We start from the raw sequence: 57,671 nt of genomic DNA on the forward strand, positions 1-57,671 counted from the left end.
TTTCGCTTGTGGTGCTGCGGCCTTTCCGCGTGCCGCGTCTGCGGAGCTTCGCTTCTGGTGCTATGCCCTTCCCGCGCGACCTCTGTGGTGCTCCGCTTGTGGTGGTGTGCCCGTCGGGCGTGCCGCGTCTGCGGCGCTCCGGTTCTGGTGCTGTGCCCTTCCCGCGCGACCTCTGTGGTGCTCCGCTTGTGGTGGTGTGTGCCCTTCCGGCGTGCCGCGTCTGCGGCGCTCCGGTTCTGGTGCTGTGCCCTTCCCTCGCCACCGCTGCGGCGCTCCGCTTCTGGTGCTGCGTGCCTGCCCAGTGCAGTGTCCTGGGCGCGCTGTGTCCCTTGCCTTGCATCCCGGTCGTGCTGGGCCCCTTGGCATTACGACCCCGTCGTGCTGCCCCCTCCGGCAAGCGGTGTCGCTTGTGGCGCAGTTCGCCCTTGTACGGCTGGGCATCTCGCGCGTCGACGACTGGTCACCTCGCGTGGCGGCGAATGGTGCCATCCGCGGAATGCGCCGCACGAGTGGGAAGTTCGTGAGCCGATGTGCGGTCCAGTCATCGCGTCAGCGCGGTGGTTGGGACTTTCGTGCGGTCGCGACTGGAACTTTCGTGTGACCACGAAATGTCCTTTCGCGCGAGGGGTGCCGTGCGAGTGGGAATCTCGTGCGCGTCCGCATTTGGCGTTGCCCGGCCGACCACGCAGGCTGGGATTCGTGAACTGGGGAATCGTGGCGGCGCTCGGCGCCGTTGGAGCAACAGCGGGTGCCGGGACGGCGAGCCTCCTCCGGAGGGCCGACGCCCCGGTGCCTGCCGCCGTGGTGGTGCTCGGCACCGGAGCGGCCTGGGCGGGACTCGCGACTGTGGGGCCGGCCTGGACGGCCTTCGTGCTGGCCGCGCTCGCCGTGCCGTTGGTCGCGGCCGACCTACGCCATCGGCGGCTGCCCGATGTGCTCACGTTGCCCGCGTATCCGCTCTTCGTCGCGGTGGCGCCGGATCCGGCCAAGGCGCTCGCGGCGGCCGCGGTCTTCGCGGGCGCGCACCTGGCGGTCCATCTACTGGCGCCGCGCGCGATGGGCGCAGGCGACGTCAAGCTGGCGGGCGCCCTCGGCGCGGCACTCGGCTCGGCGGGGTGGCTCGCGTTGCCGGCGGCCGCCGTGCTGGCCGCGGTCGTCACGACCGTCCTGGCCGCGACGCGCCGCTGGCCGGACGGGGTGCCCCACGGCCCGGGCCTGCTGGCAGCGGCGACCACGTTGGTGCTGATCCGCCCGGGATGACCGTCGAGCCCGGGTGACCGCAGCCGTGGGGGCGGGTGACCGTCCAGCCCCCGGCGGCCGGGCCGGTGCGGGTCGACGCTGAGCCGGGGATGGTCGCGTCCGCGGGCGCAGCCTGGGTGGCCGGGCCGGTGGGGGCGCGGGCGCCCGTGCGGCCGACGGTGGCCGCGGCGGTGGGCGCGGGGTGGCGCGCAGACGGGGCTGGTCGCGGCCGTGGGGCAGCCTGGGTGAGCGCAGCCCTGGGGTCGGGTGACCGCCCGGCGCCCGGTGGCCGGGCGGTAGGTGCGGGGCGACGTGCAGCCGGGGACGGTCGTGGCCGTGGGCGCAGCCTGGGTGGCCGGGCCGGTGGGGGCGCGGGCGCCCGTGCGGCCGGCGGTGGCCGCGGCGGTGGGAGACCACCCAGCCTGGGCTGACCGCCCACGGAAGGCGCGTCTCGGGTCTGCCCGGACTGCCCCAACGCTCCCGAGGCAAGCGCGACGGTGCGGCAGACACCATCGAACAAACCACGTAAATCCGGCCGGCCGGCACCCGCGTGGCGGCTCAGCCCACACCCGTTGGAGCCGCCTGAAGCCGGTCGTAGCCGACATGACAGGATCGTCTGGTGGTACTGCGCTGGATAACCGCTGGTGAATCGCACGGTCCGGCCCTCGCGGCCGTGCTCGAAGGGATGGTGGCCGGGGTCGAGGTCACCACCGCCGACGTGAGCGAGCAGCTCGCCCGCCGGCGGCTCGGGTTCGGCCGCAGCCCCCGCATGGGCTTCGAGACCGACCACATCGAGTTCCTCGGCGGCGTCCGGCACGGCGTCACCCAGGGCGGACCGGTCGCGGTGCACATCGAGAACGCCGAGTGGCCCAGGTGGGAGAAGGTCATGTCGGCCGACCCGGTGGACCCGGCCGAACTCGAGGGCCTGGCCCGCAACGAGCCGCTCACCCGCCCGCGCCCCGGCCACGCCGACCTGCCCGGCATGCAGAAGTACGGCTTCGACGAGGCGCGACCAGTGCTGGAGCGCGCCAGCGCCCGCGAGACGGCCTCCCGCACGGCCCTGGGCACCGTCGCCCGGAACTTCCTCCGCCAGCTGCTCGGTGCGGAGATCGTGAGCCACGTCGTGTCGATCGGCGGCGCCGTCGCCCCCGAGGGCCCGCTGCCCGGGCCCGAGGACCTCGCGGCCGTGGACGAGAGCCCGGTCCGCGCGTTCGGCCAGGAGGCCACCGACGCGATGGTCGCCGAGGTCGACGCCGTCCGCCACGCCGGTGACACGGTCGGCGGCGTCATCGAGGTCATCGCCTACGGGCTGCCGCCCGGCCTCGGCTCCCACGTCCACTGGGACCGCCGCCTCGACGCGCGCCTCGCCGGCGCCCTGATGGGCGTCCAGGCCATGAAGGGCGTCGAGGTCGGCGACGGCTTCACCACCGCCCGCCGGTGGGGCAGCCAGGCCCACGACGAAATCGACCGCGGAACCGGCCCGGCCGGCGTCAGCCGCCGCAGCAACCGCGCGGGCGGTCTCGAGGGCGGCATCACCAACGGCGAGCCGGTCCGGGTGCGCGTGGCGATGAAGCCGATCTCCACGGTCCCGCGTGCTCTGTCCACTGTGGACGTGAAAACCGGCGAGCCGGCCGTCGCGATCCACCAGCGCTCCGACGTGTGCGCGGTGCCGCGCGCCGGGGTCGTCCTGGAGTCCGTCGTGGCGCTCGTGCTCGCCGACGCGGCACTGGAGAAGTTCGGCGGCGACTCGCTGGCCGAGACCAAGCGCAACGCCGAGTCCTACCTCGCGGCACTGGAGGAACGGTGGGCAAACCTCCCTGCATCGTGATCGCGGGCCCGCCCGGGTCCGGCAAGAGCACGGTAGGACCGCTGCTCGCGAAGCGCCTGGGCGTGCCGTTCCGCGACAGCGACGACGACATCGTCGCCCGCGCCGGGCGCCCCATCGCGGAGATCTTCGCCGACGACGGCGAACCGGCCTTCCGCGCGCTCGAGGAAGAAGTCATCGCCGAGGCGCTCGCCGAGCACGACGGGGTGCTCTCCGTCGGCGGCGGCGCGGTCCTCGCCGAGGGCACCCAGAAGCGCCTGGTGGGCCACCCGGTCGTCTTCCTCAACGTCGGCTTCGCCGCGGGCGTGCAGCGCGTCGGCCTGTCCACCGCGCGCCCGCTGCTCGCCGGGGTCAACCCGCGCGCCACCTACCGCTCGCTGCTCGAAGCGCGGCTGCCCGTCTACCGCGCGGTCGCCACCATCGAGGTCGCCACCGACGACCGCACCCCGGCCGAGATCGTCGACGCCATCGCCCGCGAACTAGCCCTGGAGGGAACGCAGTGACCGACCCGGTCCGGATCGAGGTCCGCACCGCCCGGCCGTACCCGGTCGTCGTCGGCCGCGGCCTGCTCGGCGAACTGACCGAGGCCGTCAAGGACGCCTCCAGCGTGGCGATCATCCACCAGCCCACGCTCACCACCACCGCCGAAGCCGTGCGCGACGAGCTCAACGCCGCCGGCCTGGACGCGCACCGCGTCGAGATCCCCGACGCCGAGGACGGCAAGGCGCTGTCCGTCGCCGGCTTCTGCTGGGAGGTGCTGGGCCGCATCGGCCTGGACCGCCAGGGCGTCGTCGTCGCCCTCGGCGGGGGAGCGGTCACCGACCTCGCCGGGTTCGTCGCCGCCACCTGGATGCGCGGCGTCCGCTTGGTCAACGTGCCCAGCACGCTGCTCGGCATGGTCGACGCAGCGGTCGGCGGCAAAACCGGCATCAACACCGACGCCGGCAAGAACCTCGTCGGCGTCTTCCACGAGCCCAGCGCCGTCCTGGTCGACCTCGCGACCCTGGAAACCCTGCCGCGCAACGAACTGATCGCCGGCATGGCCGAGGTGGTCAAGGCCGGGTTCATCGCCGACCCGCGCATCCTCGAACTCATCGAGGCCGACCCCGAGGCCGCCACCGACCCGGCCGGTGAGGTCCTCGGCGAGCTGGTGCGCCGCTCGATCCAGGTCAAGGCCGACGTCGTGGCCGCCGACCTGCGCGAGTCCGACCTGCGCGAGATCCTCAACTACGGCCACACCCTCGGCCACGCCATCGAGCGCCGCGAGCGCTACCGGTGGCGCCACGGCGCGGCGGTCAGCGTGGGCCTGGTGTTCGCCGCCGAGCTGGCCCGCCTCGCCGGCCGCCTCGACGACGCCACCGCCGACCGGCACGCCGCCATCCTGGAGCGGCTCGGCCTGCCGACCAAGTACGACCCGGACGCGCTGCCGCAGCTGCTGGAGTCCATGCGCAAGGACAAGAAGACCCGATCCGGCGTGCTGCGGTTCGTGGTGCTGGACGGGCTGGCCAAGCCCGGGCGCCTGGAGGGACCGGACCCGGCTCTGCTGGCCGCGGCGTACTCGGCGGTCGCCGGCCCGCGGCAGTCCGAGGGTGGGAGCGTGCTGCTGTGAAGGTCTTCGTGCTCAACGGCCCCAACCTCGGCCGCCTCGGGAAGCGGGAGCCGTCGGTCTACGGCTCCACCACCCACGCCGACCTCGCGGAGCTGTGCGTCAAGACCGGCGGTGAACTGGGCATCGACGTCGAGGTGCGGCAGACCGACCACGAGGGCGAGATGGTCGGCTGGCTGCACGAGGCCGCCGACGGTGGCCACCCCGTCGTGCTCAACGCCGGCGCCTGGACCCACTACTCGATCGCCGTGCGGGACGCCGCCGCGCAGCTCACCGCTCCGCTGATCGAGCTGCACATCTCCAACGTGCACAAGCGCGAGGCGTTCCGCCACCACAGCGTGCTCTCCGACATCGCCACCGCGGTGATGGCCGGGCTCGGCGTCGACGGCTACCCGCTGGCCCTGCGCTGGCTCGCCGCCAACGCCGGATGACCGTCCCGGACCTGCGAACCGCCCGGCTGCGCCTGCGAGCACTCGACACCACCGACACCGAGGCGATCGTCCGGATCTTCGCCGACCCGGAGACGAGCCGCTTCCTCGCCGCCGACCTCAGCGATCCGGACCAGTGCCGCGCCTCGGTCGCACGCCGCCTGGCCTACACCGGGCCGGACGGCACCGGACACTGGGTCGTCGAGCGCGACGGCGCGGTCATCGGCCTGGCGCACCTGCGCCCGTCCACCGAGCTGTCCGGCGGCCTCACCGAGATCGGGTACTTCCTGGACCCCGCCCACGGCGGCCAGGGCCTGGCGACCGAAGCCGCGGCCGCGCTGCTGCGCCACGCCTTCGCCACCCTCGGCCTGCCCGCGGTCTGGGCGCTCGTCCACGAGTCCAATGTGGCCAGTCAGAACCTGGTGCGGCGCCTGGGGTTCACCGACGTCGGCGGCGGCGATCACTACGGCGCGCCACACCGGGTGTTCGTCGCGCTGCCCGGCGCGGCGGGGCACTGGCACCACGTCGAGCTGTGGGTGCCCGACCTCGCGCGGGCCGAGCAGAGCTTCGGCTGGCTGCTCACCGAACTCGGCTGGCGGGAACACCAGCGCTGGCGCGACGGCGTGAGCTGGAAACTCGGCCCCGGCTACCTGGTGGTCGAGCAGTCCCCGGCGCTCACGAGCACCGTCCACGACCGGCGCGCGCCGGGTCTCAACCACCTGGCGCTGCACGCCGGATCACCCGAACGGGTCGACGAGCTCGCCGCGGCCGCGCTCGAGCACGGCTGGCGGGCGCTCTTCGCCGACCGCTACCCGCACGCCGGCGGCCCTGATCATCACGCCGCGTATCTGGAGAACGCCGACGGCTTCGAGGTCGAACTGGTCGCCGACGCCCCGCGCGTCACTCGACCGGGTTAATCACTCTCTACACTGAGCTGGCGGCGGAAACGGAAGGACGACGGGTGGGCGGACGCAGGGTGCTCGGCGGGGTGCTGGCCGCGGTGCTGGCCGTCTCCGCGCTGGCCGGGTGCACCGGCAGCGTGCCGCCCCAGGCCGAGGGCGCCGGGCGCGGCGTCATCGGTGGCGCCCAGCCGGAACCCACCCCGGTCACGCCCGACGACGTCCAGCTCAAGACCGACTCGCCGCGCGAGAGCGCCGCTGTCGTCGCCGCGGGCGGCCCCGGCGCGCCCTACAACTACGGCCCGACGGTGATGGCCGACGGCGCCACGAACCGCATGTGGTGGTGCAGCCAGTACCCCGGCTCACCGCCGCCCGGCGACGACATCCTCTACGCCGAATCCGCTTCCCTGGACGGGCCGTTCACCGGCCCCGGCGGCGCGGTCCCGCCCGCGGTGCTGTCCGGCAACCCGGGCCAGTTCGACGGCGTGCACGCGTGCGACCCGTCGGTGATCCGCGTGAACGGGACGTACTACCAGTACTACACCGGCGCCGCGGGCGACCACGCGCTCGGCAACTCGATCGGCCTCGCGACCAGCACCGACGGGATCACCTGGCAGCGCACAGGCGGCGGCAGGCCGATCGTCGACCCGGCCCACGACACCCACCGCGAGAACCTCTACGGCGCCGGCCAGCCGGCCGCGGTCTACCTCGACGGCTGGTTCTACCTGATGTTCACCGACACCACCGGCCTGGCCGCGGGCTGGAACGGCGCGGGCCAGTTCGTGCTGCGCTCCAAGGACCCCGCGTTCGCCAGTGGCGTCGAGGCCCTGGGCGAGGCCGGGTTCGCCGCGGTGGCGAGCACCGCCGCGCCGCGCACCAAATCGCTGGTCGACGCGTTCAGCGCGGACCTGATGTGGATCGACGCGCTGAACGCGTGGGCGATCGCGCACGAGACCGCCGACGGCACCACGATCACGTTCTGGGACCGCGACTTCGTCCGCAGCCCGTACCAGCCGCTGCTCATCCCCGGCGTGTGGCGGGAGGGGCCGGGCCTGGTGCGGCGGCCGGACGGGCACGCGCCGGTGTCGGCGAAGGACCCGTGCGGGCGGGTGCCGGTGGACGTCGTCCGTGCGACCGTGACCGGCGAGGCCGGCGCGCCGACCGACCTGCGGCGCTTCGGGCTCGACATCATCGGCGTCAACGCCTGCGCCGACCCGCAGCTGGCGCTGACCGTGCTGGACGGCTTCGCGATGCCCTCGCCTGTGCGGACCATGGACCTGGTCGTGTCGGGGCAGGTGGTGCGCATCGACCGCCGCTCGGTGGCGCAGGAACTGGCTGGTCACGTGCTGGACACCCGGCTCGACGTGCTGAACCAGTTCCCGGTCGCGGCGCGGTTGGAGTCCGGTACGCGGGCCCTCAAGGCGACCGGCCTGGGTGTGGGCTTCCTCCTCGACGACGGCCGCCTCTACCCGGTGCGCCGCGCGGACGCGGTCACCGCGAACGGCTCGTCGATCGAGGACGTGACACCCGCCCAGTGGCGCACCTACCCGGCCGGTCCAGTACTGGGCTGACTCAGTCCTCGGCCGCGCGCGGGCGGGGTGTGGGCCGCGGCCGCTTCGCCGGCTCGGCCGGGCGCTTGAGCCGCCCGCCGACGAACAACCCCAGTCCGGCGGGTACCAGCACCAGCAGCGCGGTGAACGCCGCGCCACCGGAGATCGCCGGCCACAGCTCCTCCGCGCCGGTCCGGTCGACGAACACCGCGCGGCCGATCACGTACAGGACCCCGGACACCGGCCCGGCCACCAGCGACGCGATGAACCAGGTGCGCCCGGCGTCCGCCCGGCGCAGCCACGCGTCCAGCGCGCTCCACAGCGCCGCGGCGCCCACCAGCAGCGCGATCACGGCGATCCGGGCCGTCGTCAAGCCCGTCGGGTCGTAGATCGTCGCCTTGGCGAGGGCGACTTCGGCGATCGCGTGCAGCACCGCCATGCCGAGACCTCGAACCAGCCAGGACCGCATACCCATCCACCCATCGTCGCACCGCACTAAGCTGCTCCTGTGCCCGACCTCCACGCCTCGCGGCGCGACGCCCTGCGCACGGTGCTCAACGAGTCCGGCGTCGACGCGTTGCTCGTCACCGACCTGCTCAACGTCCGCTACCTGACCGGCTTCACCGGCTCCAACGCCGCGCTGCTGGTCCACTGCGCGGGCGAGGACCGCACGGTGTTCTGCACCGACGGCCGCTACACCACCCAGGCCGAGCACGAGGTGCCCGACCTGCCGCGGGTCATCGAACGGGAGAGCGCGGCGGCCCTGCTGACGCGCGCCGCCGGGGACGCCGCCGCCCACCGGCGCACCGGTTTCGAGAGCCAGCACGTCAGCGTCGAGGCCCACGACGCGTTCGCCCGCCTCGCCGAGGGCATCGAGCTGACCCGCGCGCCCGGCCTGGTCGAGCAGCTGCGGCTGATCAAGGACGAGACCGAGATCGAGGCCCTGCGGATGGCCTGCGCCGCCGCCGACCGGGCGCTGGCCGGGCTGCTGGAGCACGGCGGCATCCGGCCCGGCCGCACCGAGCTGGAGGTGGCGCGCGACCTGGAGAACCGCATGCTCGACCACGGTTCGTCCGGGCCGTCCTTCGCCTCGATCGTCGCCGCCGGGCCGAACTCGGCGATCCCGCACCACCGGCCCACCGGCCGCCCGCTGCGCACCGGCGACTTCGTCAAACTGGATTTCGGCGCCACCGTCGACGGGTACCACTCGGACATGACCCGCACGGTCGTGCTCGGGCGCCCCGCGGACTGGCAGGAAGACCTCTACGAGCTGGTCCGCCGGGCCCAGGAGACCGGCCTGGAGGCGGCGCTGGCCGGGCAGGAGGTCGCCGACGTCGACCTGGCCGCGCGCCGCGTCATCGAGCAGGGCGGGCACGGCGAGGAGTTCTCCCACGGGCTCGGCCACGGCGTCGGGCTGGAGGTGCACGAGGCACCGAGGCTCGCGAAGAACGTCGCCGGTACACTGGCCGTCGGCATGACGGTCACCGTGGAGCCAGGCGTCTACCTCGCCGGCCGCGGTGGCGTGCGCATCGAGGACACGCTGGTCGTGCGGGACGCCGATCCCGAACTCCTCACCCTGAGCAGCAAGGAACTCGTGGTCGTCTGACGCGGCCCGATCGGAAACAGGAGAACTGGACAACCCGTGGCCACCACCAACGACCTGAAGAACGGCCTGGTGCTGAACCTCGACGGACAGCTGTGGTCCGTCGTGAACTTCCAGCACGTCAAACCGGGCAAGGGCGGCGCCTTCGTGCGCACCACGCTCAAGCACGTCCTGTCCGGCAAGGTGGTGGACAAGACGTTCAACGCGGGCACCAAGGTCGACACCGCGACCGTGGACCGGCGCAACATGACCTACCTGTACAACGACGGGTCGGACTTCGTCTTCATGGACGGCGAGACCTTCGACCAGATCACCGTGCCGCGGGAGACCGTCGGCGACGGCGCGAACTACCTGCTGGAGAACACCGAGGTCCAGGTCGCCATGCACGAGGGCGTGCCGCTCTACGTCGAGCTGCCCACCTCGGTCGAGCTGGTCATCCAGCACACCGACCCGGGCCTGCAGGGCGACCGCTCCACCGGCGGCACCAAGCCGGCCACGCTGGAGACCGGCGCCGAGATCCAGGTCCCGCTGTTCCTGAGCACCGGCGAGAAGGTCAAGGTCGACACCCGCGACGGCCGTTACCTGGGCAGGGCGTAGGTTGTCCGACTCCACCTCGGCGCCCCGGCGCGGCGGTCAGCCCGGCCGCCGCGCACTCCGCAGGCGCGCCGTCGAGATCCTGTACGAGGCCGCCCAGCGTTCGCTCGATCCGGTGACGCTGCTCGCGGACCGGGTGGGTTCCACCGACGCCGACCCGGTCGGCGACTACACGATCTCGCTCGTCGAGGGCGTCACCGCGAACCGCGAGCGCATCGACGAGCTGCTCGCCGAGCACGCGCACGGCTGGAGCCTGGAGCGCATGCCGCCGGTCGACCTGGCCGTGCTGCGGGTGGGCATCTACGAGCTGCTGTGGGCCGCGGACGTGCCGGACCCGGTGGCGATCGACGAGGCGGTGGGCCTGGCCCGGGAGCTGTCCACGGACGACTCGCCCCGGTTCGTCAACGGCGTGCTGGGCCGGATCGGCACGATCGCCGACCGCATCCGCGCCGTCCTGTAGGACCTGGGAGAAGACACGAGAAGAGCCCGGCGCGCGGAGATCGCGCCGGGCTTTTCGCTGGTCAGCGTCGTTCTCAGTCCTCCTTCGCCGGGCGGGCTTCCGGCGGGAGGACGCCCCAGTCGATGAGCTGTTCGGTCAGCTCGCCGGGGGTCATGTCGTAGATGATGGCCAGCGACCGCAGGTCCTCGGTGCGGATGGACAGCACCTTGCCGTTGTAGTCGCCGCGCTGGCTCTGGATGGTGGCGGCGTAGCGGGCGAGCGGGCCGACCTTCTCGGCCGGCAGCTGCTGCAGCCGCTCCAGGTTGATGACGATCTTGGTGGCGGGTTCGGCCCCGGACGGTACCCGGCCCTCGGGCAGCAGCTCGACCACCGGCACGCCGTAGAAGTCGGCCAGCTCGGCCAGCTTCTGCACGGTCACCGCCCGGTCGCCGCGCTCGTAGGAACCGACCACGACAGCCTTCCACCGACCGCCGGACTTCTGCTCGACCCCGTGCAGGGACAGCCCCTGCTGCTGGCGGATCCCGCGGAGCTTCGCCCCGAGCGCCTTGGCGTAATCGCCCATCTGGTGGTTCTCCGTTTCCTCGCCCAGTCGGTCTCGTGGGCCGCCGGGGGACTGCCGAGTTGAACACTCAGAGTAATGGTTACGCATTGTCGTCACCAGGTCAAGAACATGATGCCCCCGGCACCACCCGGACGGCTGAACGGTGCTGCCTGTTAACATCGAGTGGATTTCCTCGGCAAGCAGGAAGTCGACGTCCTTTAAGGACCCGTCCGGTGAGGCGGGGAAGGAGTCCGCTGTGGCGTCACGCCCTCGTGACGCGGCAGCACCAGGTGGCGAGCGCGAGCTGCTCTCCGCCGGTGATGTCGCGCGCACCATCGCCCGGATGGCCCATCAGGTCATCGAGAAGACCGCCCTCGACGGCGGTACGGGCGCACCTCCCGTTCTCCTGGGCATCCCGACCCGGGGCACCTCGCTCGCGGCCCGGCTGGCCGAGCGGATCGCCGAGTTCTCCGGCGTCGAGGTGCCCACCGGCGCCCTGGACATCACCCTTTACCGCGACGACCTGCGCCGCCGCCCGACGCGGCCGCTCGCGGACACCACCCTGCCCGAAGCCGGCATCGACGACCGCGTGGTGATCCTGGTCGACGACGTGCTGTTCTCCGGCCGGACCGTGCGCGCCGCGCTGGACGCCCTGCGCGACCACGGCCGCCCCCGGGCCGTGCAGCTGGCCGTCCTGGTCGACCGCGGGCACCGCGAGTTCCCGATCCGGGCCGACTACGTGGGCAAGAACATCCCGACCGCGCGTGCCGAAGACGTCGCCGTCCTGCTGTCCGAAGTGGATGGGCGCGACGCGGTGCTGCTGCGCGAGGGGGAAGCGAAGGCATGAAGCACCTGCTGGCCACCGAAGGCCTCGACCCCGACCTGGCGACCGCGGTGCTGGACACCGCCGACGGCCTCAAGCGCACCCTGCTCGGGCGCGAGGTCCGCAAGCTGCCGACGCTGCGCGGCCGCACGGTCATCACCATGTTCTACGAGAACTCCACGCGCACCCGGGTCTCGTTCGAGATCGCCGGCAAGTGGATGAGCGCCGACGTGGTGAACGTCTCGGCGGGCGGCTCCTCGGTCGGCAAGGGCGAGTCGCTGCGGGACACCGCGCTGACCCTGTCCGCCGCCGGCGCCGACTGCGTCATCGTCCGCCACCCCGCCTCCGGCGCCGCCCAGCGCCTGGCCGGCTGGCTGGAGGGCACCGGCACCTCGGTCGTCAACGCCGGTGACGGCATGCACGAGCACCCCACCCAGGCGCTGCTCGACGCGGCCACCCTGCGGGAACGGCTCGGCGGTATCAAGGACCGGCGGATCGCCATCGTCGGCGACGTGCTGCACAGCCGGGTCGCCCGCTCCAACATCCACCTGCTGTCCGCGCTCGGCGCCGAGGTGGTGCTCGTCGCCCCGCCCACGCTGCTGCCCGCCGGGGTCGGCGCGCTGCCGGTGACCGTGTCGCACGACCTGGACGCCGAGCTGCCCGCCCTGGACGCGGTGATGATGCTGCGGGTGCAGGCCGAGCGCATGCACGGCGGGTTCTTCCCGTCGGCGCGCGAGTACTCGATCGCCTACGGCCTGAACGAGGCGCGGCTGCGGCTGCTGCCCGAGCACGCGGTCGTGCTGCACCCCGGCCCGATGCTGCGCGGCATGGAGATCGCCTCCGCGGTCGCCGACGCGCCGTCCGCGGCGATCACCGAACAGGTCCGCAACGGGGTGCACGTGCGGATGGCCGTGCTCTACCACCTGCTGGCCGGAGAGGAAGACGCGAAGTGAACCAGGTTCTGATCAAGGGCGCCCGGCTCTACGGCGAGGGCGATCCGGTGGACGTCCTGGTCAACGGCGGGACCATCGCCGAAATCGGCTCCGTCCAGGCGCCCGAGGACGCCGAGGTGATCGACGCGGACGGCCAGGTCCTGCTGCCCGGCTTCGTCGATCTGCACACCCACCTGCGCGAACCCGGCCGCGAGGACACCGAGACCATCGAGACCGGCTCGGCCGCGGCCGCGCTCGGCGGCTACACCGCGGTTTTCGCGATGGCCAACACCGACCCGGTCGCCGACAACGCGGTGATCGTCGAGCACGTGTGGCGCCGCGGCCGCGAGGTCGGCCTGGTCGACGTGCATCCGGTCGGCGCGGTGACCGTCGGCCTGAAGGGGGAGCGGCTGGCCGAGCTGGGCACGATGGCGAAGTCGGCCGCCGGGGTGCGGGTGTTCTCCGACGACGGCCACTGCGTGCACGACCCGCTGATCATGCGCCGCGCCCTGGAGTACTCCACCGCGCTGGACGTGGTCATCGCGCAGCACGCCGAGGAGCCGCGGCTGACCGTCGGCGCGCAGGCCCACGAGGGCGAGCAGGCCTCGCGCCTGGGCTACGCGGGCTGGCCGGCCTCGGCCGAGGAGTCGATCGTCGCGCGGGACTGCCTGCTCGCCGAGCACGCCGGCGCCCGCCTGCACGTCTGCCACGTGTCCACCAGTGGCACCGCCGACGTGCTGCGCTGGGCGAAGGATCGCGGCACGCGGGTCTCCGCCGAGGTCACGCCGCACCACCTGCTGCTGACCGACGAGCGCCTGGCCACCTACGACCCGGTGAACAAGGTCAACCCGCCGCTGCGCACCAACGCCGACGTCGAGAAGCTGCGCGCCGCCCTGGCCGAGGGCGTCATCGACTGCGTGGCGACCGACCACGCGCCGCACGCCCCGCAGGACAAGGACTGCGAGTGGTCGGCCGCCCGGCCCGGCATGCTCGGCCTGCAGACCGCGCTGTCCGTGGTCGCCGCCACCATGGTCGAGACCGGCCTGCTGGACTGGCGCGGCGTGGCGAAGGTCATGAGCGAGCGCCCCGCGGAGATCGCCGGCCTGCCCGACCAGGGCCGTCCGATCGCCGTCGGGGAACCGGCGAACCTCGCGCTGGTGGACCCGGGCGCACAATGGACCGTGCGGGGGGCGGAGCTGGCCAGCCTCGCCGCCAACACCCCGTACGAGGGAATGCGGTTGCCCGCCGTGGTGACCGCGACGCTGCTGCGCGGGCGCGTGACGGCCCGCGAAGGGAAGATCTGCTGATGGAACGGTTGCTGCTCACCCTGCTGGTGTTCGCCTGCTTCCTGCTCGGTCTCTGGGCCATGCGACGAAGCTGGCGGCGCCGCGCGCGCTCGCAGAGCGCGCAGCTGCCGCCGTTCCCGCAGACCCCCGCCGAGCCGGGGGAGGAGCTGCTGCCGCCGGCCAAGGGGCTCTACGTGAGCACCACCACGGCGGGCGACTGGCAGGACCGGATCGTCACGCGCGGGGTCGGCCTGCGCGGGCGCGCGGTCCTGCGGCTCTACCGCGACGGTGTGGAGATCGACCGGGCCGGCGCGCCCGGGTTCTTCATCCCGAGCGAATCCATTGTGGAGGTCAAGCGCGCGAGCGGGATCGCCGGGAAGGTGATGGGCACGAACAGCCTGATCGTCATCACCTGGCGCCTGGGCGGCAAGGAGCTGGACACCGGCTTCCGCGGTGACGACCTCGACGTCTATCCACAGTGGATCGAAAGCTTGTCCGAACGAGAGATCAAGGGAGGGGCCCAGTGACCGTGGGCACCAGGACACCGGCCGCATTGGTGCTGGAGGACGGGCGGGTGTTCCGCGGATCGGCCTACGGCGCCCAGGGTCGCACGCTGGGCGAGGCCGTGTTCTGCACCGGCATGACCGGGTACCAGGAGACGCTGACCGATCCGTCCTACCACCGCCAGATCGTGGTGCAGACCGCGCCGCAGATCGGCAACACCGGCTGGAACGACGAGGACGACGAGTCCGCCCGCATCTGGGTGTCCGGCTACGTCGTGCGCGACCCGGCCCGGACCCCGTCGAACTGGCGGTCCCGCCGCACCCTCGACGAGGAGCTGGCGCGTCAGGGCGTGGTCGGCATCAGCGGCGTCGACACCCGCACCCTGACCCGCCACCTGCGTGAGCGCGGCGCGATGCGGGCCGGGGTGTTCTCCGGCGACGCGCTGGACACCGAGGAGGCGATGACCGCCCAGGTGCTGGCGAGCCCACAGATGAAGGGCGCCGACCTGGCCGGCGAGGTCACCACCAAGGAGCCCTACGTCGTCACGCCGGAGGGCGAGCGCCGCTTCCGCGTCGCCGCGCTGGACCTGGGCATCAAGTCCAACACCCCGCGCCAGATGAGCCGCCGCGGCATCGAGCTGCACGTGCTGCCCTCGACCAGCTCGCTGGAGGAGCTGCTGGCGATCGAGCCGGACGGGGTGTTCCTGTCCAACGGCCCTGGCGACCCGGCCACCCAGGACCACGCGGTCGCGCTGACCGAGGAGGTCCTGCGCCGCGAGATCCCGCTGTTCGGCATCTGCTTCGGCAACCAGATCCTCGGCCGCGCGCTGGGGCTGGGCACCTACAAGATGCGCTACGGCCACCGGGGCATCAACATCCCGGTGATCGACGTGGAGACCGGGCGGGTGGCGATCACCGCGCAGAACCACGGCTTCGCCCTGGAGGGCGAGCCCGGGCAGCGGTTCGACTCGCCGTTCGGCGCCGCGCGGGTCAGCCACTACTGCCCCAACGACGACACGGTCGAGGGCGTGCGCTGCGCGGACGTGCCGGCCTTCTCGGTGCAGTACCACCCCGAGGCGGCCGCCGGCCCGCACGACGCCGCGCCGCTGTTCGACGAGTTCGTGACCCTGATGGAGAAGAAGAGCCGCTGATGCCGAAACGTACAGACATCGAGCACGTGCTCGTCATCGGATCCGGCCCGATCGTCATCGGCCAGGCGGCCGAGTTCGACTACTCGGGCACGCAGGCCTGCCGGGTGCTGCGCGAGGAGGGCCTGCGGGTCAGCCTCGTGAACTCCAATCCGGCCACGATCATGACCGACCCGGAGTTCGCCGACTCGACCTACATCGAGCCGGTCACCCCGGACTTCGTGGAGAAGGTCATCGCGGCCGAGCGCCCGGACGCGCTGCTGGCCACCCTGGGCGGGCAGACGGCGCTGAACACCGCCGTCGCCCTGCACGAGCGCGGCGTGCTGGAGAAGTACGGCGTCGAGCTGATCGGCGCCGACATCGACGCGATCCAGCGCGGTGAGGACCGGCAGAAGTTCAAGGACATCGTCCGCGCCATCGGCGGCGACGTCCCGCGCAGCCGCGTGTGCCACTCGATGGAGGAGGTCCGCGAGACCGTCGCCGAGCTGGGTCTGCCGGTCGTCATCCGGCCCTCGTTCACCATGGGCGGGCTGGGCTCGGGCATGGCGCACACCGACGAGGAGCTGGAGCGCCTGGCCTCCATCGGCCTGGCCGAGTCGCCGGTCACCGAGGTGCTCATCGAGGAGAGCGTGCTCGGCTGGAAGGAGTACGAGCTCGAGCTGATGCGCGACCGCCACGACAACGTGGTGGTGATCTGCTCGATCGAGAACATCGACGCGATGGGCGTGCACACCGGCGACTCGGTGACCGTCGCCCCCGCGATGACCCTGACCGACCGCGAGTACCAGCACATGCGCGACGTCGGCATCGCCGTGCTGCGCGAGGTCGGCGTCGACACCGGCGGCTGCAACATCCAGTTCGCGATCAACCCGCGCGACGGCCGCATGGTCGTCATCGAGATGAACCCGCGCGTGTCCCGCTCCAGCGCGCTGGCGTCGAAGGCCACCGGCTTCCCGATCGCCAAGATCGCCGCGAAGCTCGCCATCGGCTACAGCCTGGACGAGATCCGCAACGACATCACCGGCGAGACCCCGGCCTCGTTCGAGCCGACCCTGGACTACGTCGTGGTCAAGGTGCCGCGGTTCGCGTTCGAGAAGTTCCCGGGTGCCGACCCGCAGCTGACCACCACGATGAAGAGCGTCGGCGAAGCGATGGCCTTGGGCCGCAGCTTCCCGGAGGCCCTGGGCAAGGCGCTGCGCTCGATCGACACCAAGGCGGCCGGGTTCTGGACCACCCCCGACCCCGAGGGCGCCACGCTGGAGAACACCCTGGAAGCCCTGCGCACGCCGCACGACGGCCGCCTCTACGCGGTCGAGCGGGCCCTGCGCCTGGGCGCCACCGTGCAGCAGGTGCACGAGGCCAGCGGCATCGACCCGTGGTTCATCGACCAGATCGCGCTGATCGGCGAGGTCGGCGCCGAGGTGCGCGACGCCCCGGTGCTGGACGCGCCGCTGCTGCGCGAGGCCAAGCGCGTCGGCCTGTCCGATCAGCAGATCGCCGCGCTGCGGCCGGAGCTGGCCGGTGAGGACGGCGTCCGCGCGCTGCGCCACCGCCTCGGCGTGCGGCCGGTGTACAAGACGGTGGACACCTGCGCGGCCGAGTTCGCCGCCAAGACGCCGTACCACTACTCGGCCTACGAGTCCGACCCCGCGGCCGAATCCGAGGTCACCGCCCAGCCCGACAAGCCGAAGGTGCTGATCCTGGGCTCCGGGCCCAACCGCATCGGCCAGGGCATCGAGTTCGACTACTCGTGCGTGCACGCCGCGCTGGCGCTGCGCGAGGCCGGGTTCGAGGCCGTCATGGTCAACTGCAACCCGGAGACGGTGTCCACCGACTACGACACCTCCGACCGCCTCTACTTCGAGCCGCTGACCTTCGAGGACGTGCTCGAGGTCGTCTACGCCGAGCAGCGCTCGGGCACCGTGGCCGGCGTGATCGTGCAGCTCGGCGGCCAGACCCCGCTGAAGCTGGCGCAGCGCCTGGCCGACGCCGGGGTGCCGATCGTGGGCACCTCGCCGGAGGCGATCAACCTGGCCGAGGACCGCGGCGCGTTCGGCGACGTCCTGCTCGGCGCGGGCCTGCCCGCCCCGAAGTACGGCACCGCGACCTCGTTCGAGGGCGCCAAGCGGATCGCCGACGAGATCGGCTACCCGGTCCTGGTGCGGCCCTCCTACGTGCTCGGCGGCCGCGGCATGGAGATCGTCTACGACGAGGCCTCCCTGGCCGGCTACATCCAGCGCGCCACCGAGGTCACGCCGGAGCACCCGGTGCTGGTCGACCGGTTCCTCGACGACGCCATCGAGATCGACGTGGACGCCCTGTTCGACGGCGAGGAGCTGTACCTGGGCGGCGTCATGGAGCACATCGAGGAGGCCGGCATCCACTCCGGTGACTCCTCGTGCGCGCTGCCGCCGATCACGCTGGGCCGCCAGGACGTCGAGGCGGTGCGCGCCTCCACCGAGGCGATCGCCCGCGGCGTCGGCGTGCGCGGCCTGCTCAACGTGCAGTACGCGCTCAAGGACGACGTGCTCTACGTCCTGGAGGCCAACCCGCGCGCCAGCCGCACCGTGCCGTTCGTGTCCAAGGCGACCGGCGTGCAGCTGGCCAAGGCGGCGTCGCTGATCATGACCGGCTCCTCGATCAAGGACCTGCGCACCCGCGGCGTCCTGCCGGCCGAGGGCGACGGCGGGCACCTGCCGATCGACGCGCCGGTCGCGGTCAAGGAGGCGGTCCTGCCCTTCCACCGCTTCCGCACGCCGGAGGGCAAGGGGGTGGACTCGCTGCTCGGGCCGGAGATGAAGTCCACCGGCGAGGTCATGGGCGTGGACACCTCCTTCGGCGAGGCGTTCGCCAAGTCCCAGGCCGGGGCCTACGGGTCGCTGCCGACCTCGGGCAAGGTGTTCGTCTCGGTCGCCAACCGCGACAAGCGGGCCCTGGTGTTCCCGATCAAGCGCCTGGCCGACCTCGGCTTCGAGATCCTCGCGACCTCCGGCACCGCCGAGGTGCTGCGGCGCAACGGGGTGCCCTGCACGGTGGTCCGCAAGTACTCCGAGGGCAGCGCGCCCGGCGAGCCCAACGTGGTCGAGGTCATCACCGCCGGCGAGGTGGACATGGTGATCAACACCCCGTACGGCAACAGCGGCCCGCGGATCGACGGCTACGAGATCCGCACGGCGGCGGTGTCGCGGGACATCCCGTGCATCACCACGGTGCAGGGCGCGGCGGCGGCCGTGCACGGCGTCGAGGCGCTCATCCGGGGCGACATCGGGGTCCGGTCCCTGCAGGACCTGCAGGCCGCGCTGCGGGCCAAGTCGTGACCGGGGCGACGGCGTGACGGGCTTCGGCGCCCGGCTGGTGGAGGCGGTCGCCGCGCGCGGGAACCTGTGCGCGGGGATCGACCCCCACCCCGGTCTGCTCGACGCGTGGGGCCTGGACCGGGATCCGGGCGGGCTGGAGAAGTTCGCCCTGACGGCGGTTGACGTCCTCGCCGAGGAGGTCTCCGTCGTCAAGCCCCAGGCGGCCTTCTTCGAGGCCTTCGGACCGCCCGGGGTGGCCGTCCTGGCCCGCGTGGTCGAGCACGCCCGCGACCGCGGCGCGCTCGTCCTGCTGGACGTCAAACGCGGCGACATCGGGTCGACGATGGCCGCCTACACGGCGGCCTACCTGGGCCCGGACGCGCCGGTCCGGGCCGACGCGATCACCGTCTCGCCCTACCTCGGGTTCGGTTCGCTGGCGCCCGCGCTGGGCGGCGGCGAGGGCCTGTTCATCCTCGCCCGCACCTCCAACCCGGAGGCGGGCGCGCTGCAGAACGCCAAGCTGGACAACGGGAAGACCGTCGCCCAGTCGATTGTGGACGAGGCGGCCCGGTGCAACGCCGGCGCCGCCTCCCTCGGCGACGTCGGCGTCGTCGTGGGGGCCACGATCGGCGCCGGGGAGCTCGACCTGACCGGGTTGAACGGGCCGATCCTGGCGCCCGGTTTCGGGGCCCAGGGAGCCACCGTGGACGATCTTCGCCGCCTCTTCGGTGCGGACCTGCCCGGGGTGCTGCCCGCGTCGTCCAGGGACGTTCTCAGGCACGGTCCGGACCCCGTGGCGCTGCGCGACGCGGTGCGCCGCACCCAGGCCAGCCTGACCGGATAGCGCCAATATCAGGTCCCTGTCCTGGAACCGAGCGACCACCCCCCGCATTGTGGCCGGTGGCGCGGGGTGGGTACCGTCGCGTCACCCACCCAGAATTTTGAGTACTACGGAGGAAAACGTGGCACTTCCCCAGCTGACCGAGGAACAGCGCAAGGCGGCGCTGGAGAAGGCCGCTGCCGCTCGTCGTGCCCGCGCTGAGCTGAAGGAGCGCCTCAAGCGAGGTGGCACCACGCTCACCGACGTGCTGAAGCAGGCCGACGAGGACGAGGTTCTCGGCAAGATGAAGGTCTCCGCCCTGCTCGAAGCCCTCCCCGGCGTCGGCAAGGTGCGCGCTCAGCAGACCATGGAGCGCCTGGAGATCGCACCGAGCCGGCGGCTGCGCGGCCTTGGTGACCGGCAGCGCAAGGCGCTGCTGGCCGAGTTCAGCGGCGAGTGAGCGACACCGGCAGCGACCGCGTCACCGTGGCCGGCGGGCATGCCGGCCCGGCGACGCACCGTGAGCCGGTTCCGGACCAGGCGCGACGTGGGTCCCGGAGCCGGCTCACGGTCGTCTCCGGCCCGTCCGGGGTCGGGAAGTCCAGCGTGGTCGGCGCGCTGCGCCGGCTGGACCCGGACATCTACTTCAGTGTTTCGGTGACCACGCGGGCCCCCCGCCCCGGCGAGGTCGACGGGGTCCACTACCACTTCATCGACCGCGCCACCTTCGACAAGATGGTCGCCGCGGGCGAGCTGCTCGAACACGCCGAGTTCACCGGCAACTGCTACGGCACGCCCCGGGAACCGGTCGAGCGGGCGCTGGCCCAGGGCAGGCCGGCCGTCCTGGAGATCGAGCTGCAGGGCGCGCGGCAGGTGCGCGCGGCCATGCCGGACGCCCGGCTGGTCATGCTCATGCCGCCGTCCTGGGACGAGCTGGTCGGCCGGCTCAAGGGCCGCGGCACCGAGGAGGAGGCCGCCGTCAGCGCCCGTCTCGCCGAAGCCGAGCGCGAGCTCGCCGCGGCGGGGGAGTTCGACGTGCGGCTGGTGAACGCCGACGTCGGGGAAGCCGCGCGGCAGTTGTTAGACTTGCTGCGGGGAGACCACCGACTTCACGAACAGAACTCAGGAGCATAAGCGCGTGACCGCATCGCTCGGCATTTACGGCGAGGAACTCGAGGGCATCACCAACCCGCCGATCGACGACCTCCTGGCCAAGGTCAGCTCGAAGTACGCGCTGGTGATCTACGCCGCGAAGCGCGCCCGTCAGATCAACGACTACTACGCCCAGCTCGGCGAGGGCCTGCTCGAGTACGTCGGCCCGCTCGTGGAGCCGGGCCCGCGCGAGAAGCCGCTGTCGATCGCGCTGCGCGAGATCCACGCCGGCCTGCTCGAGCACACCGAGGGTGAGTAAACCTCGCGTCGTGCTCGGGGTGGGCGGCGGGATCGCCGCCTACAAGGCCTGTGAGGTGCTGCGCGGGCTGACCGAGTCCGGTCACGACGTCCGCGTGGTGCCCACCGAGGCCGCGCTGAAGTTCGTCGGCGCGGCCACCTTCGAGGCGCTGTCCGGCCACCCGGTGCACACCGGCGTGTTCACCGAGGTGGACCAGGTGCAGCACGTCCGCATCGGCAAGGAAGCGGACCTGGTGCTGGTCGTCCCGGCGACCGCGGACCTGCTGGCCCGTGCGGCCCAGGGCCGGGCCGACGACCTGCTCACCGGCACGCTGCTCACCGCGCGCTGCCCGGTCGCCTTCTTCCCGGCCATGCACACCGAGATGTGGGAGCACCCGGCCACCCGGGACAACGTGGCTTTGCTGCGGTCCCGGGGCGCCGTGGTCACCGAGCCCGCCGCGGGACGGCTCACCGGCGCCGACACCGGCAAGGGACGGCTGGCCGACCCGGCCGAGATCGTCGACCTCGCCCGGCTGCTGCTGGCCGCGCCGAACGCGCTGCCGCGCGACCTGGAGGGCCTGCGCGTCGTCGTCTCCGCCGGCGGCACCCGGGAGCCGCTGGACCCGGTCCGCTACCTGGGCAACCGCTCGTCGGGCAAGCAGGGCTACGCGCTGGCCCGCGTCGCCGCGCAGCGGGGCGCCGAGGTCACGCTGGTGGCCGGGCACACCGTCGAGCTGCCCGAGCCGGCCGGCGCCGTGCTGCGGCGCGTGTCCACGGCCGAGCAGATGCGCGAGGCCGTCGCCGAGGCCGCCAAGGAGGCGGACGTCGTGGTGATGGCCGCCGCCGTCGCCGATTTTCGTCCCGCGAGCCGATCCGGCCACAAAATCAAGAAAACGGACGACCAGCCGGATCCGGTCATCACGCTTTCCCGAAATCCGGACATTCTCGCGGAGCTGGTAACGAATCGATTGCCGGGACAGGTCATTGTCGGTTTCGCCGCGGAAACGGGCGACGAGCGCGGTAGCGTACTCGACCACGGCCGTGCCAAACTGCGGCGCAAGGGCTGTGACCTGCTGGTTCTCAACGCCGTCGGGGATGGTCGGGCGTTCGAGGTCGAGGAGAACGCGGGCTGGCTGCTGGCCGCCGACGGCACCGAGCGGCCTATCCCGCTGGGCTCCAAAGCGCAACTGGCGGCCGCGGTGTGGGACGCCGTCGGGGAATTTCTCAGGCACTGACCGGCGCGCCTAGTCTGGACGCCGGAGGGACAGAAGAGTTGATGGGATGTGAGCGTGGTGACCGCGTCTAACCGCAGGTTGTTCACTTCGGAGTCGGTGACCGAGGGGCACCCGGACAAGATCTGTGACGCCATCAGCGACTCGATCCTGGACGCCCTCCTGGCCAAGGACCCGCGCTCCCGCGTCGCGGTGGAGACGCTGATCACCACGGGGCAGGTGCACGTCGCCGGCGAGGTGACCACCGAGGCCTACGCCGACATCCCGACGATCGTGCGCGAGCGGATCCTCGACATCGGCTACGACTCCTCCGCCAAGGGCTTCGACGGCAACTCCTGCGGCGTGAACGTCGCCATCGGCGCGCAGTCCCCGGACATCGCGCAAGGCGTGGACACCGCCTACGAGTCGCGCGTGGAGAACGCGATCGACGAGATCGACCGGCAGGGCGCCGGCGACCAGGGCCTGATGTTCGGCTACGCCTGCTCGGACACGCCCGAGCTGATGCCGCTGCCGATCGCGCTGGCCCACCGCCTGTCCCGCCGGCTGGCCCGCGTGCGCAAGGACGGCGTGCTGCCCTACCTGCGCCCGGACGGCAAGACCCAGGTCACCATCGAGTACGCCGGCGACCAGCCGGTGCGGCTGGACACCGTCGTGGTGTCCACCCAGCACGCCGACGGCATCGACCTGGACACCATGCTCGGCGTCGACGTGCGCGAGCAGGTCGTGATGCCCGAGCTGAACGAGGTCCCGCTCGACCACAGCGACGTGAAGCTGCTGGTCAACCCCACCGGCCGGTTCGTCATCGGCGGCCCGATGGGTGACGCCGGGCTGACCGGCCGCAAGATCATCGTGGACACCTACGGCGGCATGGCCCGCCACGGTGGTGGCGCGTTCTCCGGCAAGGACCCGTCGAAGGTGGACCGCTCGGCGGCCTACGCGATGCGCTGGGTCGCCAAGAACGTCGTCGCCGCGGGCCTGGCCGGGCGGGTCGAGGTGCAGGTCGCCTACGCGATCGGCAAGGCCTCGCCGGTCGGCCTGTTCGTGGAGACCTTCGGCACCGAGACCGTCGACCCGGCCAAGATCCAGGCCGCCATCACCGAGGTGTTCGACCTGCGCCCGGCCGCGATCATCCGCGACCTGGACCTGCTGCACCCGATCTACGCCGCGACGGCCGCCTACGGCCACTTCGGCCGCACCGACGTCAAGCTGCCGTGGGAGAACACCGACCGCGCAGACGCGCTGCGCTCGCTCGCCGGGGCGTAAGGAGATGCCGCGACTGGCCTGCGAAGCGGTGCGGGTGGCGGAACCTCAGACGTCCCCTCGCTGTGGGATCGCCTCCTCATGAATGCCAATTCACCACGTCGGCGCTGTCCTCGCGAGGGAACGTCTGAGAACCCGCGGCGGTGCCGGCTGCGTAGGTGGTGAGGAGCGGCTACTGCCGCTTCTCAAGGACCCGGGCGCGTCTGGTAGAGAACGAAGCGTGACCTCTTCCGACGCGCTCTGGGACCTGCCCGCGCCCCCCAAGCGGGCCGCGGCCGGGAAGCGTCCCGCGTCCCGGAAGGGGCAGCAGAAGCCGGCGGAGCGCGACCCCATCGCGCGCATCGTCGTGGACGTGCCGCTGGCGCACCTGGACCGCACGTTCGACTACCAGGTGCCGGACAAGCTGGACGCCGACGCGGTGCCCGGCTGCCGGGTGCGGGTGCGGTTCGCCGGGCAGCTGGTCGACGGGTTCCTCGTCGAGCGGGCCGCGACCACCGAGCACAAGGGGCGGCTGGCGTTCCTGGAGCGGGTCACCTCGCCCGAACCGGTGCTGTCGCCGACGCTGTTCGCGCTGGCCCGGCGCGTCGCCGACCACTACGGCGGCACGCTGATGGACGTGCTGCGCCTGGCGATCCCGCCCCGGCACGCCAAGGCCGAGTCCGAGCCACCGCGCGACCCGGTGCGGGTGACCGAGGCGCCGTCGGTGCAGGCGTGGCAGCGGTACCAGTTCGGGACGTCGTTCACCGACGCGTTGCGCGCCGCGCGGCAGGCGCACGCCGTGTGGCAGGCGCTGCCGGGGGAGGACTGGCCGGCGCGGCTGGCCGAACTGGCGGCTCTCGCAGCCGCTTCCGGCCGGGGGGCGTTGCTGGTGGTGCCGGACCACCGCGACCTGACGCGGGTGCACGACGCGTGCGTGCGGGTGGCCGGGGCCGACGCGGTGGTGGCGTTGTCCGCGGACACCGGGCCGGCCGAACGGTACCGGCGGTGGCTCGCGGTGTCCCGGGGTTCGGTGCCGATCGTGGTCGGCACCCGCGCGGCGATGTTCGCGCCGGTCGCCGACCCCGGGCTGTTCGTGGTGTGGGACGACGGCGACGACCTGCACGTCGACCCGCACATGCCATATCCGCAGGTGCGGGACGTGCTGGCGTTGCGGGCCCACGCCCAGGGCGCGTCGTTCGTCGCCGGCGGGTTCGCCCGGACCGCGGAGGCCCAGCTGCTGGTCGAGACGCGGTGGGCCCATCCGATCATCGGATCGCGGGACGAGCTGCGGAAGGCGGCGCCGCGGGTCACGCCGGTGGGCGAGGACTTCGACGTGGCGCGCGACGAGGCGGCGCGCGTGGCCCGGCTGCCGTCGGTGGCGTTCGAGGCCGCGCGGCAGTCGTTGTCCGCCGGGGCGCCGGTGCTGGTGCAGGTTCCGCGGCGGGGTTACGTGCCCGCGCTCGCGTGCGCGCAGTGCCGGACGCCCGCCCACTGCCGCCGGTGCGCCGGGCCGCTCGGGTTGCCGGGCGGGGCGGGGGCGGACGTGGCGCACCCGCCGAGCTGCCGGTGGTGTGGCACGCCGGAGGCGCATTTCCGGTGCCCGGCCTGCGGTTCGGCACGGCTGCGGGCGGTGGTCGTCGGTGCGAAGCGGACCGCGGAGGAGCTGGGCCGGGCGTTCCCGGGGGTGCCGGTGCGGACGTCGGGGGCGCGGGAGGTGCTGGCTTCCGTGCCCGGGCGGCCCGCGCTCGTGGTCTGCACACCCGGGGCCGAGCCGGTGGCCGAGGGCAGTTACGGCGCGGCGCTGCTGCTGGACGGCTGGGCGTTGCTGGGGCGGCAGGACCTGCGCGCCGCCGAGGAAACGCTGCGGCGGTGGATGGCGGCGGCGGCCCTGGTGCGGCCGTCGTCGGCGGGTGGCCGGGTGGTCGTCGGCGCGGAGGCCCCGCTGGCGCCGGTGCAGGCCCTGGTCCGCTGGGATCCGGCCTGGCACGCCGAGCGGGAACTGGCGGAGCGGCGCGAACTGGGCTTCCCGCCGGTGGTCCGGATGGCGAGCGTGGAGGGCTCCCCCGAGGCGGTGGCCGCACTGCTGGAGGAGACGGACCTGCCGCCGTCCGCGGAGATCCTGGGCCCGGTGCCGCTGACCGAGCCCGACGAGGAGGGCCGCTCCGAACGGGAGCGCGCCCTGATCCGCGTCCCCCGCGGCGACGGCCGGGCGCTGGCGTCCCGCCTCGCCGCGGCGCAAGCGGCCCGCGCCGCACGCAAAGATCCCGCGACGGTCCGCATCCAGCTGGACCCGCTGGAGCTGATTTAGCGCAGGTCGCGTGGCGGCGCCGCCCCCCGGTGCAGCGCCACCGCGCCCCCCGCCACGGGCGGGGCAAGCGCCCGGCGCTGATCCTGACCCCGGCGATCATCCGCTTCGGGTTGAGCGCCGGGCCGGAACCAGGCAGACTGCCCGAAATGCGGACTCTGCGTGGTGTCGCGGTTCTCGTCAGTGCGGTCCTGCTCGCCCCGGGCGTCGCGTACGCCGAGCAAGCCCCGCCGAAACAGCCGGTCGCCGTCGGGTTCGGGGGGGCGGTCGCCAGCATCGACGCCGACGCCACCGCCATCGGCACCCGGGTCCTGGCCGAGGGCGGCAACGCGGTCGACGCGGCCGTCGCCACCGCCGCGGCCCTCGGCGTCACCGACCCGTTCTCGGCCGGCATCGGCGGCGGCGGGTTCTTCGTCTACTACGACGCCCGCACCCACCAGGTGCACACCCTCGACGGCCGGGAAACCGCGCCCGCGTCCGCCGACGAGAACCTCTTCGTCGAGAACGGCGCGCCGATCTCGTTCGCCGAGGCCGTCACCAGCGGCCTGTCCGTCGGCGTCCCGGGCACGCCCGCCACCTGGCAGGACGCGCTGCGCAAGTGGGGCACCCGGCCGCTGAACCAGATGCTGCGCCCCGCCGCGCGCCTGGCCCGCGACGGCTTCACCGTCGACCAGACCTTCCACACCCAGATCGCCAACAACGCGCAGCGCTTCTCGGCGTTCCCGAGCACGCGCGAGCTGTACCTGCCCGGCGGCGCGCCGCCCGCGGTGGGCAGCACGTTCACCAACCCGGACCTGGCCGCCACCTACGAAACGCTCGCCCGCCAGGGCGCCCGCGCCCTCTACCGCGGCCCGATCGCCGAGGAGATCGCCGCGACCGTGCAGCAGCCGCCGGTCGATCCGGCCGCCGGCCTCAACGTCCGGCCCGGCAAGCTCACCACCGACGACATCGCCGCGTACCGCACCATCGAGCGGGAACCCACCCACACGCGCTACCGCGGCCTCGACGTCTACGGCATGCCGGCGCCGTCCTCGGGCGGGCTCACCGTCGGCGAGGCGCTGAACATCCTGGAGAACTTCGACGTCGCGCGCTTCGGCGAGGCCGACTACCTGCACCACTTCCTGGAGGCCAGCCGGCTGGCGTTCGCCGACCGCAACCGGTGGATCGGCGACCCGGCGTTCGTCGACGTGCCCGCGCGCCAGCTGCTCAGCCAGCGGTTCGCGGACAGCCGCGCATGCCTGATCGACCCGGACCGCGCCGCCACCGGAACCGTCGCCGCTGGCGACCCGCGCCACCCGCAGCCGTGCGCGGCCGGGGCCGCGGCGCCGACCCCGTACGAGGGCGAGAACACCACGCACCTGACCGTCGCCGACCGGTGGGGCAACGTGGTCGCCTACACGCTGACCATCGAGCAGGAGGGCGGCAGCGGCATCGTCGTGCCCGGCCGCGGGTTCCTGCTGAACAACGAGCTGACCGACTTCTCCTTCACCCCGGTCACCCCGGGCGTGCCCGACCCGAACCTGCCCGGCCCCGGCAAGCGCCCGCGGTCGTCGATGGCGCCGACGATCGTGCTCGAGCACGGCAAGCCGCTGCTGGCCGCCGGGTCGCCCGGCGGTGCCTCGATCATCACCACGGTGCTGCAGGTGCTGCTCGGCCGCCTGGACCGCGGGCTGACGCTGGAGGAGGCGATCGCCGCGCCGCGGGCCTCGCAGCGCAACTCCGGGCCCGCCCAGGTCGAACCGGCGTTCCTCGCGCTGCGGGAGTCCTCGGACCTGCGCGCGCGGGGCCAGCTGTTCTCGTCGACCCCGGCCGAGATCGGCGCCGCCACGGGCGTGGAGCGCCTGCCGGACGGCCGGTGGCTCGCCGCGGCGGAACCGGTACGCCGCGGCGGAGGAGCGGCGCAGGTGGTGCACCCCGCGCCCTGATCCGGCCGGGCGGGCCGCCGGGGCCGGTCACTAGACTGGCTCCGATGCCCACCTCCTCCACACCCGCCGCCGAGGTGCGTTGATGCGCCTCGTCTTCGCCGGTACCCCCGAACCCGCCGTGCCGTCGCTGCGGGCGCTGCTCGACTCGCCGCGGCACGAGGTCGTCGCCGTCGTCACGCGGCCCGACGCGCCCGCCGGCCGGGGCCGCAAGCTCCTGCGCTCACCCGTCGGCGCGCTGGCCGACGAACACGGCATCGAGGTCCTCACCCCGGCCAAGGCCGGCGACCCCGAGTTCCTCGCGCGCCTGACCGAGCTCGCCCCGGACGCCTGCCCGGTCGTCGCCTACGGGGCGCTCCTGCCGCAGCGTGCCCTGGACATCCCGCGGCACGGCTGGATCAACCTGCACTTCTCGCTGCTGCCCGCGTGGCGCGGCGCCGCCCCCGTGCAGGCCGCGATCCGCGCCGGCGACGAGATCACCGGCGCCTCCACCTTCCGCATCGTCAAGGAACTCGACGCCGGCCCGGTCTTCGGCGTCGTCACCGAGAAGATCGCCGACGACGACACCGCCGGCGCGCTCCTGGACCGCCTGGCGGTCTCCGGCGCCCGCCTCCTGGTGTCCACATTGGATGGCATCGAGGACGGCGAGGTCCAGGCGGTGCCCCAGCCCGCCGACGGCATCACCTACGCCCCCAAGGTCGCCGTCGACGACGCGCGCGTCACCTTCACCGCCCCGGCGGCCGCGGTCGACCGCCTGATCCGCGCGGTCACCCCGGAACCCGGCGCGTGGACGGAGTTCCGCGGCGAACGCCTCAAGCTCGGCCCGGTCACGATCGTCGACGAGCCCGCGCTGGAGCCGGGCGAGCTGCGCGTCGAGCGCAAGCGCGTCCTGGCCGGCACCGCGACGAAACCGGTGCGGCTGGGCGAGGTCCAGGCACAGGGCAAGAAACGCATGGCGGCCACCGACTGGGCCCGCGGCACCCGCATCGAGCAAGGAGAACGGCTGTCATGAACGAGCGCAGGCCCTCCCGGCCCCAGCGCGGCCGCCCGGCGCCCCGCAAACAGGGCCCCCGCCGCCCGCCGGCCGAGGACCCGGCGCGCCGGGTCGCGCTGGACGTGCTGCGCGCCGTCCGCCAGCGCGACGCCTACGCCAACCTCGTGCTGCCCGACATGCTCCGCCGCAACCGCCTGTCCGGTCGCGACGCCGCGCTGGCCACCGAGCTCGCCTACGGCGCCTCCCGCGCTCAGGGCATGCTCGACGCCATCATCGCCGCGTGCCTGGACCGCCCGCTCGACAAGGTCGACGGCCCGGTCCTGGACTGCCTCCGGCTGGGCGCCTACCAGCTGCTGCGCACCCGCATCCCGGAGCACGCCGCGGTCACCTCGACCGTCGACCTGGCCCGCGCCGACGCCGGTTCGCACGTCGCCGGGTTCGTCAACGCCGTCCTGCGCAAGATCTCCGAGCAGGACGAGGACGCCTGGATGGCGCAGCTGACCCCGGACCGCGAGTCCGACCCGATCGGGCACCTCGCGATGCGCACCGCCCACCCGCGCTGGGTGGCGCGCGCGTTCGCCGAGGCCCTCGGCGACAAGGGCGACGACCTGCGGGCGGCGCTGGAAGCCGACGACGCCCGCCCGGCCGTCCACCTGGCCGCCCGCCCGGGTGAGATCAGCGCCGACGAACTCGCCGCCATCACCGGCGGCGACGTCGCCCCGTACTCGCCCTACGGCGTGCACCTGCCCGCCGGCTCCGGCGACCCGGGCGACTCCGAGCCCATCCGCGAGCGCCTGGCCGTGGTGCAGGACGAGGGCAGCCAGCTGTGCGCCGTCGCGCTCACCCGGGTGCCGCTGGAGGGCTCCGACGAGCGCTGGCTCGACCTGTGTGCGGGCCCCGGCGGCAAGGCCGGGATGCTCGGCGCCCTGGCCGCGACGCAGGGCGCGCACGTCGACGCCGTCGAGCAGGCCCCGCACCGCGCGAAGCTCGTCGAGCAGGCCACCGAGGGCCTCCCGGTGACCGTGCACGTCGCCGACGGCCGCGACCCCGGCCTCGAACCCGGCTACGACCGCGTCCTGGTCGACGCGCCGTGCACCGGGCTGGGCGCGCTGCGGCGCCGCCCGGAGGCGCGCTGGCGGCGCCAGCCCTCCGACGTGCCGGACCTGACCCGGCTGCAGGGCGAGCTGCTCACCGCGGCGCTGGAGCTGACCCGCCCCGGTGGGGTGGTGGCCTACGTCGTGTGCTCGCCGCACCTGGCTGAGACCGAGGGCGTGGTCGGCGAGATCGCCCGCCGCACCAAGGCCGAGGTGCTGGACACGCGCGAGTTCTTCCCCGGCGTGCCCCACCTGGGCGAGGGACCGTACGTGCAGCTGTGGCCGCACCGGCACGGCACGGACGCGATGTTCTGCGCCGTGCTGCGCAAGCCGTGAGCGTCCTGGGCCTGGTCGGCAGCTCGTGTGGGGGACTGGACACCCGGTTCCGCGCCGAGCTGGCCGCGCCGGCCGCCGCCCGCGGCCACCGGCTCGCCGTCACGCTCACCCCGACCGCCCACCGGTGGCTGGACGCCGCCGGGGAGCTGGACGGGCTGGCCGCCCTGACCGACCTGCCGGTCCGCTCCGCCTCGCGCCTGCCCGGCGAGCCGCGGCCGCACCCGGACCCGCCGGTCTTCCTGTTCGCACCGGCCTCGGCCAACTCGGTCGCCAAGCTCGCGCTCGGCATCGCCGACAACCAGGCCCTCACCGTCCTGGGTGACGTGCTCGGCGACCCGGCCGTCACGGTCATCCTCGGCTACCAGGTCACCGACGCCCGGTTCCGGCACCCGGCCTGGCGGCGGCACCTGGACACCCTCGCCGAGGCCGGGGTGCGGGTGCGGCGGCTGGAGTACGGCAAGCCCTGGTCGGAGATCCTGGACCTGCTGCCGGCGCCCACAGGATGAGTGGGGCCACGGCTGCCCGGACCCACGATCTACACTCCGTAACCGTGGCCCACCGACCTCTCATCGCGCCGAGCATCCTGTCCGCCGACTTCGCCCGTCTGGGCGAGGAGATCCACGCCATCGCCGGCGACGGCCCCGCCCGCGCCGACTGGGTCCACGTGGACGTCATGGACAACCACTTCGTGCCCAACCTGACGCTGGGCCTGCCGGTCGTGCAGTCGCTGCTCAAGACCACGGACATCCCGCTGGACTGCCACCTGATGATCGAGGACCCGGACCGCTGGGCCATCGGCTACGCCGAGGCCGGCGCCTACAACGTCACCGTGCACGTGGAGGCCGCCGCCGACCCGGTGATGCTGGCGAAGAACCTGCGCGCCGCGGGCGCCAAGGCCGGTCTGTCCATCAAACCGGGCACGCCGCTGGAAGACCACGTCGAGACGCTCAAGCACTACGACACCCTGCTGGTGATGTCGGTCGAGCCGGGCTTCGGCGGCCAGTCGTTCATCCCGGACGTGCTGGAGAAGGTCCGCACCGCCCGCCGCCTGGTCGACACCGGCCACCTCAAGCTCGTCGTCGAGATCGACGGCGGCATCAACGCCGACACGATCGAGCAGGCCGCCGAAGCCGGGGTGGACTGCTTCGTCGCCGGCTCGGCCGTCTACGGCGCGGAAGACCCCGGCAAGGCCGTCGCGGCCCTGCGCGAACGTGCCGCCCGCGTCGGCGCGGCACACTGACACCGACAAGGAGGCCGCCAGTGTTCACCGGCATCGTGGAGGAGCTCGGCGAGATCACCGCCGTCGAGCAGGTTCCGGGCGCCGCGCGGCTCACCGTGCGCGGGCCCGTGGTGACCTCCGACGCCAAGCACGGCGACTCGATCGCCGTCAGCGGGGTGTGCCTGACCGTCGTCGACGTGTTCGGCTCCGAGTTCACCGTCGACGTGGTGCCCGAGACGCTGCAGCGCTCCCGGCTGGCCAAGATCGCCGTGGGGGACCGGGTGAACCTGGAGCGGGCGACCGCGGTGGGGGACCGGCTCGGCGGGCACATCATGCAGGGCCACGTCGACGGCACCGGGGTGTTCCTGTCCCGCGACGCGGCCGGGCTCACCCGGTTCGCGCTGCCGGAGGGGTTGTCCCGCTACATCGTGGAGAAGGGCTCGATCGCGGTCGACGGCATCTCGCTGACCGTGACGAGTGTGACGAACGACGAGTTCTCCGTGGCGCTGATTCCGACGACACTGGAACTGACCACCCTCGGCCGTGCCGAGCCGGGTGATCTGGTGAACCTCGAGGTCGACGTGCTCGCCAAGTACGTGGAGAAGCTCGCGACGCCCCATCTGCCCGGCCGCACGGAGCACACTGGAGCCGGGGCAGGCTCGAAGGAGGACGCGTGAGCAGCGCAGGGACACCGTGCGGGACGGGGGTGCCGGTCGACATCGCCGGCATCGAGAAGGCGATCGCGGACATCGCCGCCGGGCGGCCGGTGGTCGTCGTCGACGACGAGGACCGCGAGAACGAGGGCGACCTGATCTTCGCCGCCGAGAAGGCGACGCCGGAGCTGCTCGCCTTCATGGTGCGCTACACCTCGGGGTACGTCTGCGTGGCGCTCACCGAGCAGGACTGCGACCGGCTGGACCTGCCGCCGATGTACCACACGAACCAGGACCAGCGCGGCACCGCGTACACGGTCACGGTGGACGCGGCCGAGGGCATCACCACCGGCATCTCCGCCGCCGACCGGGCGCACACGATCCGGCTGCTGGCCGACCCGAAGTCGCAGGCCGGTGACTTCCGACGGCCGGGGCACGTGGTCCCGCTGCGCGCCAAGGAGGGCGGCGTGCTGCGCCGCCCCGGGCACACCGAGGCCTCGGTCGACCTGGCCCGCATGGCCGGTCTGCACCCGGCCGGTGTGCTGTGCGAGATCGTCTCCCAGAAGGACGAGGGGGACATGGCGCGCCGGGACGAGCTGGAGGTGTTCGCCTCCGACCACGACCTGCAGATCATCACGATCGCCGACCTGATCGCCTACCGGCGCCGGCACGAGAAGCAGGTCGAGCGCGTCGCCGAGGCCCGCATCCCGCTCGAGGCCGGCGTGTTCCGCGCGGTCGGCTACGACAGCCTGCTGGACGGCATCGAGCACGTCGCGTTCGTCTACGGCGAGATCGGCGACGGCGAGGACATCCTGGTCCGGGTGCACTCGGAGTGCCTCACCGGTGACGTGTTCGGCTCGCTGCGCTGCGACTGCGGCCCGCAGCTGGAGGCCGCGCTGCGGATCGTCGCCGACGAGGGCCGCGGCGTGGTGCTCTACATCCGCGGTCACGAGGGCCGCGGCATCGGGCTGCTGCACAAGCTGCAGGCCTACCAGCTGCAGGACCTGGGCGCGGACACGGTGGACGCGAACCTGGCCCTCGGCGTGCCGGCGGACGCCCGCGACTACGGCACGGGCGCGCAGATCCTGTGCGACCTGGGCGTTCGGTCGATGCGGCTGCTGACCAACAACCCGGCGAAGCGGATCGGCCTGGAGGGCTACGGCCTGAAGGTCACCGGCCGGGTGCCGCTGCCGATCTCGCCGAACCCGGAGAACCTGCGTTACCTGCGCACCAAGCGGGACCGGATGGGCCACGACCTGTCCAACCTGGAGGAGTTCGACCAGGTCGGCGCGGACCTGGAGGCACGGAACGGGAACGGTGCATCCCAGTGAGTGGTGAAGGCAGGCCGGACGTCGAGCTCGACCTGAGCGAGTGCGAGAACCTCCGGCTGGCGATCGTGGCGACGCGGTGGCACGCGAAGATCACCGACGCGCTGCTGGACAACGCGCTGAAGGCGGCGCGGGAGGCGAAGTTGTCCGAGGAGCCGACCGTGGTGCGCGTCGCCGGCGCCGTCGAGCTGCCGGTCGTGGCGCAGGCGCTGGCCCGCACGCACGACGCGGTGGTCGCGCTCGGCGTGGTCATCCGCGGCGGCACCCCGCACTTCGAGTACGTGTGCGACGCCGTGACGGCCGGCCTGACGCGAGTCGCGCTGGACGAGGGCACCCCGGTCGGCAACGGGGTGCTCACCTGCGACACCGAGCAGCAGGCGCTGGACCGGTCCGGCCTGCCCGGGTCGAAGGAGGACAAGGGCCGCGAGGCCACGCAGGCGGCGCTGGACGCGGCGCACGTGCTGCGGACGCTGCGGCAGCCGTGGACCGATCGGAAGTTCGTGTGAGCGCTGCCGTGACGGAGAAGTCGGAGAAGTCGGAGGCCGTGGTGTTCCGGCCGCACCGGGCGACGTGGATGTCGGCGATCCTGGCGGTCGTGCTGCTCGCGGTGTTCGTGGTGGTGGCGATCCTGTTGCGCGGCTCCGACACCGGCGTGATCTTCCAGCGCTCCGACCAGGTGGCGATGGTGTTCATCGGCCTGCTCCTGGCCGGGGCGACGATGCTGTTCGCGACGCCCCGGGTGCGCGCGGACGCCTCCGGGGTGCAGGTGCGCAACGTCCTGGTGGGGCGGCGGTTCAGCTGGCTGGAGGTGCTGTCGGTGAGCTTCCCCGACGGCGCCTCGTTCGCCCGGCTGGAGCTGCCCGAGGACGAGTACTACGCGATGCTCGCGATCCAGGCCGTGGACCGCGACCGCGCGGTGGAGGCCGTGCGCACGCTGCGCCGCCTGCACAAGGAGGCCTGGGCCGCCCAGGACTGAGCGGCCCGCCCCGGCTCAGAGCGTCAGGTCCACCACCACCGGCGCGTGGTCGGAGGTGCCCTTGCCCTTGCGGGCCTCCCGGTCCACGTACGCGTCGCTCACCGAGCCGGCGAACTTCGCCGACGCGTAGACCAGGTCGATGCGCATCCCGTTGTTCTTCGGGAACGCCAGCTGCCGGTAGTCCCAGTAGGTGTAGGGCGTGTCGTACTTCAGCGCGCGCGGCATCACGTCGGTCAGGCCCGCCTCGCGCAGCGCCGCCAACGCGGCCCGCTCGGCCTCGGTCACGTGTGTCATGCCGTCGAACAGCGTGATGTCCCAGACGTCGTCGTCGGTGGGCGCGATGTTGAAGTCACCCAGCACGGCGAACGGCCGGTCCTGAACGGCCTCGGCCGCCACGGTCGCGCGCAGCGCCTCCAGCCACCGCAGCTTGTACGCGTAGTGCGGGTGCGACGGTTCGCGCCCGTTGGGCACGTACACCGACCACAGCCGCACCCCGCCGCAGGTCGCGCCGATCGCGCGCGGCTCGGAGGCGTCGTCGAACGTCGGCTCGCCGTCCAGCCCGCGCCGCACGTCCTCCAGCCCGACGCGCGACAGGATCGCCACGCCGTTCCACCGGCCGGTCCCGTAGGCCGCCACCTCGTAGCCGGCCTGCGCGACCTCGGCGGGGAACGCCTCCGTCGCGCACTTCAGCTCCTGCAGGCACACCACGTCCGGCTCGGCGGATTCCAGCCAGGACAGCAGCTTCGGGAGCCGCGCGGTGACGGAGTTGACGTTCCAGGTGGCGATGCGCATGATCCCGAGAATCGCATACCCGCCCGGCCCGGACGCACGCGGCGGGAGGGGTGCGTCGGACTGTCACACCCGAGCCATAGGCTGGAGGGCGTGGCTGACCCGTCCACCTACCGTCCCTCGCCGGGGAGCATCCCGGACGAGCCCGGCGTCTACAAGTTCCGCGACGCGACCAAGCGGGTCATCTACGTCGGCAAGGCCAAGAGCCTGCGCAGCAGGCTGAACTCCTACTTCGCCGACCTGTCCGGGCTGCACCCGCGCACCCGGCAGATGGTGACCACCGCGGCCAGCGTCGAGTGGACCGTGGTGTCCACCGAGGTCGAGGCGCTCCAGCTGGAGTACAACTGGATCAAGGAGTTCGACCCGCGGTTCAACGTCCGCTACCGCGACGACAAGTCCTACCCTGTGCTGGCGGTGACGCTGCACGAGGAGTTCCCGCGGCTGCACGTCTACCGCGGCCCGCGCAAGAAGGGCGTGCGCTACTTCGGCCCGTACGCCCACGCGTGGGCGATCCGCGAGACGCTCGACCTGCTGCTGCGCGTGTTCCCGGCGCGCACCTGCTCAAACGGCGTGTTCCGCCGGCACGGCCAGATCGGCCGGCCGTGCCTGCTCGGCTACATCGACAAGTGCTCCGCGCCGTGCGTGGGCAAGGTCAGCGCCGAGGAGCACCGGCGGATCGTCGAGGACTTCTGCGACTTCCTCTCCGGCCGCACCGACGCGATGGTGCGCAAGCTCGAAAAGGACATGGCCGAGGCCGCCGAGAACCTGGAGTTCGAGAAGGCCGCCCGGCTGCGCGACGACATCGGCGCGCTGCGGCGGGCCATGGAGAAGCAGGCCGTGGTGCTCGGCGACGGCACGGACGCCGACCTGGTCGCGTTCGCCCACGACGAGCTGGAGGCCGCCGTCCAGGTCTTCCACGTCCGCGGCGGCCGGGTGCGCGGCCAGCGCGGCTGGGTGATCGACAAGGCCGACGAGATGGGCGTGGCCGACCTGGTCGAGCAGTTCCTCACCCAGTTCTACGGCGAGCAGGTCGAGCTGGCCGAGCAGGGCACCGACCTGGGCACGCCCGTGCCGCGCGAGGTGCTGGTGCCGGAACTGCCCGACGACGCCGAGGCGATGACCGAGTGGCTGTCCGGGCTGCGCGGCTCCCGGGTGCAGCTGCGGGTGCCGCAGCGCGGGGACAAGCGCGCCCTGGCCGAGACGGTGCAGCGCAACGCCGAGGAGGCGTTCCAGCAGCACAAGCTGCGCCGCGCCGGTGACCTGACGGCCCGGTCGGCGGCGCTGGCGGAGCTGCAGGAGCACCTCGGGCTGGACAGCGCGCCGCTGCGCATCGAGTGCGTCGACATCAGCCACACCCAGGGCACCGACGTGGTCGCCTCGCTGGTGGTGTTCGAAGACGGCGTGGCACGCAAGTCGGAGTACCGCCGGTTCGCGTTGCGGGAGGCGGCCACGGAGGGGGATGTCGCCTCCATTGCCGAGGTCGTGCGGCGGCGGTTCGCTCGCTACCAGACCGAAACGCAGGAGGGCCTGGCCGGCGAGAAGCCGGGCATCGACCCGGAGACCGGACGGCCGCGCAAGTTCGCCTACCCGCCGAACCTGCTCGTGGTGGACGGCGCGGGCCCGCAGGCGACGGCGGCGGCGGACGTGCTGGCGGAGATGGGCATCACCGACATCGCCGTGGTGGGCCTGGCCAAGCGGCTGGAGGAGGTGTGGCTGCCCGGTGACCCGGACCCGGTGATCCTGCCGCGCACCTCCGAGGCGCTGTACCTGCTGCAGCGGGTGCGGGACGAGGCGCACCGGTTCGCCATCGCCTACCACCGGCAGAAGCGCGCCAAGCGCGTGCAGGTGTCCGCTTTGGACGGTGTGCCGGGGCTGGGGCAGGCGCGGCGGGCCGCGTTGATCAAGCACTTCGGGTCGGTGAAGCGGCTGAAGGAAGCAGGGGTGGACGAGATCGCGGAGGTGCCGGGCGTGGGGAAGCGCACCGCCGAAGCGATCTTCGCCGCGTTGGCCTCAGGTGGGGAGTCGGAGCAGAAGTGACGGGAGAGACGATGGCCGAGGACCGCGGCACCGGCATGGAGGTGGCGGTGGTGACCGGCCTGTCCGGCGCCGGCCGCAGCACGGCCGCGAAGTGCCTGGAGGATCTGGGCTGGTTCGTGGTGGACAACCTGCCGCCGGAGCTGATCGCGACGATGGTCGAGCTGGGGGCGCAGGCCCGCGGCGCGATCACGAAGGTGGCCGTGGTGATGGACGTGCGCTCGCGCGCGTTCACCGACGACCTGTCGTCGATCATCAAGGACCTCGACGCGCGCGGCTACAAGCCGCGGGTGCTGTTCCTGGAGGCCACCGACGCGGTGCTGGTGCGCCGGTTCGAGCAGGTGCGCCGCGGCCACCCGCTGCAGGGCGACGGCCGGCTGATCGACGGCATCACCGCCGAGCGCCAGATGCTCGCGCCGCTGCGCGAGGAGGCCGACCTGGTGCTGGAAACCTCCGCGCTGTCGGTGCACGACCTGCGCGCGAAGATCGAGGACGCGTTCGGCACGGAGTCGGCGACGCAGACCCGGGTCACCGTGCTGTCGTTCGGCTACAAGTACGGCCTGCCGATGGACGCCGACCTGGTGATGGACGTGCGGTTCCTGCCCAACCCGTTCTGGATCCCCGAGCTGCGCGACCACACCGGCCTGGACGCCGAGGTGCGCAACTACGTGCTGTCCCAGGAGGGCGCCGAGGAGTTCCTCGACCGCTACCACCAGCTGCTGCGCCTGATCGGCGCCGGCTACCGGCGCGAGGGCAAGCGGTACCTGACGTTGGCGGTGGGCTGCACCGGCGGGAAGCACCGGAGTGTGGCGATCTCCGAGGAGCTGTCCCGGCTGCTGTCCAATGAGGACGGTATGGCGGTGAAGGTGATCCACCGGGACCTGGGACGCGAGTGACCGGGCCGTTGCGAGCCGTCGCGCTGGGCGGCGGGCACGGGCTGCACGCGACGCTGACCGCGCTGCGGCGGCTGACCCCGGACGTGACCGCGGTGGTCACGGTCGCCGACGACGGCGGCTCGTCCGGGCGGCTGCGGCGGGAGCTGGGCCTGCTGCCGCCGGGGGACCTGCGGCAGGCGCTGTCCGCGCTGGCGGTCGCCGAGACGGGCGAGTCGTTGTGGGCGGAGGTGTTCCAGCACCGGTTCGGCGGCAGCGGCGCCCTCACCGGGCACGCGGTGGGCAACCTGGTGCTGGCCGGGTTGTTCGAGGTGCTGGGCGATCCGGTGGCCGCGCTGGACGAGGCGCGCCGGCTGCTGGGCGTGTCCGGGCGGGTGCTGCCGATGTCGCCGGAGCCGCTGGAGATCGAGGCGGAGGTGTCCGGCCTCGACGACGACGGGTCGTTGCGCCGCATCCGCGGGCAGGTCGCGGTCGCCAGCACACCGGGGCGGGTCGAGCGGATCACGCTGCGCACGCCGCGGCGGCCGGGTGGGGTGCCGGCGGCGTGCGACGAGGCGGTGCGGGCCGTGCTGGACGCCGAGGCGGTGTTCCTGGGGCCGGGTTCGTGGTTCACCAGCGTCATCCCGCACCTGATGGTGCCCGGGTTGCACGACGCGCTGATGCGCACGGCGGCGACGAAGATCGTGGTCCTGAACCTCGTCCCTCAGCCGGGTGAGACGGCGGGGTTCTCACCCGAACGGCACTTGGACGTACTCTTCCAGCACGCGCCCGGGCTGCGGGTGGACGCGGTGATCGCCGACCGGGACTCGGTGCCGGCACCGGGCCGCCTGCGGGACGCGGCGGCGGGACTGGGGGCCAAGGCGCTTCTGGCGGATGTGGCGGACCCTGGTCGCGAGGGTGTGCACGATCCGGATGCGCTGGCGAGCTGTGTGCGGGAAGCTCTCGGTCTCAGCGGGACCGAGGGCCGGAAAGGGTAGGGAGGGGCCATGGCGATGACCGCCGCCGTGAAGGACGAGCTCAGCAGGCTGCAGATCACGAAGATCGGGCCGCGCCGGTCCGAAGTCGCGTCGATGCTGCGCTTCGCCGGTGGCCTGCACATCGTGGGGGGACGGGTGGTGGTGGAGGCCGAACTCGACACGGGTTCGGTCGCGCGGCGCCTGCGCAAGGAGATCCACGAGCTGTACGGCCACCATTCGGACGTGCACGTGCTGTCCGCGGGCGGGCTGCGCAAGACGACGAGGTACATCGTCCGGGTGGTTCAGGACGGGGAGAGCCTGGCCCGGCAGACGGGCCTGATCGACCAGCGGGGCCGTCCGGTGCGGGGTCTGCCGGCCGCGGTGGTGTCCGGCGGGATCGCCGACGCCGAGGCCGCGTGGCGGGGTGCGTTCCTGGCGCACGGTTCGCTGACCGAGCCCGGCCGGTCGTCTTCGCTGGAGGTCACCTGCCCCGGGCCGGAGGCCGCGCTGGCGCTGGTGGGGGCGGCCCGGCGGATGGGCATCCAGGCGAAGTCGCGTGAGGTGCGCGGGGCCGACCGGGTGGTGGTCCGCGACGGCGACGCCATCGGTGCGCTGCTGACCCGCCTGGGCGCGCACGCGAGCGTCCTGCAGTGGGAGGAGCGCCGGATGCGGCGCGAGGTCCGCGCGACGGCGAACCGCCTGGCCAACTTCGACGACGCGAACCTGCGCCGGAGCGCCCGGGCAGCGGTCGCGGCGGCCGCCAGGGTGGAACGAGCGCTGGACATCCTGGCCGACACCGCACCCGAGCACCTGCTCGCCGCCGGACGGTTGAGGCTGGAGAACCGTCAGGCGTCCCTGGAGGAGCTGGGCCAGCTGGCCGACCCGCCGATGACGAAGGACGCGGTGGCCGGAAGGATCCGAAGGCTCCTGGCGATGGCCGACAAGCGGGCGAAGGAACTGAACATCCCGGACACCGAAAGCGCCGTCACCCCGGAAATGCTCGAAGAAAGCGTCTAAAGACGCGCCGTGCAGTGAACCAAAGCGGAGCTGGGTGGTCATCCCGTCGCCTGACACCGGAACGATCACCTTGAGCCAGGGCCGCAACCCTCGCTGGGTGGTGAGTTGACATGCCAACCTTGCGGCCCTGGCTCAAGGTGATATGCACAAACCGCAGGCGACGGGATGACCACCCAGCTCCCACCCACCCGAGGTGAGCCGACAACGGTCCCCGTCATCCCGGAGCCTGCCCGTCCGGCGAGGACATCTTTTGATCTTTAGAGGTGACTCGAGGCAGGCGAAGAGTCCGCCCTACGGGCGGAAAGCGCCTCACGGCGCCGAAAGGTCACCTTACGACCACCCCCGCCCCCGCTCCTTGATTGTGTTTCAGTCGCCGAGCAGGCGTGTCAAGGCGGGAAAGAGTACCTTGACACGCCTGATCGGCGACCAAAAGCAGGCTGTGGATCGGGGGCGGGGGAGGTCTGGTTGGGGTAGTCGGTCTTCTTGCGTTGCCGGCTTGCGGGTTGTTGGTGGTGCTGGAAAAGCAAGATTTCTACCCCACCTACCCCAGCAACCCCTCCACCGCCGCGGTCGTCTGGGTCACCTCTCGCATCGCGGTCTCCATCGCTGTTCCGCTCGGCCGGTGGCTCAGCACCACCACCACGTACCGATCCCCAGCCCCGACCAGCCCGCTCGTGTGCGCGTCCACCCCACCGCGGCCGGCCGCCCACCCCTGCTTGATCGCCCACGCCCGGCCCGGCAACGCGTCCGGGATCCCGAAGTACTGGTCGACCCCGTCGGCCGCCACGCGGTGTGCGTCCCGCAGCGGGTCCAGGATCAGGCGCCGCTCACCGGACGGCATGGCCAGCACCGCCCGGTACACCGTCAGCACGTCCTCGGCCGACAGGAGCGTGTCGCCCCAGCGGCCCGGGTCCGATGGCGGCTCGGTGGCCGTGAGCCCCAGGGTCGAGACCGTGCGGCGGACGATCTCCGGCCCGCCGCCGGACTCCCACAGGCTGCTGGCGATCGCGTCGTCGCTGTAGGACAGCATCCTCGTCATGCGCGGGCTCGGCCGCTGCGGTGTCACGTGGCCGCGCTGCACGAGGTCGATCGCGATCAGCAGCTTCACCAGCGATGCCGACCGGTACCGCGTGCCGGTTCCCTCGCCGCGCAGGACACGGTCCTGCGCGCGGTCGTAGACGAGCACGCTCGTCGCCGAGGAGCCGGCCGGCGCCGACGTGCCGGAGCTGCTGCCGCGGAGCGCGAGCGCCGCACCCAGGGAGAGGGCGATCACGACGACCGCGATGACGAGGACGACGATCGGGCCACGGCGGAGTGACCTGGTCTGCACGGACATGGTGATCAGCGTCGGCCGCCGATGTCCGCGTCCCGTCGTCGTCGTGTCATGGTTTTGCAACAGAGTCGCGGCAGTTGGTGAAACCCCGCCATAATCGGCCGCGTGCCGACTGTGCTGTTGATCGAGGACGACCCGGCGGTCCGGGAAGGACTGTGCCTGGGCCTGCGCCGGCACGGTCACGACGTGGAACCGGCCGCCGACGGTGAACGCGGCCTGCGCCTGCTCGCCGCGCGCCGCCCGGACCTCGTGCTGCTCGACCTGATGCTGCCCGGCATCGACGGGTTCGAGGTGTGCCGCCGCATCCGCGCCACCGGCCCGATCCCGATCATCATGCTCACCGCTCGCGGCGACGACATCGACGTCGTCGGCGGCCTCGAAGCCGGTGCCGACGACTACGTGGTCAAACCCGTGCAGCCCCGCGTCCTGGACGCCCGCATCAAGGCCGTCCTGCGCCGCGGCGCCACGACGGGCCACGACCGCGAACGGCACGGCGCGCTGACGATCGACCGCGCCGCCTGCGAGGTCACCAAGAACGGCGAGCCGGTCCGGCTGACCCCCACCGAGCTGCGGCTGCTGCTCGAGCTGTCCCGCGTCCCCGGCCGCGTGCTCAGCCGCCAGCAGCTGCTGGAACTGGTGTGGGACCACGACTACCTCGGCGACTCGCGGCTCGTCGACGCGTGCGTGCAACGGTTGCGCGCGAAACTCGAGGACCAGCCGGCGGCGCCGGTGTACGTGCGGACCGTGCGCGGCTTCGGCTACCGGTTCGGTCCACTGTGATCAGACGAATCGTGGCGCGGCTGCGGGGAATCCGGGCGCGGCTGGTGCTGATCATCAGTCTCGTCGCGGTGACCGCGATCGTCGGCGCGACCGGCGTCAACTACGTCACCGCGCGCCGCACCGTCCTCGCCGCGACCCAGGACCAGGTGATGACCAAGCTGCGCGACGACGTGGACGCCATCGCCCCCACCCTGCGGATGCCGCCCGACGTGGCGACCCTCAACCAGCTCGTGCGGTCCGTCCCGGCGGCCGCCGTCGCCCGTTACGGCGAGCTGTCCTCGGACATCCGCGGTTCGATGCGGTTCGTGCCGCCCGAGCTGGTGGCCCGGGTGCGCGCCGAAGAGCGGCTGGTGTTCCAGCGCATCGACTCCGGTACGCCCGAACTCGTGGTCGGCATGCCCGTCATGACCGTCGACACCAGCTTCCGCCGCGTCCCGTCCGGGCTGGAGGTGTACGGGTGGTACTCGCTGAGCGCCGAACAGCACCAGATCACCGAGTTCGCGCTCAACGGCTGGCGCACCGCGGCCGTCGCGGTGCCGCTGGCGGTGCTCCTCGCGTGGCTGGCCGCGGGCGCGGTGCTGCGGCCGGTGCGGCGCCTGCGCGACGGGGCGCGCGACCTCGCGCGCGGTGAGCTGGCGACCCGCCTGCCCGAGCGTGGCGGCGACGAACTGGCCGAGCTGGCGCGCACGTTCAACGAATCCGCCGCCAGCCTGGAGAAGTCGGTGGGGGAGCTGCGCCGCATGGAAGCCGACGCGCGCCGGTTCGTCGCCGACGTCTCCCATGAGCTGCGCACCCCGCTCGCCGCGATGACCGCCGTGACGGAGGTGCTCGACGAGGAGGCGGCGCGCCTGCAAGGCGACGCGGCCACGGCCACCCGCCTGGTGAGCGAGGAAACCCGCAAGCTCACCCGGCTCGTCGACGACCTCATCGAGATCTCCCGCTTCGACAACGGCCGCGCCCGCATGGACCGGCGCGAGGCCGACCTCGGCGAGCTGATCGCCGCGACCCTGCGCACCCGGCAGTGGAGCGACCGCGTCGAGGCCGAGCTGCCGCGCGGGATCGTCGCCGCGGTGGACGCCCGCCGTTTCGACGTCATCGTGGCGAACCTGGTCGGCAACGCGCTGCGGCACGGCGCCCCGCCGGTGCGGGTGCGGCTGTCCGCGGCCGGTGCGGACGCCGTCGTCGAGGTCACCGACCACGGGCCGGGACTGGCCGGCGATGTGCTGCCGCACGTGTTCGCCCGGTTCTACAAGGCCGACACCGCGCGGTCGCGGTCGGAGGGGAGCGGTCTCGGCTTGTCCATCGCGGAGAAGAACGCCGGCCTGCACGGCGGCACGATCGAGGCGGGCAACCACCCGGGCGGCGGCGCCCGGTTCGTGCTGCGGCTGCCGCGGGCGGAGGTGCGGCGATGAGGTGGATCGGGCTGCTGCTCGTACTGGTGCTCGCCGGGTGCGGCGTGCGCCCGACCGATCCGGTATCGGCGGGTGAGCCGCCGGTCGGGGCGGCACCCGGGCCGATCCTGGTCTTCCTGCAGGCGGGCAAACTGCAACCGGTCGTCCGCGAGACGGGCCGCCTCGGCACGCCCGCGGAGGCGGTCGCCCTGCTCCTGGCCGGCCCGACCCCGCAGGAAGACGCCGCGGGCTTGTCGTCCGGGCTGCCTCCGGGCGCCGTCGGCGCGTCCGTGGGCGCACTGGACCAGGGCATCGTGACCGTGAACCTCACCGCGCCCCTGGGCTTCCTGCCCGAACTGGCGAAGGACCAGATCGTCTGCACCGTGATCGCGGTGCAGGCCCAGACAGGCGCCGACGCCGCCAACGTGCTCGTGCGGTTGGTGGGGGCGCCCGGCATCACGCAGGCGGACGAGTACACCACCACCAAGGCGCGGCCGGACGGGACGGACTCCGAGCGGGGCCGGTCCTGCCCCCTCGTGCGCTGACCTTCGACCGCGACCGATGTGCAAGGTGTGTTACGACGGCCCGCTGCCGGGTACGAACTCGTAACCTGCCGGTTTCATCCCGGAGCGGCTGGCGAAACCCGTCTGCCGAAGCATCGATCTCGCCGATGTCCGGTTCGGGGAAGGGGATGCGCATGCGTGGCTTCAGGGCGAGGAAGGTGGCGGCGCCGCAGGTGTCCGCCGACGTCGGCTCCTGGCTGCCCCGGCGCAGCAGCCAGGCGGGTGACTGGCCGGTGGCCGACCTGGTCGCCGCCAAGGGGGACACGACCGTCAGCGTGGTGATCCCGGCCAGGGACGAGGAGGCCACGGTCGGCGACATCGTGCGCACGATCCGCCGGGATCTGGTCGAACGTCACCAGCTGGTCGACGAGGTGATGGTCGTCGACTCGCGCTCGCAGGACGCGACCGCGCGCGTGGCCGTGGAAGCCGGGGCGACCGTGGTGGCGCAGGATTCGGTGCTGCCGGCCCTGCCCGGGCTGCAGGGCAAGGGGGAGGCGCTGTGGAAGGGACTGGCCGCCTCCCGCGGCGACATCGTCGTGTACGTCGACGGCGACCTGTACGACTTCACCAGCGACTACGTGACCGGTCTGCTCGGCCCGCTGCTCACCGACGACTCGATCGCCTACGTCAAGGGCTTCTACCACCGGCCGTTGGTCGGGCCGGTGAGCACCGACGCCGACGGCGGCGGCCGGGTCACCGAGCTGGTGGCGCGCCCGCTGCTGAACCTGTACTGGCCCGAGCTGGCCGGGTTCGTGCAGCCGCTGGCCGGCGAGTACGCCGGGCGGCGCGAGGTGCTGGAGCGGGTGCCGTTCGTGGCGAACTACGGGGTCGAGGTCGGGCACCTGATCGACATCCTGGAGGCCCACGGGCTGGACGCGCTCGCGCAGGTCGACCTCGGCAAGCGCACCCACCGGCACCAGAACACCCAGGCGCTGGGCCGGATGTCGGGCCAGATCATGCTCACCGTGTTCGACCGCCTGGAGCGCTACGGGCGCCTGGTGTCGGCCGAGCCGCCGGCGACGCTGCTCGCGCAGTTCCGCCGCGGCGAGTCCGGGCACGGCGTCGACCGCGAGCTGGTGGTCACCGACCTGGCGTGCGAGCAGCGCCCGCCGCTGGCGACGCTGCGCGCGGCCGACGGCTCGGGCTTGCGCGAAATCGCCTGACGCCTCAGGTGGCGTCGTGGAACACCAGGCCCAGGGTGTGGCGGATGCCGGTGCGCACGGTGCTCACGCCGTGCCGCACCGGCGCCGCCGACCAGCCGCGGGTCGAGCGCACCGGGCGGTCCCGCGTGGTGAAGATCAGCGCGTGACCCTGCGGCAGCTGGGTGACCGTGCCGCGGGACTGGGCCCGCGGCCGCTGCTCGACCAGCAGGAACTCGCCGCCGGTGTGGTCGGCGTCGGGCACGTCGAGCCCGATCACGACCTGCAGCGGGAACACCAGCTCGCCGTAGAGGTCGCGGTGCAGCGCGTTCCAGTCGCCGGCCCGGTAGCGCAGCAGGATCGGCGTCGACCGGGTCTGGCCGGCGCGGTGGCACCGGTCGAGCCAGGTCTCCAGGTCGTCCGGCCAGGGCGCGTCCCAGCCGAGCTTGGCGGCCCAGTCGCGGGCGATCGGCAGCAGGTGCGGGTAGAACGCCGCGCGCAGGCGGGCGACCGGCTCGGGCAGCGGGTAGCCGAAGTAGCGGTACTGCCCGGACCCGAACCGGAAGCGCGCCATGTCGATGGTGGACCGGAACCGGCTCACGTCGTCGTACAGCGCGGACAGCTCACCGCACTCGCGCGCGCTCAGGATCGGCGGCGTGAGGGCGCAGCCGGTGTCGTTCAGTTCTTCGGTGAGGGCCGGCCAGTCCAGGGCCGCGACATCCGCGATCACCCTGCCAAGTCTGCGCGCCCGGCCGGGCGGTGGCTGGCGGGAATCAGTCGGCGAGACCGCCGTACGCGATCACCTTGGTGACGCGTGCCCGGACCAGCAGCTCGCCGGGCACGGCGTTGCGCTTGCCGAACTCGTCCGCCCGGTCCTCGCCCATGTACCGCGCGCCGATGCGGGTGGACCAGTGCAGCATCTCGTCCAGGTCCTCGTGCAGCGTCGCCTCGGCGGTGAACTGGACGAACGCGAACGGCGGCTCCTGATCGTCCACGCACAGCGACAACCGCGGGTCCCGGCGCAGCGCCCGCCCCTTCACCGACTCCGCGCCGGTGTTGAAGATCAGCTCGTCGGCGCCGTCGTCGGTGTTGACGACGAACCAGATCGGCGTCACGTGCGAGCTGCCATCGGCGCGGGTGACGCCCAGCTTCCCGGTGCGCGTGCCCGCGGAGGCGAACTCCAGCCACTCGTCCCTGTTCAGTGCGTGCATGGGGCGACCCTAGCGACATGGGATCATGACGCTCATGGCGAGCGACGCACCGACCGCCGACGAGGCCGTCCGCACCATGCTGCTGCTCCTGCCGCGCCTGGTCGGCCGCGCCAAGAAGCTGCCGGTCCCGGAGCGGCTGCGCGACTTCAACCTCGCCCCGCGGCACCTGTCGCTGCTGTCCTACCTGCTGTTCGACGGCCCGATGACGGTCAACGAGCTGGCCGCGCGGCTCGAGGTCGCGCCCACCACTGTCAGCCTGATGGTCGGCGACCTCAGCCGCCGCGGGATCCTCGACCGCACCGAGGACGACAACGACCGGCGCCGCACGATCGTGAGCATCGCCGGGACCTACCGCGCCGAGGTCGAGGGCTGGCTCGCCGCCGGCGCCCGCGCCTGGCGCACCGCCCTGGACCCGCTCACCCCTGAGCAGCGCCGCCTGGTCATCGACACGCTGCGCACCTATGAGCGTGAAGTCGAGCGAGAACGAGGGTAACGGTAGCCCGCCCGTCTCCCGCCGCCGCCCTCAACCGACGCGCTTCGCGCGACTGTCCTAGTCTCGAGCGCTGTGCGTGACTCGGACCTGATCAGCGGGGGGCTGGTGGACGAGGGCCTGGCCCGGCGGCTCAAGGCGCTCGCCTGCACCGCGCCCCTGCACGACCTGGACGCGCGCAAGTCCAAGCTCGACTGGGCCGACGCGACCGTCTACCAGATGGCCGAGATCGCGCTGCACACGATCGACCTGGTCACCATCGCGATGGACTTCGACACCGGCGCCAACCACGACGACGTCGTCCGGCGCCTGCAGCCGTTCATCGCCGCGCAGGCCCCGCGCCGCCCGGCCGAGGAGCACCTGCGCGTCGCGCGCTGGGTGCTGGACAACCTGATCAACGTCGGCACCACCGACCGCGGCTTCCGGCGCGTCTACGGCAGCCTGGACTCCAACGGCACCTACCGGCGCCGCGCGTTCGACTTCAAGCTGCTCGTCGAGCTGGCCGCCCCGGACGGCGAGGTGTACCTGCGGGCCAGCGACGAGGCGATCAACGTGCTGGTCGGCGCGCTGGACACGGACGTGGAGTCCGCGCAGATCGCGGCCGAGGTGAAGCTGGAGAACCTGATCAGCCGCGGCCGCCTCGCCGACGCCAAGCTCGCCGCCGAGCAGGCCCGCTACCGCACCGTCCAGTACGGCGAGACGCTGCGCGCCAAGCTGGACGCGACCCGCCGCGACGTGCGCGCGGTGGACTGGGACCGCGAGATGCCCGAGCTGCTGGACTCCGCGCTGACCCACATCGAGGCCCGCTTCCGCGCGGAGAACGCGATCCTGCGCAACATCACCGCCGCCCGCGACGAGGCCGAGGACGTCGACCACAAGCGCCGCGCCGCCGAGCTGGTCGACATCGTCAGCGACTGCATCAGCCGCCACACCCAGCTGCAGGCCCGGCTGCAGGCCGCCGGTGCGGTGTTCCGCGCCGAGCAGGACCGGCAGCAGTTCTCCGGCCCGCCGCAGCGCGCGACCGTCGACCTGTTCGGCCAGATCCTGATGCCCGCGCTGGAGCTGCCGATCGCCGACGCCGTGTCGCCGCTGGAGTCGTACTTCCACGCCTCCGCGGGCTTGATCGTGCCGACCGTGCCCGCGCTGCCGTCGCTGGTCTCGCTGCTGCTGCGGCCCGCGCCCGAGCGCGACAAGGTGGTCGGCGAGGTGCCCGAGCCGGAGCTCGTCCCGCCGGAGAGCCTGGACCACTACAGTGACGAGCAGTGGCGGCGGGCCGACGAGCTGCTGGACCTGCCGGAGGTGCCGCGGCGGCTGTCCGGCGTGCTGGCCGAGGCCCGCGAGCTGGACCCGGAGCTGCCGCGTCTGGTGGCGCTGCGGGCGCTGCACTCCTACAGTCCCGAGGTGGGCGCCGCCGTCCGGCAGGGGGACGACCGCGCGCTGCTCGCCGTCGACGACGGCACGCTGCTGGAGGACGCCGAGTTCGGGGGAGCCGACCTGTTGCTCAGCACGGCGCGGCTGGAACGCGACGAGGAAGACGAAGAGGGGGCGGCATGACGCGTCCGGTCACGACCGGCGACGCCGAGAACGCGGCACGGCTGATCTCGTTCGGCATGCGGCCCAAGCACCTGCCCTCGCGCGACGTCGTCTACGCCGACCTGGTCCGCCGCTACGGCGAGGACAGCGCGTTCAAGCAGCTGACCAACTCGGTCGCCGCCGGCCTCGGACTGATGGTGCTCGACGTGAGCCACCAGGCCGGCGCGGTGCTGGCCGCCACCGACGAGTCGGTGTTCGAGGTCAAGATGGACAGCTACGCGCGGCAGAGCAAGATCCGCGAGCGCCGCGACACCGAGAAGGTGCTGCACGGCCTCGTCCACCTCGCCACCGCCGCCCTGGGCTACCCGCGCCCGGACGATCTGGCCAACGACACCTACATCGGCCGCGTCAGCGTCGACCAGGTCGACGGCGTGGTGCGCGAGGCGTGCCGGATCCTCGACGAGCGCGCCGCCAAGGCCGAGGCCAACAACGACCCGCTGTCCGACTCGCCGGAGCTGGAACAGGCCTGGCGCGCCTACGCCCGCCGCCCGGAGGCGGCGGCCACCAAGGACGGACGGCTGGCCTCGGACACCACGCGCGGCATGGTGTCGCGGGCCCTGCGGTTCCTGGCCGACCAGGGGTTCCTGGTGCAGGTCAGCGGCGAGCAGGGCGGCACCTACCGGACCACGCCGCGCTACCAGGTGCAGGTGCGGGAACTGGCCGCCGACAGCGCGTTCGAGGAGCTGCTGGCCCTCGGCGTGGTCGCGGTCTCCGACGGCGAGGGCACGCTGCGCCCGTCCATTTCGGACACTCTGTAGGGGGAGATCGGTGTACGAGCTTTCGCGGGTGCGCCTGCACTCCGTCGGGCCGGCGGGCGCGCGCTACCAGAACGTGCTGCTGGACTTCAGCGGCGTCGGCCCGCTGGTGAAGGCGCCGGCGCAGGACGCGCTGTTCACCGCCGGGATCCACTCCGCGGACGGCAGCCTGCCGCGGCGGCCGTCCCCGGCCAGCGTGCTGTTCCTGGAGAACGGCGGCGGCAAGTCCGTGCTGATCAAGCTGATCTTCTCGGTCATGCTGCCCGGCCGCCGCCAGGTGGTGGGCACGACCAGCACGCGCGTGCTGGAGAAGTTCGTGATGGCCAAGGACGTCGCGCACGTCGTCCTGGAGTGGCAGCACACCGAGACCGGGCAGCGGGTGATCACCGGCAAGGTGTCGGAGTGGCGCGGGCACGTGGTCTCCAACGACCCGGCGAACCTGGTCGACTCGTGGTACTGCTTCCGGCCCACCGCCGCGCTGGGCCTGGAGTCGCTGCCGTTCACCGAGGACGGCCGACTGCTGACCATGTCCGGGTTCGCCGAGCAGCTGGAGCGCGCGCACAAGGCCGAGCCGGAGCTGGAGCTGTTCACCACCCGCCGCCACCACGAGTGGACCGAGCGGCTGGACACCCTCGGCCTGGACACCGAGCTGTTCCGCTACCAGCGCGCGATGAACGCCGGCGAGGGTGAGGCGGCCGACGCGTTCGCCTTCACCTCCGACGAGGCGTTCGTGGAGTTCCTGCTGCGCGCGGTGATCCCCGAGGACGACCCGAAGGACCTGGCCGAGGTCGTGCAGACCTACGCGCACAACCTGGGGCAGCGCGGCGAGCTGATGTCCGAACGCGACTTCGTGGCCGGGGCGCTGGACCTGCTGACGCCGCTCACCGAGGAGGAGTCGCTCGCCGCCGCGTCCCGCAAGCTCGCCGCGGTCGCCCGCGAGGAGGCCCGCGCGCTGGCCGGGTCGGTCATCGCCCGGCACGAGCTGGAGGCCGAGCGCCTCGACGGGTTGAAGTCCTATGTGGACGAAACCCGGGACGCGGAGAAGCTGGCCGAAGGGGATCACCGGCGCCGCAACGCGGTCGTCACCGAGCTGCGCCGCGTGGTCGGCGAGATGCGGCTGGCCGACGCGACCGCGGAGAAGACGCGGATCGACGACGAGCTGAAGAAGGCTCGCGAGACCGCGGCCGCGTGGCGCGAGACCGGCACCGTGCTCGCCCACGTCAACGCCGCGCGCAAGGCGACCGATATCCGCAAGCTGGTCGGCGACCGCGAGCAGAGCGCGAAACCGGCCCTGGAGGCCAAGAACGCGGCCGCCACCGCGCTCGCCCGCGGGCTGCTGGCGCTGGCGCGGGAAGCCGAGGAGCAGGCGCAGGCCGCCGAGGCCCGCGCCGAAACCGCCCGCACCGCCGCCGCGGCCGCGCAGGACCAAAGGGACGCGGCCACCGCGACCGCCGCCGGGCACCGCGCCGAGCTGGGCCAGCTGACCCGCCGCATCGAGGAGGTGCGCACGCAGGTGCAGCAGGCCGTCCGCGACGGGCTGCTCACCGACGGCACACAGGTCGCCGCGGCCGCGCAGGAGGCGCGCACCCGGGGCGAAAACGCGACCACCGAGCTCGCCGCGCGGGAGAGCGAACTGGAGGGGGTCGCCGAGGACCACGCCCAGGCCCAGGCCGCCCTGCACGCCGCGCAGCAGCGGGCCGCCACCGCGCAGTCCCGGGCCGCGCACGCGGCGGAGGAGCTGGCGAAGGCGCACCGGCGGTCGGACAGCCTCGCCGCGCACCCGCGGCTGCTGGAGCTGCTCGGGGGCGACAACGTCCAGCTGGAGACCGACACGCCCGCGCTGCTGACGCGGCTGCGCGAGGCCCGCGCGGCCGCCGAGCGCGAGCAGACCGCGCTGCGCATGGAGGAGTCGGTCGACGAGCGGGCGCTGGCCGCGCTCGGATCCGGTGGCCTGCTGCCCGCGCCGCCGGAGGTCCAGTCCGCGTTGGACGTTCTCGAGGCGGCCGGGATCACCGCGTGGTCGGGCTGGCGTTATCTGTCCACGATGGACGCGCCGGGCCGGGAGCGGGTGCTGCGGGACCTGCCGCACCTGCTCGGCGGCGTGCTGATCAACGACCCGGCCCAGCTGGACCGGGCCCGCCAGGTGCTCGCCGACGCCAAGCTCCTGCCGAGCGTGGTGCTGCCGGTCGGCACCACCCAGGCGGTGCGGGCCGACGGTGCGGCGCCGGGCGTGGACTTCCTGGTCCCGCCGAACCCGGCGATGTACGACGAGGAAGCGGCCGACACCGAGCGCCAGGCCATCGCCGCCCGGCACGCCCGCCGCCAGAAGCAGCTCGAGGCGCTGGCCGGCGCGATCGGCGACGACGCGGCGCTGGAGTGGAAGCTCACCACCTGGCGCGAGGACTACCCGCCCGGCGCGCTGGCGACCCTCGCCGAGGAGGCCGAGGCCGCGGCCGGCGAGCAGACCGAGGCGGACGCCGCCGTGGCCGCGCAGGAACGCGCGGTGGCCGACCTGGCCGCGCGCCGGGCCCGGCTGCGCGAGGCGATCCCGGCGTTGCGAGCCGAGGCGCGCGAGAGCGAGGAACGCGCCCGCAAACTGGCCGAGCTGGCCGAACGGGTCGCGTTGATTCCACAGTGGACTGAGACCGTCGAGCACGCGCAGGAGATCGTCACCCGCGCCGAAGCCGAGGCGGAGCAGGCGGCTTCGCGCGCGGCCCGGCTGCGGGAGGAGGCCGCCGAGGAGCAGCGCACCGCCGACGGCCACCGCCGCACGGTCACCCACGCGCGCGCCGAGCTGGCCGAGGTGCCCGGCGGGGGATCGGTGTCCGAGAACGAGCCGGTGCCCGCCGAACCGGTCGACGCGCTGCGCCGGGCGTTCGCCGCGGCCAGCGACGCCTACGCCCGCGTCGAGGTGGGCAGCGACCTGCGGGCCGAGCTGGACCAGGCGGAGAACGCGGAGTCCGCGGCGCGGGCGGCGCTCGAGGCGCTGGAGCCGGCGGTCCGGGAACAGGCCGCGCGCCTGCTGGAGACACCGGACGGCTCCGACGCGGCCACCCGTGCCGCCGCGCTGGCGCGTGCCGGGCGCACGGTGTCCGCGCTGGAGGCCGAGCACAGCGAGGCGATCGGCCTGGTCGCGACCTGCAAGGCCGAGCTGGACCAGCTGCCGAAGCAGAACGCGTCGCTGGAGGTCCGGCCGCGCGACGTCGAGCACGGCCGGGAGCTGATCGACGAAGCCATCGAGGAAGCCTCGGTGGCGGCCCGCGCCCTGGAGGAGGCGCAGGCGCGGCGCGCGGAGGCCGAGCGCACCCTGGAGGCGGCCACCGCGTCGGCGGCCGGGTTCCGGATGCTCGCCGAGTCGATGGCGCACCTGGCCCCCGAGGGCGAGCCGGAGAGCGTGTTCGACGGCGACGTGGAGGCCGCGCAGGCCCGTTACCGCAAGCTGAACACGACGCTGACCGACGCCGAGGCCGCGGTCGACGGCGCGGAGAAGCGGGTGCGGGCGGCGGCGGACGCGCTGGCCCAGTACGCCACCGACAAGCGGTTCGAGAAGCTGACCAGCCCGGTGCGGCAGCAGATCGTGTCGGTGCGGCGGGACAGCCTGCCCTCGCACGCGCGGGAGTGGTCGGCCGCGCTGAAGCCGCGGCTGCGCACGCTGACCGACGACCTGGCGCAGATCGACCGGCACCGGTCCGGGATCGTGGCCCGGTTGCAGGGCATGGTCGAGGGCGCGCTGCGGATGCTGCGGTCGGCGCAGCGGCTGTCGCGGCTGCCGGAGGGGCTCGGCGGCTGGTCGGGGCAGGAGTTCCTGCGGATCCGGTTCGGCGATCCGGAGGAGCCGCAGCTGTCCGAGGCGCTCGGGCAGGTCGTCGACGAGGCGGCGCTCGGCAAGACCAGCGACGGCCGCGACGTCAAGCGGGACGGGATGTCGCTGGTGCTGCGCGGCGTGCGGGCGGCGGTGCCCAAGGGGTTCCGGGTGGACATCCTCAAACCGGACTCGGTGCTGCGCACGGAACGCCAGCGGGTGTCGGAGATCCGGGACGTGTTCTCCGGCGGCCAGCAGCTGACCGCGGCGATCATCCTGTACTGCACGCTGGCGGCGCTGCGGGCGAACAACCGCGGCATGGTGCGCAACCGGCACTCCGGGGTGCTGTTCCTGGACAACCCGATCGGCCGCGCGTCCGCCGGGTACCTGCTGGAGCTGCAGCGGGTGGTCGCGGAGGCGCTCGGGGTGCAGCTGATCTACACGACGGGCCTGTTCGACGCCGGGGCGCTCTCGGAGTTCCCGCTGATCGTGCGCCTGCGCAACGACGCGGACCTGCGGGCGGGCCGCAAGTACCTCTCCGTCGACGCGACGATCCGCAACCACCTCGACGACCTCGGCGAACCGGACGGAACGGCGCGGATCTCCGCGACGCGGCTGTTCACGAAGCCGGGGGAGCAGGCGGCCGGAGCAGGGGAGATGACCGGAAGGCCTTAGAGTGGTGCCTTGTTCGCTGCCGTGAACCACAGATTGATCACGGCGACCGGCACAACGATGAACGACCACCACTCGCGCTTCCGAGGCAGGCTCCCCTGAGCCAATTCGCCTCGCGCGCGTACGCCCGAACTGGTAGCGGCCCACGCCAGCACGAAATCAGTCCGTTGCTGGAGCCCGCCCATCGGAGGCCGGGCGTAGCCCCGTTCGTTGAGCAAGGTCGCTCCGGCCGGACGCGATCTTGGCCACTTCGTGTCCGTATCGCGAATGGGCACGCTGCCGCCATCACAACCGTCGCCGCCTCTACCGCGCAAGCTGTCAACCCCTCGGTTATCAGGCGTACTCGAGGTTCCTGGCCTGTGGAATCCGCCAACAGGGATTGCTCGTTTTGCGACGTGGTGGGGCGGCCGACCCTGGTGAGAAGGTGGTCAGCCGCGGACAGCCGCCTGGTAGGCAGCCAGCTCGGCGGCGTCGTCGATGCTGCCGTGGTGGTGGAACTGCGCCCAGCGCCCGCCGGAGTAGCGGAAGTACCGGCTGGTGCGGATGCGCAGCGGCACCTCGCGGCCATCCACCACGTACGAGCCCGTCTCGCGCCCGGCGAACAACGCGTGCCCGTCCCCGGTGTACTCCACGATGTCGCCGAAGGTGACCGTGACCCGCGCCGGGCCGTGGAACACTTTGTCGTACAACGCGGCGATGTCCGTGCCGCCGCGCAGGATCCCGCCGAGCGGGTTGTTCAGCTGCGCCAGCGCGTCGTCGGTCCAGACGCGGGCGAACACCTCGGAGTCCCGCTGGTTGAAGGCGAAGTAGAACGTCTCCAGCGCGGCCAGCGCGCCCTCGATGCCCGGCGCGGTGGCCGCGTCCAGGCGGTTGCGGGAGTCCGGGCCGAAGGTGGCCGCGAGGCGTCGGGTCATGTGCGCTCCTGCCGTCTACAGTGTTCGATGGAGGTCGACCACATGAGTGTACGACAGCAATCGAACAGTGCGCGAGCGCGCGGGCTGACCCACGTCCACCCGAAGGACGTGCCGCTGCAGGACGCGCTGACCGCGGTCGCCGACCCGGTGCGCCGCGCGATCCTGCGCGAGCTGGCCGGGCTGCCCGACTGGACCAAGGCGTGCGGCACGTTCGACCTGCCGGTCACGAAGGCCACCCGCAGCCACCACTTCGCGGTCCTGCGCGCGGCCGGCCTGATCGAACAACGGGACGAGGGCCCGCGACGGCTGAACCGGCTGCGCCGCCCCGAGTTCGACGAGGCCTTCCCCGGGCTGCTGGACCTGGTGCTGACTAGTCCTTCCGACCGTTGAGCGCCAGCCCGGCGCCCAGCCCGATCATCACCAGCCCACCGGTGCCGCCGACCAGTTCGAGCCGCTTCGGGGAGCGGGCGAACCACGTCCGAGCCGCGCCCGCCACCAGCGCCCACGCGCTGTCCGACACCAGCGCGATCACCGGCAGCGCGATGCCCAGCACCAGGATCTGCGCCACCACGCCACCGGCCGCCTGCTCGACGAACTGCGGCAGCACCGCGGCCAGGAACACGATCGACTTCGGGTTGGCGAACCCGACGACGAACCCGTCGCGCAGCACGGTGAGCGTCCGGCCGCGCGTGGCGGGCACCGCGTCCGCCAGCGCCTCCGACAGCTTGCGCCGGTGCCGGATCGCCTGCACGCCCAGGTAGACCAGGTACCCCGCGCCGGCCAGTTTGATCACGGTGAACACCGCCGCCGAGGTCTGCACGATCGCGCCCATCCCGAACGCGATCGCCACGACCTGCGCGTACACACCTCCCGCGTTGCCGACCACCGTGAGCAACGCGTCCCGCCGGCCCACGGTCAGCGCGCGGCTCACGGTGAACAGCACGCTCGGACCGGGGACGACCACCATCACGAACACCAGCGCGGCGAAGGCCGCGAAGTGGCTGGGGGAGACCATCGGCCGAGCGTATCGGCGCCGCCACCCGGGTGACGAATGTTTATCCGCCGATCACCCCGCCAACCCCGGGACGGTGACCGGATACCCGCCCAGTGACCCGACCGAGCCCGACTACGGCCGGCTGTGGGCCGGCGGGGTGGCGACCGCGGTCGTCGCCGCGCTGGTGGCCGTCGTCGGCCTGCTGATCGCCCGCGGCCTGTTCGACGTCGCCGTCCTGGCCCCCAAGGGCAACGGCATCTGGGGCAACGCCAACACCGTCACCTACGCGCTGTGCGCGGCCGCCGCGGCGCTGCTCGCGACCGGGCTGATGCACGTGCTCAGCCTCGGCACCTCGGCGCCCGGCCAGTTCTTCGGCTGGATCATGGTGCTGATCACCGCGATCGCGATCGTGCTGCCGCTGACGCTGGCCGTGAAGGTGGACGCCAAGATCGCCACGGCGCTGATCAACCTCGCGATCGGCGCGGTCATCGCGATGCTGGTGAGCACGGTGGCCGCCACCGCGCGCCGCCGCCGCCGGGACCGCGAAGCGCACACGGCCACCCTGAAGTGGGACCAGGGCCCGCACTACTACTCCTGAAAACTGTCGGTGCCCGGTGGTAGAACCGCCGGGTGAACAGGAAACTGGGGAACCACCAGCGCCGCGCCCGGCTGGTTGTCCGGCACCACCTCGCGGCGCCCGCCGACGGGCCGGAACAGGTCGCCGAGAGCCTGGTCGCGCTGCACGCGACCGATCCGGCCACCGTCCACCTCTCGGTGCTGGCCCGCTCGGCGGCGAGCACCACCGACGTCGAACGCGCGCTCTACGACGACCGCACCCTGGTGCGGATGCTCGGCATGCGGCGCACGATGTTCGTCGTCCCGCGGGGGCTCGTGCCGGTCGTCCAGGCCGCCTGCGCCGACGACATCGCCATCCGCGAGCGCAAGCAGCTGATCAAGCACCTGGCCACCGCCGACCTCGAGGGCGACCTCGACGCCTGGCTCGCCGAGGTCGAGGAGGGCGCCCACGCCGCACTCCGGGCGCGGGAACCGGCGTTCGCCCAGCAGGTCGCGGACGGCGAGCCCCGCCTGCGCACCGAGATCGTCATGGCCGCGGGCAAACCGTACGAAGCACGCGGCTACATCACCAACCGCGTGCTGTTCCTGCTCGCCGCCCGGGGCCGGATCGTGCGCGGACGTCCCCGCGGCACCTGGCTGTCCACCCAGTACGCGTGGTCCACCACGGAAACCTGGCTGCCCGGGCTCGAACCGGTGGACGCCGAGACCGCCCGGGTGGAGCTGGCCCGCCGCTGGCTGCGCGCCTTCGGCCCGGCTCCGGTCGCCGACCTGAAGTGGTGGACCGGCTGGACCGCCGGGCAGGTCAAGAAGACGCTCACCGCGATCGGCCCGGTGGAGGTCGATCTCGACGACGGCCCGGGCATCGCGCTGCCCGGCGACGACGAGCCGGTCCCCGAGCCCGGTCCCGTCGCCGCGCTGCTGCCCGCCCTGGACCCGACCCCGATGGGCTGGCAGGACCGGAGCTGGTTCCTCGGCGCGCACCAGGCGCGGCTGTTCGACCGCACCGGCAACATCGGCCCGACCGTCTGGTGGGACGGCCGCATCGTCGGCGGGTGGGCCCAGCGGCCGGACGGGGACATCGCGATCCGTCTGCTGGAGGACATCGGCGCCGACGGAACGACGGCCGTCGACGCCGCCGCCGAACGGTTGCACGGCCGCCTGGGCGGGGTCACCGTCATACCGAAATTCCGGACGCCCGTCGAGCGAGATCTGTCATCTTGATCGTCGTCTTGATCGATTCCCCACGGTGGTGCACATCTCGTTAGGGTGTGCGAGTACACGCAGGCCAGCACCGCTAGGGTTGGCCTCGAGCCCGAAGATGTGTGCCCGGTTCTCGCGGGGACCGGGACGAACCCGAGGAGAGAGCAGCAGTGACGGTTCGCGTAGGTGTGAACGGCTTCGGTCGGATCGGCCGCAACTTCTTCCGCGCCGTGCAGGCCGCGGGTCACGACATCGAGGTGGTCGCGTTCAACGACCTCGGCGACGTCGCCACCATGGCGCAGCTGCTCAAGTACGACAGCGTCCTGGGT

At 73.0% G+C, this 57,671-nt stretch carries 56 protein-coding genes (1 of these 56 running past the window's edge); 48 read left to right on the forward strand and 8 right to left on the reverse strand.

Annotated features, from left to right (window positions below; translation table 11 throughout):
* The first annotated feature begins 789 nt into the window (after positions 1–789).
* From IE290_RS35720 to IE290_RS35750, 7 genes are all read left to right on the forward strand, one after another.
* On the forward strand, positions 790–1,260 hold the full coding sequence (locus IE290_RS35720) for a prepilin peptidase (protein ID WP_191249354.1): 471 nt from the start codon (positions 790–792) through the stop codon (positions 1,258–1,260).
* A 595-nt stretch (positions 1,261–1,855) separates the two neighbouring features.
* A complete protein-coding gene (gene aroC, locus IE290_RS35725; protein WP_191249355.1) occupies positions 1,856–3,067 on the forward strand; it encodes a chorismate synthase in 1,212 nt (403 codons plus the stop codon).
* Positions 3,064–3,567: a shikimate kinase gene (locus IE290_RS35730; RefSeq protein ID WP_191249356.1), complete on the forward strand. Its 504-nt coding sequence runs from the start codon at positions 3,064–3,066 to the stop codon at positions 3,565–3,567. Before aroC ends, IE290_RS35730 begins: the two co-directional genes overlap by 4 nt.
* The gene (aroB, locus tag IE290_RS35735) at positions 3,564–4,673 is read left to right on the forward strand and encodes a 3-dehydroquinate synthase (RefSeq protein WP_191249168.1); all 1,110 of its coding nucleotides are present in this window, start codon (positions 3,564–3,566) and stop codon (positions 4,671–4,673) included. Before IE290_RS35730 ends, aroB begins: the two co-directional genes overlap by 4 nt.
* Positions 4,670–5,101 (forward strand): type II 3-dehydroquinate dehydratase, encoded by a 432-nt coding sequence (gene aroQ / locus IE290_RS35740; RefSeq protein WP_191249169.1) that lies wholly within the window; start codon positions 4,670–4,672, stop codon positions 5,099–5,101. The genes aroB and aroQ overlap by 4 nt, the downstream gene beginning before the upstream one ends.
* Positions 5,098–6,015, forward strand: a complete 918-nt coding sequence (locus tag IE290_RS35745) for a GNAT family N-acetyltransferase (RefSeq protein ID WP_191249170.1) — start codon at positions 5,098–5,100, stop codon at positions 6,013–6,015. The genes aroQ and IE290_RS35745 overlap by 4 nt, the downstream gene beginning before the upstream one ends.
* Before the next feature lie 59 nt (positions 6,016–6,074).
* Positions 6,075–7,568: a glycoside hydrolase family protein gene (locus IE290_RS35750; protein ID WP_191249357.1), complete on the forward strand. Its 1,494-nt coding sequence runs from the start codon at positions 6,075–6,077 to the stop codon at positions 7,566–7,568.
* 1 nt (position 7,569) lies between these two features.
* On the opposite strand, the gene IE290_RS35755 is transcribed toward IE290_RS35750, so the two are convergent.
* The gene (locus IE290_RS35755) at positions 7,570–8,016 is read right to left on the reverse strand and encodes a B-4DMT family transporter (RefSeq protein ID WP_191249358.1); all 447 of its coding nucleotides are present in this window, start codon (positions 8,014–8,016) and stop codon (positions 7,570–7,572) included.
* Between the two features lie 39 nt (positions 8,017–8,055).
* Here IE290_RS35755 and IE290_RS35760 point away from each other — a divergent pair, with 39 nt between their 5' ends.
* From IE290_RS35760 to nusB, 3 genes are read left to right on the forward strand one after another with little or no spacing between them, the layout of a single operon-like run.
* The gene (locus IE290_RS35760; RefSeq protein WP_191249171.1) at positions 8,056–9,153 is read left to right on the forward strand and encodes a M24 family metallopeptidase; all 1,098 of its coding nucleotides are present in this window, start codon (positions 8,056–8,058) and stop codon (positions 9,151–9,153) included.
* A 36-nt stretch (positions 9,154–9,189) separates the two neighbouring features.
* Entirely contained in the window at positions 9,190–9,747 is a 558-nt protein-coding gene (gene efp / locus IE290_RS35765) for an elongation factor P (RefSeq protein ID WP_191249172.1), read from the forward strand.
* A gap of 1 nt (position 9,748) precedes the next feature.
* Positions 9,749–10,204 carry a transcription antitermination factor NusB gene (gene nusB / locus IE290_RS35770; protein ID WP_191249173.1) on the forward strand — a complete coding sequence of 152 codons (456 nt, stop codon included), beginning with the start codon at positions 9,749–9,751 and terminating at the stop codon, positions 10,202–10,204.
* A gap of 73 nt (positions 10,205–10,277) precedes the next feature.
* Here nusB and bldD read toward each other — a convergent pair whose 3' ends face one another.
* On the reverse strand, positions 10,278–10,766 hold the full coding sequence (gene bldD / locus IE290_RS35775; protein ID WP_020422358.1) for a transcriptional regulator BldD: 489 nt from the start codon (positions 10,764–10,766) through the stop codon (positions 10,278–10,280).
* 235 nt (positions 10,767–11,001) lie between these two features.
* Here bldD and pyrR point away from each other — a divergent pair, with 235 nt between their 5' ends.
* The 22 genes from pyrR to IE290_RS35885 all read left to right on the forward strand — a co-directional run bounded on the left by pyrR (position 11,002) and on the right by IE290_RS35885 (position 34,240).
* Positions 11,002–11,592, forward strand: a complete 591-nt coding sequence (gene pyrR / locus IE290_RS35780; protein WP_191249174.1) for a bifunctional pyr operon transcriptional regulator/uracil phosphoribosyltransferase PyrR — start codon at positions 11,002–11,004, stop codon at positions 11,590–11,592.
* Positions 11,589–12,521, forward strand: a complete 933-nt coding sequence (locus IE290_RS35785; protein ID WP_191249175.1) for an aspartate carbamoyltransferase catalytic subunit — start codon at positions 11,589–11,591, stop codon at positions 12,519–12,521. Before pyrR ends, IE290_RS35785 begins: the two co-directional genes overlap by 4 nt.
* Positions 12,518–13,807 carry a dihydroorotase gene (locus IE290_RS35790; protein WP_191249176.1) on the forward strand — a complete coding sequence of 430 codons (1,290 nt, stop codon included), beginning with the start codon at positions 12,518–12,520 and terminating at the stop codon, positions 13,805–13,807. The genes IE290_RS35785 and IE290_RS35790 overlap by 4 nt, the downstream gene beginning before the upstream one ends.
* Entirely contained in the window at positions 13,807–14,313 is a 507-nt protein-coding gene (locus IE290_RS35795; protein WP_191249177.1) for a PH-like domain-containing protein, read from the forward strand. The genes IE290_RS35790 and IE290_RS35795 overlap by 1 nt, the downstream gene beginning before the upstream one ends.
* Positions 14,310–15,440, forward strand: a complete 1,131-nt coding sequence (gene carA / locus IE290_RS35800) for a glutamine-hydrolyzing carbamoyl-phosphate synthase small subunit (protein ID WP_191249178.1) — start codon at positions 14,310–14,312, stop codon at positions 15,438–15,440. Before IE290_RS35795 ends, carA begins: the two co-directional genes overlap by 4 nt.
* Positions 15,440–18,754 (forward strand): carbamoyl-phosphate synthase large subunit, encoded by a 3,315-nt coding sequence (gene carB, locus IE290_RS35805; RefSeq protein WP_191249179.1) that lies wholly within the window; start codon positions 15,440–15,442, stop codon positions 18,752–18,754. Before carA ends, carB begins: the two co-directional genes overlap by 1 nt.
* Positions 18,755–18,767: 13 nt before the next feature.
* Positions 18,768–19,577, forward strand: coding sequence for an orotidine-5'-phosphate decarboxylase (pyrF, locus tag IE290_RS35810; protein WP_191249180.1), 810 nt, complete (start codon positions 18,768–18,770; stop codon positions 19,575–19,577).
* Positions 19,578–19,695: 118 nt separating this feature from the next.
* Positions 19,696–20,013 (forward strand): integration host factor, actinobacterial type, encoded by a 318-nt coding sequence (gene mihF / locus IE290_RS35815; RefSeq protein ID WP_017983071.1) that lies wholly within the window; start codon positions 19,696–19,698, stop codon positions 20,011–20,013.
* A complete protein-coding gene (gene gmk / locus IE290_RS35820; RefSeq protein WP_191249181.1) occupies positions 20,010–20,687 on the forward strand; it encodes a guanylate kinase in 678 nt (225 codons plus the stop codon). The genes mihF and gmk overlap by 4 nt, the downstream gene beginning before the upstream one ends.
* A 4-nt stretch (positions 20,688–20,691) precedes the next feature.
* The gene (gene rpoZ, locus IE290_RS35825; protein WP_017983069.1) at positions 20,692–20,964 is read left to right on the forward strand and encodes a DNA-directed RNA polymerase subunit omega; all 273 of its coding nucleotides are present in this window, start codon (positions 20,692–20,694) and stop codon (positions 20,962–20,964) included.
* On the forward strand, positions 20,957–22,177 hold the full coding sequence (gene coaBC / locus IE290_RS35830; protein ID WP_229874915.1) for a bifunctional phosphopantothenoylcysteine decarboxylase/phosphopantothenate--cysteine ligase CoaBC: 1,221 nt from the start codon (positions 20,957–20,959) through the stop codon (positions 22,175–22,177). Before rpoZ ends, coaBC begins: the two co-directional genes overlap by 8 nt.
* A 57-nt stretch (positions 22,178–22,234) precedes the next feature.
* Complete coding sequence (gene metK / locus IE290_RS35835) at positions 22,235–23,437, forward strand: methionine adenosyltransferase (RefSeq protein WP_191249182.1); 1,203 nt, start codon at positions 22,235–22,237, stop codon at positions 23,435–23,437.
* 217 nt (positions 23,438–23,654) lie between these two features.
* The gene (locus tag IE290_RS35840) at positions 23,655–25,721 is read left to right on the forward strand and encodes a primosomal protein N' (RefSeq protein WP_191249183.1); all 2,067 of its coding nucleotides are present in this window, start codon (positions 23,655–23,657) and stop codon (positions 25,719–25,721) included.
* A 146-nt stretch (positions 25,722–25,867) separates the two neighbouring features.
* Positions 25,868–27,643 carry a gamma-glutamyltransferase gene (ggt, locus tag IE290_RS35845; protein ID WP_191249184.1) on the forward strand — a complete coding sequence of 592 codons (1,776 nt, stop codon included), beginning with the start codon at positions 25,868–25,870 and terminating at the stop codon, positions 27,641–27,643.
* A gap of 82 nt (positions 27,644–27,725) precedes the next feature.
* Positions 27,726–28,652: a methionyl-tRNA formyltransferase gene (gene fmt / locus IE290_RS35850; protein ID WP_191249185.1), complete on the forward strand. Its 927-nt coding sequence runs from the start codon at positions 27,726–27,728 to the stop codon at positions 28,650–28,652.
* Positions 28,649–30,064, forward strand: a complete 1,416-nt coding sequence (locus IE290_RS35855; RefSeq protein ID WP_191249186.1) for an RsmB/NOP family class I SAM-dependent RNA methyltransferase — start codon at positions 28,649–28,651, stop codon at positions 30,062–30,064. The genes fmt and IE290_RS35855 overlap by 4 nt, the downstream gene beginning before the upstream one ends.
* On the forward strand, positions 30,061–30,570 hold the full coding sequence (locus tag IE290_RS35860) for a flavoprotein (protein WP_191249187.1): 510 nt from the start codon (positions 30,061–30,063) through the stop codon (positions 30,568–30,570). The genes IE290_RS35855 and IE290_RS35860 overlap by 4 nt, the downstream gene beginning before the upstream one ends.
* A 44-nt stretch (positions 30,571–30,614) precedes the next feature.
* On the forward strand, positions 30,615–31,304 hold the full coding sequence (rpe, locus tag IE290_RS35865) for a ribulose-phosphate 3-epimerase (protein ID WP_191249188.1): 690 nt from the start codon (positions 30,615–30,617) through the stop codon (positions 31,302–31,304).
* 20 nt (positions 31,305–31,324) lie between these two features.
* Positions 31,325–31,960: a riboflavin synthase gene (locus IE290_RS35870; protein ID WP_191249189.1), complete on the forward strand. Its 636-nt coding sequence runs from the start codon at positions 31,325–31,327 to the stop codon at positions 31,958–31,960.
* A gap of 29 nt (positions 31,961–31,989) precedes the next feature.
* Positions 31,990–33,267: a bifunctional 3,4-dihydroxy-2-butanone-4-phosphate synthase/GTP cyclohydrolase II gene (locus IE290_RS35875; RefSeq protein WP_191249360.1), complete on the forward strand. Its 1,278-nt coding sequence runs from the start codon at positions 31,990–31,992 to the stop codon at positions 33,265–33,267.
* Entirely contained in the window at positions 33,264–33,770 is a 507-nt protein-coding gene (gene ribH / locus IE290_RS35880) for a 6,7-dimethyl-8-ribityllumazine synthase (RefSeq protein WP_191249190.1), read from the forward strand. The genes IE290_RS35875 and ribH overlap by 4 nt, the downstream gene beginning before the upstream one ends.
* Positions 33,767–34,240 carry a PH domain-containing protein gene (locus tag IE290_RS35885; RefSeq protein WP_191249191.1) on the forward strand — a complete coding sequence of 158 codons (474 nt, stop codon included), beginning with the start codon at positions 33,767–33,769 and terminating at the stop codon, positions 34,238–34,240. The genes ribH and IE290_RS35885 overlap by 4 nt, the downstream gene beginning before the upstream one ends.
* Positions 34,241–34,255: 15 nt before the next feature.
* Here the strand turns inward: IE290_RS35885 and IE290_RS35890 are convergent, their stop codons facing one another.
* Positions 34,256–35,032, reverse strand: a complete 777-nt coding sequence (locus IE290_RS35890) for an exodeoxyribonuclease III (RefSeq protein ID WP_191249192.1) — start codon at positions 35,030–35,032, stop codon at positions 34,256–34,258.
* Positions 35,033–35,122: 90 nt separating this feature from the next.
* Between IE290_RS35890 and uvrC the strand changes: the two genes are divergently transcribed.
* From uvrC to whiA, 4 genes are read left to right on the forward strand one after another with little or no spacing between them, the layout of a single operon-like run.
* The gene (gene uvrC / locus IE290_RS35895; protein ID WP_191249193.1) at positions 35,123–37,066 is read left to right on the forward strand and encodes an excinuclease ABC subunit UvrC; all 1,944 of its coding nucleotides are present in this window, start codon (positions 35,123–35,125) and stop codon (positions 37,064–37,066) included.
* 35 nt (positions 37,067–37,101) lie between these two features.
* Complete coding sequence (gene rapZ, locus IE290_RS35900) at positions 37,102–37,959, forward strand: RNase adapter RapZ (protein WP_051079538.1); 858 nt, start codon at positions 37,102–37,104, stop codon at positions 37,957–37,959.
* Between the two features lie 8 nt (positions 37,960–37,967).
* Entirely contained in the window at positions 37,968–38,933 is a 966-nt protein-coding gene (locus IE290_RS35905; protein ID WP_191249361.1) for a gluconeogenesis factor YvcK family protein, read from the forward strand.
* Between the two features lie 9 nt (positions 38,934–38,942).
* Positions 38,943–39,929, forward strand: coding sequence for a DNA-binding protein WhiA (gene whiA, locus IE290_RS35910; RefSeq protein ID WP_094008096.1), 987 nt, complete (start codon positions 38,943–38,945; stop codon positions 39,927–39,929).
* Positions 39,930–40,470: 541 nt separating this feature from the next.
* Here whiA and IE290_RS35915 read toward each other — a convergent pair.
* Positions 40,471–41,265, reverse strand: a complete 795-nt coding sequence (locus IE290_RS35915; protein ID WP_191249194.1) for a serine hydrolase — start codon at positions 41,263–41,265, stop codon at positions 40,471–40,473.
* Positions 41,266–41,367: 102 nt separating this feature from the next.
* Here IE290_RS35915 and IE290_RS35920 point away from each other — a divergent pair, with 102 nt between their 5' ends.
* The 4 genes from IE290_RS35920 (at position 41,368) to IE290_RS35935 (ending at position 45,159) form a co-directional block, all read left to right on the forward strand.
* Positions 41,368–42,042: a response regulator gene (locus tag IE290_RS35920; RefSeq protein ID WP_191249195.1), complete on the forward strand. Its 675-nt coding sequence runs from the start codon at positions 41,368–41,370 to the stop codon at positions 42,040–42,042.
* Entirely contained in the window at positions 42,039–43,454 is a 1,416-nt protein-coding gene (locus IE290_RS35925) for an ATP-binding protein (RefSeq protein ID WP_191249196.1), read from the forward strand. Before IE290_RS35920 ends, IE290_RS35925 begins: the two co-directional genes overlap by 4 nt.
* Positions 43,451–43,978, forward strand: coding sequence for a GerMN domain-containing protein (locus IE290_RS35930; protein ID WP_191249197.1), 528 nt, complete (start codon positions 43,451–43,453; stop codon positions 43,976–43,978). The genes IE290_RS35925 and IE290_RS35930 overlap by 4 nt, the downstream gene beginning before the upstream one ends.
* Positions 43,979–44,130: 152 nt before the next feature.
* Positions 44,131–45,159, forward strand: a complete 1,029-nt coding sequence (locus IE290_RS35935) for a glucosyl-3-phosphoglycerate synthase (RefSeq protein WP_191249198.1) — start codon at positions 44,131–44,133, stop codon at positions 45,157–45,159.
* A gap of 4 nt (positions 45,160–45,163) precedes the next feature.
* Here the strand turns inward: IE290_RS35935 and IE290_RS35940 are convergent, their stop codons facing one another.
* Together IE290_RS35940 and IE290_RS35945 are read right to left on the reverse strand one after the other, a co-directional pair.
* On the reverse strand, positions 45,164–45,865 hold the full coding sequence (locus tag IE290_RS35940; protein ID WP_191249199.1) for a 2OG-Fe(II) oxygenase: 702 nt from the start codon (positions 45,863–45,865) through the stop codon (positions 45,164–45,166).
* Positions 45,866–45,908: 43 nt separating this feature from the next.
* A complete protein-coding gene (locus IE290_RS35945) occupies positions 45,909–46,346 on the reverse strand; it encodes a PPOX class F420-dependent oxidoreductase (protein WP_191249200.1) in 438 nt (145 codons plus the stop codon).
* 34 nt (positions 46,347–46,380) lie between these two features.
* Here IE290_RS35945 and IE290_RS35950 point away from each other — a divergent pair, with 34 nt between their 5' ends.
* From IE290_RS35950 to IE290_RS35965, 4 genes are all read left to right on the forward strand, one after another.
* Positions 46,381–46,839, forward strand: a complete 459-nt coding sequence (locus tag IE290_RS35950; protein ID WP_191249201.1) for a MarR family winged helix-turn-helix transcriptional regulator — start codon at positions 46,381–46,383, stop codon at positions 46,837–46,839.
* 72 nt (positions 46,840–46,911) lie between these two features.
* Positions 46,912–48,390 carry a hypothetical protein gene (locus IE290_RS35955; protein WP_191249202.1) on the forward strand — a complete coding sequence of 493 codons (1,479 nt, stop codon included), beginning with the start codon at positions 46,912–46,914 and terminating at the stop codon, positions 48,388–48,390.
* Positions 48,387–49,187, forward strand: a complete 801-nt coding sequence (locus tag IE290_RS35960) for a hypothetical protein (RefSeq protein WP_020422323.1) — start codon at positions 48,387–48,389, stop codon at positions 49,185–49,187. The genes IE290_RS35955 and IE290_RS35960 overlap by 4 nt, the downstream gene beginning before the upstream one ends.
* A gap of 10 nt (positions 49,188–49,197) precedes the next feature.
* Positions 49,198–53,661, forward strand: coding sequence for a coiled-coil domain-containing protein (locus IE290_RS35965; protein WP_191249203.1), 4,464 nt, complete (start codon positions 49,198–49,200; stop codon positions 53,659–53,661).
* A 425-nt stretch (positions 53,662–54,086) separates the two neighbouring features.
* On the opposite strand, the gene IE290_RS35970 is transcribed toward IE290_RS35965, so the two are convergent.
* Entirely contained in the window at positions 54,087–54,572 is a 486-nt protein-coding gene (locus IE290_RS35970; protein ID WP_191249204.1) for a YybH family protein, read from the reverse strand.
* Positions 54,573–54,614: 42 nt separating this feature from the next.
* Here IE290_RS35970 and IE290_RS35975 point away from each other — a divergent pair, with 42 nt between their 5' ends.
* Positions 54,615–54,962, forward strand: a complete 348-nt coding sequence (locus IE290_RS35975) for an ArsR/SmtB family transcription factor (RefSeq protein WP_191249205.1) — start codon at positions 54,615–54,617, stop codon at positions 54,960–54,962.
* Here IE290_RS35975 and IE290_RS35980 read toward each other — a convergent pair.
* On the reverse strand, positions 54,943–55,587 hold the full coding sequence (locus IE290_RS35980; protein ID WP_191249206.1) for a LysE family translocator: 645 nt from the start codon (positions 55,585–55,587) through the stop codon (positions 54,943–54,945). The genes IE290_RS35975 and IE290_RS35980 overlap by 20 nt on opposite strands.
* 73 nt (positions 55,588–55,660) lie before the next feature.
* On the opposite strand from IE290_RS35980, the gene IE290_RS35985 reads away from it, so the two are divergent.
* The 3 genes from IE290_RS35985 to gap all read left to right on the forward strand — a co-directional run.
* The gene (locus tag IE290_RS35985; RefSeq protein WP_191249207.1) at positions 55,661–56,164 is read left to right on the forward strand and encodes a DUF6069 family protein; all 504 of its coding nucleotides are present in this window, start codon (positions 55,661–55,663) and stop codon (positions 56,162–56,164) included.
* 32 nt (positions 56,165–56,196) lie between these two features.
* Positions 56,197–57,363 (forward strand): winged helix DNA-binding domain-containing protein, encoded by a 1,167-nt coding sequence (locus tag IE290_RS35990; protein ID WP_191249208.1) that lies wholly within the window; start codon positions 56,197–56,199, stop codon positions 57,361–57,363.
* Positions 57,364–57,512: 149 nt separating this feature from the next.
* Positions 57,513–57,671: the start of a type I glyceraldehyde-3-phosphate dehydrogenase gene (gap, locus tag IE290_RS35995; protein WP_191249209.1), read on the forward strand. 846 nt of this gene lie beyond the right edge of the window; 159 of the gene's 1,005 nt are visible here — the first part of the coding sequence; the start codon lies at positions 57,513–57,515; the stop codon falls past the right edge of the window.

The organism is Amycolatopsis deserti (assembly GCF_014653945.1).
In the GTDB taxonomy this organism is placed as follows: domain Bacteria; phylum Actinomycetota; class Actinomycetes; order Mycobacteriales; family Pseudonocardiaceae; genus Amycolatopsis_E; species Amycolatopsis_E deserti.

Excerpts from the sequence above, each read along its gene's own strand:
- IE290_RS35745 (WP_191249170.1), top strand. The coding sequence starts at position 5,098 with ATGACCGTCCCGGACCTGCGAACCGCCCGGCTGCGCCTGCGAGCACTC.
- IE290_RS35755 (WP_191249358.1), bottom strand. The coding sequence starts at position 8,016 with ATGCGGTCCTGGCTGGTTCGAGGTCTCGGCATGGCGGTGCTGCACGCG.
- bldD (WP_020422358.1), bottom strand. The coding sequence starts at position 10,766 with ATGGGCGATTACGCCAAGGCGCTCGGGGCGAAGCTCCGCGGGATCCGC.
- IE290_RS35785 (WP_191249175.1), top strand. The coding sequence starts at position 11,589 with ATGAAGCACCTGCTGGCCACCGAAGGCCTCGACCCCGACCTGGCGACC.
- IE290_RS35795 (WP_191249177.1), top strand. The coding sequence starts at position 13,807 with ATGGAACGGTTGCTGCTCACCCTGCTGGTGTTCGCCTGCTTCCTGCTC.
- carB (WP_191249179.1), top strand. The coding sequence starts at position 15,440 with ATGCCGAAACGTACAGACATCGAGCACGTGCTCGTCATCGGATCCGGC.
- ggt (WP_191249184.1), top strand. The coding sequence starts at position 25,868 with ATGCGGACTCTGCGTGGTGTCGCGGTTCTCGTCAGTGCGGTCCTGCTC.
- fmt (WP_191249185.1), top strand. The coding sequence starts at position 27,726 with ATGCGCCTCGTCTTCGCCGGTACCCCCGAACCCGCCGTGCCGTCGCTG.
- IE290_RS35855 (WP_191249186.1), top strand. The coding sequence starts at position 28,649 with ATGAACGAGCGCAGGCCCTCCCGGCCCCAGCGCGGCCGCCCGGCGCCC.
- IE290_RS35890 (WP_191249192.1), bottom strand. The coding sequence starts at position 35,032 with ATGCGCATCGCCACCTGGAACGTCAACTCCGTCACCGCGCGGCTCCCG.
- rapZ (WP_051079538.1), top strand. The coding sequence starts at position 37,102 with ATGGAGGTGGCGGTGGTGACCGGCCTGTCCGGCGCCGGCCGCAGCACG.
- whiA (WP_094008096.1), top strand. The coding sequence starts at position 38,943 with ATGGCGATGACCGCCGCCGTGAAGGACGAGCTCAGCAGGCTGCAGATC.
- IE290_RS35915 (WP_191249194.1), bottom strand. The coding sequence starts at position 41,265 with ATGTCCGTGCAGACCAGGTCACTCCGCCGTGGCCCGATCGTCGTCCTC.
- IE290_RS35930 (WP_191249197.1), top strand. The coding sequence starts at position 43,451 with ATGAGGTGGATCGGGCTGCTGCTCGTACTGGTGCTCGCCGGGTGCGGC.
- IE290_RS35935 (WP_191249198.1), top strand. The coding sequence starts at position 44,131 with ATGCGTGGCTTCAGGGCGAGGAAGGTGGCGGCGCCGCAGGTGTCCGCC.
- IE290_RS35945 (WP_191249200.1), bottom strand. The coding sequence starts at position 46,346 with ATGCACGCACTGAACAGGGACGAGTGGCTGGAGTTCGCCTCCGCGGGC.
- IE290_RS35950 (WP_191249201.1), top strand. The coding sequence starts at position 46,381 with ATGGCGAGCGACGCACCGACCGCCGACGAGGCCGTCCGCACCATGCTG.
- IE290_RS35960 (WP_020422323.1), top strand. The coding sequence starts at position 48,387 with ATGACGCGTCCGGTCACGACCGGCGACGCCGAGAACGCGGCACGGCTG.
- IE290_RS35970 (WP_191249204.1), bottom strand. The coding sequence starts at position 54,572 with ATGACCCGACGCCTCGCGGCCACCTTCGGCCCGGACTCCCGCAACCGC.
- IE290_RS35975 (WP_191249205.1), top strand. The coding sequence starts at position 54,615 with ATGAGTGTACGACAGCAATCGAACAGTGCGCGAGCGCGCGGGCTGACC.
- IE290_RS35980 (WP_191249206.1), bottom strand. The coding sequence starts at position 55,587 with ATGGTCTCCCCCAGCCACTTCGCGGCCTTCGCCGCGCTGGTGTTCGTG.